General features: G+C 67.3%; 50 protein-coding genes and 3 tRNA genes (1 of these 53 running past the window's edge). 31 read left to right on the top strand and 22 right to left on the bottom strand.

The features are described 5' to 3' along the window. From ABIB26_RS09990 to ABIB26_RS09975, 4 genes are all read right to left on the bottom strand, one after another. On the bottom strand, positions 1-1,063 hold the 5' portion of the coding sequence (locus ABIB26_RS09990) for an MFS transporter (RefSeq protein WP_354242074.1). Its footprint begins 437 nt before the window's first position; 1,063 of the gene's 1,500 nt are visible here — the first part of the coding sequence; its start codon is at positions 1,061-1,063; its stop codon lies off the left edge, out of view. 24 nt (positions 1,064-1,087) lie between these two features. After that, entirely contained in the window at positions 1,088-2,761 is a 1,674-nt protein-coding gene (locus ABIB26_RS09985; RefSeq protein ID WP_354242072.1) for a phytoene desaturase family protein, read from the bottom strand. A 246-nt stretch (positions 2,762-3,007) separates the two neighbouring features. After that, positions 3,008-3,095, bottom strand: a tRNA-Ser gene (locus ABIB26_RS09980). Between the two features lie 85 nt (positions 3,096-3,180). Then, positions 3,181-5,490, bottom strand: coding sequence for a prolyl oligopeptidase family serine peptidase (locus ABIB26_RS09975; protein ID WP_354242070.1), 2,310 nt, complete (start codon positions 5,488-5,490; stop codon positions 3,181-3,183). Between the two features lie 81 nt (positions 5,491-5,571). Between ABIB26_RS09975 and ABIB26_RS09970 the strand changes: the two genes are divergently transcribed. Next, a complete protein-coding gene (locus tag ABIB26_RS09970) occupies positions 5,572-7,752 on the top strand; it encodes an FAD/NAD(P)-binding protein (protein ID WP_502913649.1) in 2,181 nt (726 codons plus the stop codon). Positions 7,753-7,868: 116 nt separating this feature from the next. Here ABIB26_RS09970 and ABIB26_RS09965 read toward each other — a convergent pair whose 3' ends face one another. The 3 genes from ABIB26_RS09965 to ABIB26_RS09955 form a co-directional block, all read right to left on the bottom strand. Further along, positions 7,869-8,096, bottom strand: a complete 228-nt coding sequence (locus ABIB26_RS09965; RefSeq protein WP_354242068.1) for a hypothetical protein — start codon at positions 8,094-8,096, stop codon at positions 7,869-7,871. After that, complete coding sequence (locus ABIB26_RS09960; protein WP_354242065.1) at positions 8,093-9,532, bottom strand: glycosyltransferase family 2 protein; 1,440 nt, start codon at positions 9,530-9,532, stop codon at positions 8,093-8,095. The genes ABIB26_RS09965 and ABIB26_RS09960 overlap by 4 nt, the downstream gene beginning before the upstream one ends. 553 nt (positions 9,533-10,085) lie before the next feature. Then, positions 10,086-10,889, bottom strand: coding sequence for a VOC family protein (locus ABIB26_RS09955; RefSeq protein WP_354242062.1), 804 nt, complete (start codon positions 10,887-10,889; stop codon positions 10,086-10,088). Between the two features lie 376 nt (positions 10,890-11,265). On the opposite strand from ABIB26_RS09955, the gene ABIB26_RS09950 reads away from it, so the two are divergent. Further along, a complete protein-coding gene (locus ABIB26_RS09950) occupies positions 11,266-11,715 on the top strand; it encodes a hypothetical protein (protein ID WP_354242059.1) in 450 nt (149 codons plus the stop codon). A gap of 4 nt (positions 11,716-11,719) precedes the next feature. Next, entirely contained in the window at positions 11,720-12,205 is a 486-nt protein-coding gene (locus tag ABIB26_RS09945; protein ID WP_354242057.1) for an endonuclease domain-containing protein, read from the top strand. Between the two features lie 170 nt (positions 12,206-12,375). Here the strand turns inward: ABIB26_RS09945 and ABIB26_RS09940 are convergent. Beyond that, positions 12,376-12,463 (bottom strand) — tRNA-Ser (locus ABIB26_RS09940). Between the two features lie 172 nt (positions 12,464-12,635). On the opposite strand from ABIB26_RS09940, the gene ABIB26_RS09935 reads away from it, so the two are divergent. From ABIB26_RS09935 to ABIB26_RS09905, 7 genes are all read left to right on the top strand, one after another. Further along, entirely contained in the window at positions 12,636-13,619 is a 984-nt protein-coding gene (locus ABIB26_RS09935; protein ID WP_354242054.1) for an NAD(P)H-quinone oxidoreductase, read from the top strand. Between the two features lie 150 nt (positions 13,620-13,769). Continuing rightward, positions 13,770-14,306, top strand: coding sequence for a PadR family transcriptional regulator (locus ABIB26_RS09930; RefSeq protein ID WP_354242052.1), 537 nt, complete (start codon positions 13,770-13,772; stop codon positions 14,304-14,306). Positions 14,307-14,477: 171 nt separating this feature from the next. After that, complete coding sequence (locus ABIB26_RS09925; RefSeq protein ID WP_354242049.1) at positions 14,478-16,778, top strand: carbon starvation CstA family protein; 2,301 nt, start codon at positions 14,478-14,480, stop codon at positions 16,776-16,778. A 13-nt stretch (positions 16,779-16,791) separates the two neighbouring features. Further along, positions 16,792-16,983: a YbdD/YjiX family protein gene (locus ABIB26_RS09920; protein WP_354242046.1), complete on the top strand. Its 192-nt coding sequence runs from the start codon at positions 16,792-16,794 to the stop codon at positions 16,981-16,983. A gap of 164 nt (positions 16,984-17,147) precedes the next feature. Continuing rightward, entirely contained in the window at positions 17,148-17,792 is a 645-nt protein-coding gene (locus ABIB26_RS09915; RefSeq protein WP_354242043.1) for a bacterial proteasome activator family protein, read from the top strand. A 7-nt stretch (positions 17,793-17,799) separates the two neighbouring features. Continuing rightward, positions 17,800-18,255, top strand: coding sequence for a hypothetical protein (locus ABIB26_RS09910; protein WP_354242040.1), 456 nt, complete (start codon positions 17,800-17,802; stop codon positions 18,253-18,255). Positions 18,256-18,359: 104 nt separating this feature from the next. Then, positions 18,360-19,205 carry an aldo/keto reductase gene (locus ABIB26_RS09905; protein WP_354242037.1) on the top strand — a complete coding sequence of 282 codons (846 nt, stop codon included), beginning with the start codon at positions 18,360-18,362 and terminating at the stop codon, positions 19,203-19,205. A 222-nt stretch (positions 19,206-19,427) separates the two neighbouring features. Here ABIB26_RS09905 and ABIB26_RS09900 read toward each other — a convergent pair whose 3' ends face one another. Together ABIB26_RS09900 and ABIB26_RS09895 are read right to left on the bottom strand one after the other, a co-directional pair. Continuing rightward, a complete protein-coding gene (locus tag ABIB26_RS09900; protein ID WP_354242034.1) occupies positions 19,428-19,607 on the bottom strand; it encodes a hypothetical protein in 180 nt (59 codons plus the stop codon). A gap of 39 nt (positions 19,608-19,646) precedes the next feature. Then, positions 19,647-20,648: a hypothetical protein gene (locus tag ABIB26_RS09895; protein WP_354242032.1), complete on the bottom strand. Its 1,002-nt coding sequence runs from the start codon at positions 20,646-20,648 to the stop codon at positions 19,647-19,649. Between the two features lie 30 nt (positions 20,649-20,678). Between ABIB26_RS09895 and ABIB26_RS09890 the strand changes: the two genes are divergently transcribed. After that, a complete protein-coding gene (locus ABIB26_RS09890; protein ID WP_354242029.1) occupies positions 20,679-21,047 on the top strand; it encodes a hypothetical protein in 369 nt (122 codons plus the stop codon). Here ABIB26_RS09890 and tnpA read toward each other — a convergent pair. Further along, on the bottom strand, positions 21,027-21,443 hold the full coding sequence (tnpA, locus tag ABIB26_RS09885; protein ID WP_354242026.1) for an IS200/IS605 family transposase: 417 nt from the start codon (positions 21,441-21,443) through the stop codon (positions 21,027-21,029). The two genes, ABIB26_RS09890 and tnpA, sit on opposite strands and share 21 nt — an antisense overlap. A 27-nt stretch (positions 21,444-21,470) precedes the next feature. Here tnpA and ABIB26_RS09880 point away from each other — a divergent pair, with 27 nt between their 5' ends. Then, positions 21,471-21,824: a helix-turn-helix domain-containing protein gene (locus tag ABIB26_RS09880; RefSeq protein ID WP_354242023.1), complete on the top strand. Its 354-nt coding sequence runs from the start codon at positions 21,471-21,473 to the stop codon at positions 21,822-21,824. Between the two features lie 63 nt (positions 21,825-21,887). Beyond that, positions 21,888-22,640 (top strand): RNA-guided endonuclease InsQ/TnpB family protein, encoded by a 753-nt coding sequence (locus tag ABIB26_RS09875; RefSeq protein ID WP_354242020.1) that lies wholly within the window; start codon positions 21,888-21,890, stop codon positions 22,638-22,640. A 121-nt stretch (positions 22,641-22,761) separates the two neighbouring features. Here ABIB26_RS09875 and ABIB26_RS09870 read toward each other — a convergent pair whose 3' ends face one another. Continuing rightward, on the bottom strand, positions 22,762-24,135 hold the full coding sequence (locus ABIB26_RS09870) for an MFS transporter (protein ID WP_354242018.1): 1,374 nt from the start codon (positions 24,133-24,135) through the stop codon (positions 22,762-22,764). Between the two features lie 240 nt (positions 24,136-24,375). Here ABIB26_RS09870 and ABIB26_RS09865 point away from each other — a divergent pair, with 240 nt between their 5' ends. Next, positions 24,376-24,840: a type II toxin-antitoxin system Phd/YefM family antitoxin gene (locus ABIB26_RS09865; protein WP_354242016.1), complete on the top strand. Its 465-nt coding sequence runs from the start codon at positions 24,376-24,378 to the stop codon at positions 24,838-24,840. Positions 24,841-25,035: 195 nt separating this feature from the next. On the opposite strand, the gene ABIB26_RS09860 is transcribed toward ABIB26_RS09865, so the two are convergent. Further along, complete coding sequence (locus ABIB26_RS09860) at positions 25,036-25,641, bottom strand: hypothetical protein (RefSeq protein ID WP_354242013.1); 606 nt, start codon at positions 25,639-25,641, stop codon at positions 25,036-25,038. Between the two features lie 179 nt (positions 25,642-25,820). Between ABIB26_RS09860 and ABIB26_RS09855 the strand changes: the two genes are divergently transcribed. Beyond that, entirely contained in the window at positions 25,821-26,375 is a 555-nt protein-coding gene (locus ABIB26_RS09855; protein WP_354242010.1) for a hypothetical protein, read from the top strand. Between the two features lie 152 nt (positions 26,376-26,527). Then, positions 26,528-26,986 carry a DUF2975 domain-containing protein gene (locus ABIB26_RS09850; protein WP_354242007.1) on the top strand — a complete coding sequence of 153 codons (459 nt, stop codon included), beginning with the start codon at positions 26,528-26,530 and terminating at the stop codon, positions 26,984-26,986. A gap of 210 nt (positions 26,987-27,196) precedes the next feature. Here ABIB26_RS09850 and ABIB26_RS09845 read toward each other — a convergent pair. The 4 genes from ABIB26_RS09845 to tmk all read right to left on the bottom strand — a co-directional run bounded on the left by ABIB26_RS09845 (position 27,197) and on the right by tmk (position 30,931). After that, a tRNA-Thr gene (locus ABIB26_RS09845) sits at positions 27,197-27,269 on the bottom strand. A gap of 136 nt (positions 27,270-27,405) precedes the next feature. Continuing rightward, a complete protein-coding gene (locus tag ABIB26_RS09840; protein WP_354242004.1) occupies positions 27,406-28,992 on the bottom strand; it encodes an alpha/beta hydrolase in 1,587 nt (528 codons plus the stop codon). A 119-nt stretch (positions 28,993-29,111) separates the two neighbouring features. Continuing rightward, entirely contained in the window at positions 29,112-30,254 is a 1,143-nt protein-coding gene (locus ABIB26_RS09835) for a DNA polymerase III subunit delta' (protein WP_354242002.1), read from the bottom strand. Further along, on the bottom strand, positions 30,251-30,931 hold the full coding sequence (gene tmk / locus ABIB26_RS09830; protein ID WP_502913648.1) for a dTMP kinase: 681 nt from the start codon (positions 30,929-30,931) through the stop codon (positions 30,251-30,253). Before tmk ends, ABIB26_RS09835 begins: the two co-directional genes overlap by 4 nt. Positions 30,932-31,020: 89 nt before the next feature. Between tmk and ABIB26_RS09825 the strand changes: the two genes are divergently transcribed. Then, positions 31,021-32,229 (top strand): trans-sulfuration enzyme family protein, encoded by a 1,209-nt coding sequence (locus tag ABIB26_RS09825; protein ID WP_354241999.1) that lies wholly within the window; start codon positions 31,021-31,023, stop codon positions 32,227-32,229. 9 nt (positions 32,230-32,238) lie between these two features. Next, positions 32,239-32,595 carry a DUF2516 family protein gene (locus ABIB26_RS09820; protein WP_354241997.1) on the top strand — a complete coding sequence of 119 codons (357 nt, stop codon included), beginning with the start codon at positions 32,239-32,241 and terminating at the stop codon, positions 32,593-32,595. Between the two features lie 31 nt (positions 32,596-32,626). Here the strand turns inward: ABIB26_RS09820 and ABIB26_RS09815 are convergent, their stop codons facing one another. Then, positions 32,627-33,496: a class I SAM-dependent methyltransferase gene (locus ABIB26_RS09815; RefSeq protein WP_354241994.1), complete on the bottom strand. Its 870-nt coding sequence runs from the start codon at positions 33,494-33,496 to the stop codon at positions 32,627-32,629. Between the two features lie 157 nt (positions 33,497-33,653). Between ABIB26_RS09815 and ABIB26_RS09810 the strand changes: the two genes are divergently transcribed. Continuing rightward, on the top strand, positions 33,654-34,400 hold the full coding sequence (locus tag ABIB26_RS09810) for a phosphoglyceromutase (protein ID WP_354241991.1): 747 nt from the start codon (positions 33,654-33,656) through the stop codon (positions 34,398-34,400). Between the two features lie 116 nt (positions 34,401-34,516). Here ABIB26_RS09810 and phoU read toward each other — a convergent pair whose 3' ends face one another. Beyond that, the gene (phoU, locus tag ABIB26_RS09805) at positions 34,517-35,179 is read right to left on the bottom strand and encodes a phosphate signaling complex protein PhoU (protein ID WP_354241988.1); all 663 of its coding nucleotides are present in this window, start codon (positions 35,177-35,179) and stop codon (positions 34,517-34,519) included. Between the two features lie 207 nt (positions 35,180-35,386). Here phoU and ABIB26_RS09800 point away from each other — a divergent pair, with 207 nt between their 5' ends. After that, entirely contained in the window at positions 35,387-36,634 is a 1,248-nt protein-coding gene (locus ABIB26_RS09800; RefSeq protein WP_354242405.1) for a sensor histidine kinase, read from the top strand. Further along, positions 36,631-37,311: a response regulator gene (locus tag ABIB26_RS09795; protein WP_354241986.1), complete on the top strand. Its 681-nt coding sequence runs from the start codon at positions 36,631-36,633 to the stop codon at positions 37,309-37,311. The genes ABIB26_RS09800 and ABIB26_RS09795 overlap by 4 nt, the downstream gene beginning before the upstream one ends. 120 nt (positions 37,312-37,431) lie before the next feature. On the opposite strand, the gene ABIB26_RS09790 is transcribed toward ABIB26_RS09795, so the two are convergent. Further along, positions 37,432-37,989: a hypothetical protein gene (locus ABIB26_RS09790; protein ID WP_354242402.1), complete on the bottom strand. Its 558-nt coding sequence runs from the start codon at positions 37,987-37,989 to the stop codon at positions 37,432-37,434. Between the two features lie 361 nt (positions 37,990-38,350). Here ABIB26_RS09790 and ABIB26_RS09785 point away from each other — a divergent pair, with 361 nt between their 5' ends. From ABIB26_RS09785 to rlmB, 6 genes are all read left to right on the top strand, one after another. After that, the gene (locus ABIB26_RS09785; protein WP_026266570.1) at positions 38,351-38,833 is read left to right on the top strand and encodes a CarD family transcriptional regulator; all 483 of its coding nucleotides are present in this window, start codon (positions 38,351-38,353) and stop codon (positions 38,831-38,833) included. 181 nt (positions 38,834-39,014) lie between these two features. Beyond that, positions 39,015-39,833 (top strand): IspD/TarI family cytidylyltransferase, encoded by an 819-nt coding sequence (locus ABIB26_RS09780; protein ID WP_354241983.1) that lies wholly within the window; start codon positions 39,015-39,017, stop codon positions 39,831-39,833. Between the two features lie 2 nt (positions 39,834-39,835). Further along, positions 39,836-40,402, top strand: a complete 567-nt coding sequence (gene ispF, locus ABIB26_RS09775) for a 2-C-methyl-D-erythritol 2,4-cyclodiphosphate synthase (protein WP_354241980.1) — start codon at positions 39,836-39,838, stop codon at positions 40,400-40,402. An 88-nt stretch (positions 40,403-40,490) separates the two neighbouring features. Further along, positions 40,491-40,844: a hypothetical protein gene (locus ABIB26_RS09770; RefSeq protein WP_354241977.1), complete on the top strand. Its 354-nt coding sequence runs from the start codon at positions 40,491-40,493 to the stop codon at positions 40,842-40,844. Positions 40,845-40,916: 72 nt separating this feature from the next. After that, positions 40,917-42,383: a cysteine--tRNA ligase gene (cysS, locus tag ABIB26_RS09765; RefSeq protein ID WP_354241975.1), complete on the top strand. Its 1,467-nt coding sequence runs from the start codon at positions 40,917-40,919 to the stop codon at positions 42,381-42,383. A 151-nt stretch (positions 42,384-42,534) separates the two neighbouring features. Then, entirely contained in the window at positions 42,535-43,521 is a 987-nt protein-coding gene (gene rlmB / locus ABIB26_RS09760; RefSeq protein ID WP_354241972.1) for a 23S rRNA (guanosine(2251)-2'-O)-methyltransferase RlmB, read from the top strand. 432 nt (positions 43,522-43,953) lie between these two features. Here the strand turns inward: rlmB and ABIB26_RS09755 are convergent, their stop codons facing one another. After that, positions 43,954-44,766, bottom strand: coding sequence for a carbon-nitrogen hydrolase family protein (locus tag ABIB26_RS09755; RefSeq protein WP_354241969.1), 813 nt, complete (start codon positions 44,764-44,766; stop codon positions 43,954-43,956). A 116-nt stretch (positions 44,767-44,882) separates the two neighbouring features. Here ABIB26_RS09755 and glgX point away from each other — a divergent pair, with 116 nt between their 5' ends. Continuing rightward, positions 44,883-47,006 carry a glycogen debranching protein GlgX gene (glgX, locus tag ABIB26_RS09750; protein WP_354241966.1) on the top strand — a complete coding sequence of 708 codons (2,124 nt, stop codon included), beginning with the start codon at positions 44,883-44,885 and terminating at the stop codon, positions 47,004-47,006. 20 nt (positions 47,007-47,026) lie between these two features. Here the strand turns inward: glgX and glgP are convergent, their stop codons facing one another. After that, a complete protein-coding gene (glgP, locus tag ABIB26_RS09745; protein WP_354241964.1) occupies positions 47,027-49,645 on the bottom strand; it encodes an alpha-glucan family phosphorylase in 2,619 nt (872 codons plus the stop codon). Positions 49,646-49,822: 177 nt separating this feature from the next. Here glgP and ABIB26_RS09740 point away from each other — a divergent pair, with 177 nt between their 5' ends. The 3 genes from ABIB26_RS09740 to ABIB26_RS09730 are packed head-to-tail and all read left to right on the top strand — an operon-like array spanning position 49,823 to position 57,355. Beyond that, complete coding sequence (locus ABIB26_RS09740; protein ID WP_354241961.1) at positions 49,823-51,868, top strand: alpha-1,4-glucan--maltose-1-phosphate maltosyltransferase; 2,046 nt, start codon at positions 49,823-49,825, stop codon at positions 51,866-51,868. 5 nt (positions 51,869-51,873) lie between these two features. After that, entirely contained in the window at positions 51,874-53,670 is a 1,797-nt protein-coding gene (treS, locus tag ABIB26_RS09735) for a maltose alpha-D-glucosyltransferase (protein ID WP_354241958.1), read from the top strand. Position 53,671: 1 nt separating this feature from the next. Then, complete coding sequence (locus ABIB26_RS09730) at positions 53,672-57,355, top strand: 1,4-alpha-glucan branching enzyme (RefSeq protein WP_354241956.1); 3,684 nt, start codon at positions 53,672-53,674, stop codon at positions 57,353-57,355. Positions 57,356-57,671: the final 316 nt, after the last annotated feature.

Below are 57,671 nucleotides of genomic sequence, written 5' to 3'. Positions count from 1 at the left end.
CCGCCGAGGCCAGGGACGCGAAGACCAGCACCGGTTTGAAGCCGAAGCGACGGATGAGCGGGGTCGTGACCGGTTTGATCCCGATATTGCCGACGAACACCGCCGCCACGAGGACTCCGGCGTGCAGCGGATCCCAGCCGAAGCCGTTCTGGAACATGAGTGGCAGCAGGAAGGGCACGGCACTGATGGTCAGGCGGTAGATGAAGCCGCCGGTCGCCGTGGCGCGGAAGGTCCGGGTGGAAAAGACTCCCAGGTCGAACAAGGAGGAGCGCGCCCGCCGCAGCCACCAGACTGCCGCGCCGAGGAATAGCAGCCCTGCGGTGAAGCTGATGGCGGCCAAGGCGCCGGAGTCGTGGCCGCCGGCCAGCTCCAGACCCACCACGAGGCACCCTACGCCCAGGGTCGTCAGGGCCAGTCCCAGCCAGTCCAGGCGCCGGGTGCGGTCACCCGGGGCGGTCGGGACCAGCCGCAGCGCCGCGAGGAACGCCGCGAGTCCCAGCGGGAGATTGATCAGGAAGATCCAGTGCCAGGACAGGAACGTTGTGAGCGCGCCTCCCACCAAGGGGGCGAGGACAGGTGCCAGCAGTCCGGGCCACACCAGGTAGGCCGTCGCGCGGAGCAGATCCTTTTTTGCCGTTCCGCGGAGCACCACGAGGGTGCCCACAGGAACCATCATGGCGCCACCCGCGCCCTGCAGCACCCGGCTCAGGGTCAGCATGGTCAGGTCCTGGCTCAGCGTGCACAACAGTGAGGCCGCCGTGAACGTCGCGATGGCCAGACAGAACACCCGCCGCGCCCCGAGGCGCTCGGCCAGCCAGCTGCTGAGCGGGATCCCCATCGCCACCGTCATCAGGTAGGCGGTCATGGTGATGTTGACGTCCGCTGACGGGACCGAAAAGTCCGCCGCGATGCTGGGGATCGCCGTGGTCAGGACGGTGCCGTCCAGGAACTCCATAAAAAACGTCGCTGCGACCAGCAGGGCCAGTCGGGGGCTCCACTTGCCTGCGGAGTTGTTTGCGGGACTCTCCGCAGGTGCGCCGGAAGGCGGCGAGGGCTCACTCATGCTGGGATCGCCGCGGCGCCGGGCTCAGCACTGAGGGACACGGCCGGATTCCAACGGGCCGGAATCGGGCGGCCCGGACTCCAGCACCGCCATGGCCGCATTGTGTCCGCCGATGGCGCTGACGGCACCGCCGCGCCGGGCGCCGGAACCGCAAAGCAGGATCCGCGGGTCATCCGTCGCGACGCCCCAGCGCCTGGCCGGCGTGTCCAGGGGTGCACCGTCCTCCGCAAAGGGCCAGTCGAGGCCACCGTGGAAGATATTGCCCCGCGGCATCCCGACGGCCCGTTCGATGTCCAGGGTGGTTTTCGTCTCGATGCACGGGCGGCCGTCCGGTCCGGTCAGCAGCAGCTCCTCGACCGGTTCGGCCAGCACCGAGTTCAGCGACTTCAGCACGGCGGCCTGGAGCTCCGCGCGCCGCTCCTCGTTGTTGTCCTCGGTGATCAGCCGGTCCGGGACGTGCAGGCCGAACACCGTGAGGGTGTGCGCACCGGCCGCCTGCAGATCGGCGGACAAAATGCTGGGGTCCGTGAGGGAATGGCAGTAGATCTCGCAGGGCAGCGGATCCGGGATGGTCCCGGACGCGGCGGCGAGGTAGGAGGCGTCGAGCTGGGACCAGGTCTCGTTGATGTGGAACGTCCCGCCGAAGGCCGCCTCCGGGCTCACGTTGCCATCCAGCAGCCGGGGGAGCCGCTTGAGCAGCAGGTTGACCTTGACCTGGGCGCCTTCGCGCAGGTGGTTCGGGTTCTGCGTCGCGCGCGGCACCCGGGCGGCCGGGGCGGATCCGGATGCCCGGAGCCGGTCCAGAACCAGCGGGGCCACGTTGGCAAGGACCCACTGCGCCGCGGCCGTGTGCTCGGCTCCGTCGTGGTGGTAGCTGACCAAGCCGCCGGGACGGACAGCGGTGACTTCGGCCGAGGTAAGGATCGTTGCTCCGGCGCCGCGGGCGGCGCGTTCCAGCTCTCCGGAGACTGCGCCCATGCCGCCGACGGGCACATCCCAGTCGCCGGTCCCTCCGCCGATCAGGTGGTACAGGAAGCAGATGTTCTGCTGCAGGTCCTCGTCGTCCGCCCGGGCGAAGGTTCCGATCAGGGCGTCGGTCAGCGCGACCCCGCGGACCAGATCGTGCTGGAGTTCCCGGGCGATCACGTCCCCGATCGGCCGCTCGATCATGGCCTCCCACGCTTCCTCCGCACCGGCCTCCACTGCCAGCGCGCGGGCCTGGGACCGGGTCGGCAGCGGTGAGGTCATGGTGGGCCAAAGGGCCTCGGTGAGCTGGCGGCAGCCCGCGTAGAACCCGGTGAAGGCGCGGAACTCGCCATGCGGAGCGCCGATGGCCTCAAAGGACGCGGCGGTGGCGCCGTCGTCCCCGTTGTCGATGAGCAGGGCCCGGCTGCCGTCCTCCGGGTCGGGCGTGTACGAGGAATACCGCCGCCGGGCCAGCTCGATGCGCAGGCCGAGATCGTCGATGATCTGCTGCGGCAGGAGGCTGACGAGGTAGGAGTAGCGCGAGAGGCGGGCATCGACGCCGTCGAACGCCTGGGCAGACACCGCGGCGCCGCCGGCGTGCTCGAGCTTTTCCAGCAGCAGGACCTTGCGGCCGGCTTGGGACAGGTATGCTGCCGCGGCCAGGCCGTTGTGCCCGCCGCCTACGATGATCGCGTCAAACGCGCTGGTGCTCGGCATAGGGTTGCTGGACATGGGCCTATCCTGCCATCCGGCCGGCAGGATGGCCTCGGATGTCCGGCACCCGGACGCGCCGGCGTGGCCTGTCCGGAGCCGGAGCCTTCGGGCAGATCAGGGCGGATGTGCGGCATCGATCCGCCGTGATCTGCCCGCGCGACTACCCCCGCGCCCGGAAGCAAGTGCAAGTGGGAGCCGCCGGCACTCAGCCGGCGAAACGCTCCGGGTACGCAAAAGGCCCCGGTCAAGGACCGGGGCCAAACGCGGAGACGGGGGGATTTGAACCCCCGGTGGAGTTGTGCCCCACACTTCATTAGCAGTGAAGCCCATTCGGCCGCTCTGGCACGTCTCCAATTGCTAGTAACTAGCCAACCAAGGATACGCAGAAGGGGCCATGCAGTGCAAAACGGCGCCGGCCCGGTCGATCGCCCCGGCGTTCAGGCTCCGCTGCCGGCGAGTGCGCGCCACAGGAAATGCTGGCTGCGGCTCTGCAGGGCCGCGGCCTGGCGGTTGTCCGAGGCGCCGGCATGGCCGCCTTCGAGGGCCTCATGGAACCAGACGTTGGGGATCCCCATCGCCTGCATGCGGGCAGCCATCTTCCGGGCCTGGACCGGCCCCACCCGGTCATCCGAGGTGGCGGTCCAGATGAACGTCTCCGGGTATTCCACGCCGTCCCGGAGCAGATGGTACGGCGAGAACGTCTTGATGAACTCCCACTGTTCGGGCACATCCGGGTCGCCGTATTCGGCGATCCAGGAGTAGCCGGCGGACAGCTTGGTGTAGCGGCGCATGTCCAGGAGCGGGACCCCGCAGGACACGGCCCCGAACAGCTCCGGGTACTGGGTGAGCATATTGCCCACCAGCAGGCCGCCGTTGGAGCCGCCCACGCAGCCCAGACGGTGGCGCGACGTGACGCCGCGGGAGATCAGGTCCCGTGCGACGGCGGCGAAATCCTCGTACGCCCGGTGCCGGTTCTCCTGCAGCGCGGCGCGGTGCCAGGACGGGCCGTATTCGCCGCCGCCGCGGATGTTCGCCACGACGTAGACGCCGCCACGCGTGTGCGGTCCGTCCCCGTCATGGCCGGCGGACTCCTCGGTGCGGCGTTCCAGCCAGGCGCGGCCGACCGCGCCGCTGTAGGCCGGCGTCCGGGAAATCTCGAAACCGCCGTAGCCGGAGAGCTGGGTGGGGTTCTGCCCGTCGAGCACCAGATCCTTGGACGCCACCTGGAAGTACGGCACCCGGGTGCCGTCCTTGGACACGGCGAAGTGCTGCTGGACCTCGTAGGCCTCGTCATTGAAGAACGACGGCGAGGAGCGGATCACCTCGTGCGTGCTGGCCACGCCGGCGTCAGCCCCGGAGCCACCGTCACGTTTGAGCGTCCCGCGGGTGAGGGTGCTCGGGGTCGTGAAGCCTGTGGCCACGAGCCAGAAGTCGTTCCCTGCGCCGGGGGCTTCCCCCTCCGACACCGCGGCGCCGCCGCCGGTACCGTCGTCGTCAGAGTCGTCGTTATCCGTGCCGTCGGCGCCGTCCTCGTCATCGACCGCGAAGGCGTTGACGTCGTGCAGCGGCGGGCAGGCGTCCAGCACGGTGGACGCCCAGGCCGCGTCCGTGCCGGGGCGCTGCGGATCCAGCACCCGGATCTCCGAGGAGACGTCGCGGAGCAGGTTCAGCAGCAGGAAGTCCCGCGTCCAGCTCCAGGACTGCAGCGAGGTGTGCCCGTCCGGGGTGAAGAGCACGGACAGCTCCCGGCTGCCGGCCAGGAAGTCCTCGAAACGGGCCGCGAGCAGCGCTCCTGCCGGGTACGTCCTACCGTTGACGCTCCAGTCCTTCTGCGGCCGGAACAGCAGCCATTCGCGGTGCGAGCTCAGGTTCACGTCGGCCGGAACGTCTATCTGCACCCACTCGCCGTCACGAAGCACCGAGGTGTTCTTCTCGAAGAAGCTGATCCAGTCCACGGCAAAGGTCCGTTCGAAGCCGGGCGTGGAGTCGTGGGCCACCAGGGCCATCATGTGGTGCTCGGGGATCTCGAACAGCCGCTCTGCGGTGGCCAGGGAACCGCCGCGGCGCAGCTTCACGCCGGTCCGGGCGTAGGAGGAGGTGGTGCTGGGCAGCCCTTCGGCCGTGGTGGCCACCAGGATCGTGTCCGCGTCGAGCCAGGAGGCGTTTCCCTTCGCCGTGGGCAGATCGAAGCCGCCGTCGGCCGGGTCCACGAAGCTGCGGCTCCCGACGTCGAACTCGCGGTGGCGGTTCGCGTCGCCGCCGTCGGGGGAGAGGGCCAGCAGGGCACGCCGGTGCGGCTCGCCCTGGGCCGGGCGGAGGAAGCTGGCGCCGTGGAAGACCCATTCCTGGCCCTCGGCTGCGGCCAGGGCGTCGACGTCCAAAAGGATGTCCCACTCCGGTGTTCCGCTGCGGTAGCTTTCCCAGCTGGTCCGGCGCCACAGCCCCTTGGGGTTGTCCCGGTCCTTCCAGAAGTTGTAGTACCAATCGCCGTGCTTGCCCACCATGGCAATCCGGTCCGTGGAGTCCAGTACTTCAAGGATGCTGCCCTCGAGCCGGGCATATTCGGCATTTTGCAGCAGATCCTCCGTCCTGGCGTTCTGTTCACGGACCCAGGCCAGTTGCTCCTCGCCGTAGATCTCCTCCAGCCAGATGTTCTCATCGACGGGTTCGGGGGCGGTTCCTGCACCGGCGGCGGGTCCGGACGGGTGGCCGGACGCGGGCGGGTGAACAGCTTCAGTGGTGGTCATCGTTCCATCCAAGCAACATCAGCGCGCGGCTAGCAAGTCAAGCGACCCTCGCCGATGCTCGGCGTCCGCCGGTCAGGCAGTATGCCGGTTGCCGATACGCTGGATGCCGTGGGCATATCGCAAAGCATCCGGACGGCACTGATAGGCGCCGGTCCCCGGGGCACGAGCGTGCTGGAGCGGCTGCTCGCCAACTGGGCGCCGGCCGGCCCGGACGCGACGCTCCACATCGATGTGGTTGATCCCTACCCCGCCGGCCCGGGCCATGTGTGGCAGCCCGGACAGTCCCGGCTTTACCTGATGAACACGCAGTCGTTCTACCCCACGATCGTTCCCGAGGACCCCGCGCTGGCGCCTCCGCTGGCCGGGGACACCTTTGACCGCTGGCGCGAACTGCAGCAGCGGCGTCCGCACCCTTCGCTGACCGCGGACGAACGTGCCGAGCTCGCCGCCCTGGGCTCCGCGGACTTCCCCAGCCGTGCCCTGTACGGCCGTTACCTCCGGTGCACGCTCGAGGAACTGCTCTCCGTGCTGCCCGCGGGGGTCACGGTGGAATTCCACGAGACGACGGCGGTCTCCGTCCGGCACGCGGCGGCCCCCGCGACCGCACCCCACGCCACGGCCGACGCCACGGCCGCGGCCGCGCCCGCCGCCGGGACCGGATCCCACGCCGGGACCGGGCATGACGGTGACCTGAACGGACGGGTGAGGTTCGACGTCGGGCTGGCGGGCGGGACGGTGCTTACCGTCGACTCGGTGGTGCTGGCTCTGGGCCATCTGGAATCGCGGCTGAGCCCGGAACAGCGGGAGCTGAAGGCCGCGGCGGAGGAGCTGGGGCTGCTGTACCTGCCGCCGGCCGCGCCGGCCGACGTCGACTGGTCCCGGGTGCCGGCCGCCAAGCCGGTGCTGGTGCGCGGCATGGGCCTGAATTTCTTCGACGTCATGGGCCAGCTGACCGAGGGGCGGGGAGGCACCTTCCTGACCGGGGACGACGGCGGGCTGAGCTACCGGCCGTCCGGCCTGGAACCGCTCATCATCGCCGCCTCGCGCCGCGGCACTCCGTACCGGGCCAAGGCCGCCCTGGCCGGGTATTACCCCTCCGCCGTGACGTTGCGGTACTGCACCGAAAGCGCGCTGGCGAGGTTCGGCGAGGCGGGGATTCAGCCCGCCTTCGACCACGACCTCTGGCCGCTCCTGCACCGCGACGCCGTGTGGGCGTACTACTCGACGCTCGCGCGCTCGCAGCCCGGCGCCATCCTGACCGATCCCACCGAGTTCCTGCGGGCGCTGGAGGAGGCGCTGCGCCCCCACGCGCACAGCGCGGCCAAATGGGAGGACGCGGTGGATTCCGCGATCGCGGTGCATGTCCGGCCCGCCCACCGGCTGGACCTGCTGGGCCTGGCGGCACCGCTGGCCGGCCGTTCCTTTGACTCCCGGGCGGAGCTGGACGCCGCCGTCGTCGAGTATCTTCTCGACGATGCCCGCCGCTCCGCGCTGGGGGAGGACGATCCGGTCAAGATGGCGATCGGAGCCCTGCACCACGGGCGGGCGGTGCTGAAGACGGCGGTGGCCGACGGCGGCATCACGGACGAGTCGTGGGTGGCAGGGCTGCGCGGCTGGTTCGAGTCGTTCGTCGAAGGCCTTGCCAGCGGCCCGCCCGCGCTGCGCGCCGAACAGCTGGCAGCGCTGGCGCGTGCCGGCGTCGTCCGGTTCGTCGGGCCGGATCCCAAGTTCGGCGTGGACCGCACGGCCGGGACCTTTACCGCGGCGTCACCGTGGGTGGGTGGCCATGGTTCTGGTTCTGGTTCTGGTTCTGGTTCTGGCTCTGGCTCTGGCTCTGGCGGCCGGGGCGCCGGCGGAACGGGCACCCGGGGGACAGGCGCCGGCGGGGCACAGGGCGAGGCCGTGGCGGCCGGTGCCCTGATTGAAGCGCTTGCGCCGGCGAACAGGGTTGCCGTCAACGTGTCGGCGCTGCTGGAACAGCTGTTCGCGGAGGGGCTGGTGCGGCCGCGCCTCATGATGACGGTGGAAGGGGTTCCGGTGCAGACCTCCGGCCTGGACGTTTCTCCGCACCCGTACCGGCCGCTGGGCTCAAACGGTTCCGTGACCGAGGGCCTCTATGTCCTCGGGCTGCAGCTCTCCGCGGCGCAGTGGGGGACCGCCATCGCGGCCGAGGCCCGGCAAAAGAACGGCCCCGCCTACCGCAGCGGCCAGCGCACCCTGCGCGACGCCGACGAGATAGCCCGCGGCATCCTGGGATCCTAGAATTCCCGGTCACGAAAAATGAGCATGCCCCACCCCCGGGCTGAGCACTGGACATAGTGGCAACATGTCCAGCGCTGCAGCCCAGGGGAGGGCATGCTCAGTGCTGAAAGGCTCTCTTACCGCGGCGCGTCCGGGTAGATGCTTCGGGTCTCGGTGCGTTCGTGGCGCACCGGGAGCCAGGAGCTGGGGTGCAGCTTCGGCAGGATCTTTGCCACCGCCAAGGCGCAATACATGACGGTATTGATGGCCACGAAGGTCGCCAGGATGGCGAACCATTCGGTGTGCAGGACCGACTCCGGAAGCAGAATACCGGTGGGGACGAGGGGGCTGACGGCGGGGATCATCCCTGTGCTTTCACGATCTCGGGGGCGGCCTCGTGGGTGAGGTGTTTCCAGTTGGCGGTGCGTCCCAGTGCGATGTCGATGATGCCTTTGACGTAGACGATGTTGAGGAACATGTCGAAGAGCAGCTCAGGGAACAACGCCACGGCCAGCAGGCGTGCCCGCCAGCCGCCCTTCCACACCGTGACGACGCGTTCCGTGATGAACACTGCGCCGAGGCCCAGCCAGAACGGGAACCAGATCCAGACATCGAGCGAGAACATCATGAGCAGGATGAGCAGGAGGTAGGCGCTCAGGGCAATGACGCCGTAGCCGATGCCGAGTTGCTGTGCCCAGTACCGGACGGTCTGCGGGGTCACGCCGTAGGCGCCGATGTTTTCCAGGGCGCCGCGTTGCCAGCGCAGGCGCTGGGACCAGAGGGTGCGCCAGCTGGGCATGAGTTCGGTGACCACCGTGCACTTGGCCGGCGAGATCATCAGGGCGCCGAGGGACTTCAGGGCGATTGTCAGCTCGTTGTCCTCAGTCAGGGCAACGGTGTCGTACACATCGCCGGGGTTGCCCGGAAGGGAGTCCCCGCGCTGCGCGGCGATCGTGCGCAGGGCGCGGGGCCGGAACATGGACGCGGTGCCGGTGAGCACGAAGACGCGGCCCCGGCGTCGGCGGATCTCGCGTCCGTAGCGGATGTATTCATTGCGCTGGAACTGCCCCAGCACGCCGTGGCCCTCCTCCCCGTAGAAGAGGCCGCCCACGGCCATGAGGGCCCGGTCGTCGGTGAAGCGTGCCACTGCGGCGGCCAGGAAGCCGTCGTCGAGGCTGGTGTCCGCGTCCATCACCATCACGACGTCGTTGTCGCCCTGGCCGGGCAGCAGCTGTTTAAGGGCCTGGTTCAGTGCGCCTGCCTTCTTCTTGGTGTTTCCGACGGACTCAATGACCTCGACGCCGGCCTGCCGGGCGAGCGCGGCCGTGCTGTCGGTGCAGTTGTCCGCGACCACGATGATGCGCCCCGGGCGGTGGGACTGGGTCAGGAGGGACGCGATCGTGGTGGGGAGCGACGCTTGTTCGTTGTGCGCCGGGATCAGCACCGTCACGGTCACGGGACCGGCATAGACCTCTCGCGTGTCCGCCATGACGATCCGCGGCGCAAGCGGGGCGGCCTGGGGATTCGCCGAACGGCGCGATTTATTGGTGATGCGGCGTTCCAGCAGCGCGATTCCGGCGGCCAGCAGGAGGGCGAGGGCAATTGCGGCGACAATATTGCGCAGAGCCGGCGCATCGGTGTTGTAGAGGACGTTCCAGACGCCCAGGACCAGTCCGTGGCTCGGCGACTCGTCAGCCCGCGGACCCCCGGCCGCGACCGCAAACCACAACAGCGCCGCTGCGCCGGCGGCGGCCAGTGCTATGACAATGCCAACCGCCCGATGAAACCTTCCCCTGCCCATTGGCCAGACATTACCAGTGTCTCCTGTGCACCGCCTGTCACGCTGGCCCCAGCGGTCACGAGCACGAAGACCCGGCCGCGGGAACGAACTGGGTCCCCGGCACCTCCGCCCCAACAAAGAATGAGCATGCCCCACCCCCGGGCTGAACACTGGACATATGGGTAATATGTCCCGTGCTGCAGCCCAGGGGAGGGCATGCTCACTGCTCAAAGGCTACGGAACTAGCCTTTGAAGCACTTCTGGTACTGGATCCAGGCGATCGAGCCAACGCCGCATCCAATTGACGGAGATGGCCGCTATCCGGGCGGGATAGCGGCCATCTGTGGCGAGTCGCGGCCCTTCGCCCTGGAGGCAGCCCGGGTCGCTGGGGCGGCCCTGGAGGCAGCGCGGGTGACACCGAAGTGACGAAGATGGCTGCTAAACGGGCGGGATAGCGGCCATCTGTGGCGAGTCGCGGCCTTGGACGTGCCGGCGCTGCAGGGACGTCGAAGATGGCTGCTAAAGCCCTGAGGTTATTCCGGGGCGCTCAGGACCCCTTCGGCTAGGCGGTCGGCTAGGCGTCCGCGGCGGACTGAGCCCCCTGTCCGGTGTCAGCCACGATCTTGAACATGGCGCCGGTGGGGTCGGCAAGGGTGGCAAGCCGTCCGAACGGGGTGTCGTCCGGCCCGTCGATCACCCGGGCGCCCATGGAAACGGCCTTCTCGATGGAGGCGTCAGCGTCCTCAACGGCGAAATAGACCTGCCAGTTGGACGGGACCTCGGCGGGGAGGTAGGCGGAGGCGTCCATGATCCCTGCTTTGGCGGCGTCTCCGGCACCCAGTGTCGTGTAGCGGAATTCCGGGGTGTCGCTCATGACGTCGGTGTCCCAGCCGAACACGTCCTGGTAGAACGTGACGGCGGTGGCGTAGTCCTTGGTGTGGAGCTCGTGCCAGGCCGGGGCGCCGGGCTCGGCCGCCAGCTCATAGCCCTTCATTTCTGCCGGCTGCCACACGCCGACCGACGCGCCGGTGGCGTCGGCGATCATGGCCATGCTGCCCTGCTCGAGGACGTCCATGGGCTGCATGTAGACCTGGCCGCCGTGCTCCGTCGCGGCCTTGACGGTGGCCGCGGCGTCCTCCGAGCGCAGGTACGTGCTCCATATGTCCGGCATGCCCGCCATCGAGTCGTCCTTCTGCATCATGCCGGCAACGGTTTTCCCGTCCTTCGCCGCCGTGATGTACCCGCCGTATTTTTCCTCGTCGCCGGTTTGGAAGGTCCAGCCGAAGAGCGTCCCGTAGAACGCCTTGGCTTTTTCGGTGTCCGAGGTCATCAGGTCGTTCCAGCATGGTGCGCCGTTGGTGTGTTCAGGTGTTGGCATTGCAGGCTCCTGCTCTGTCTGGCGGCACACGCGAGTTGCGGCCGCCGGATTCGTGTGGGTGGTGGAGACATCAGAGAGACTATGCCGGGGGACCGACGGTTTCAATGGTTCGGGCGGATTCGGTCTGTTTGTCCGACGGGGGGGCGCAGGGGCCGCGGGCCGCCGGGTCGTCCCGGCCGCGGCAGTGCTTCGTGGGCAGTGTTGCGTGGGCAGATCAGGGCGGATCGCCGTCGCGGATTCGCCCTGATCTGCCCGTGCTGGGCCCTGGCCCTGCACTGCGCCCGCCACGCGCCCCCTGCACTGCGCCCGCCCACGCGCTCGCCAGGGCTGTGGATAACCCGCCGTACGTCGGCCCGTCCTGTGGCCTAATGGGCGGATGACGACAGGGAAACCCCTGCCTGCTGAACTCGCGGCAAGCTCCTTCACCATCGGCGAAGCCCGGCTGCAGGGCCTCTCCCCATGGCGGGCCAAGGCCAAGGACCTCCACGTCCCCAGCCGCGGCATCCGGGTTCCCGCCGCCCGGGAGCAGTCGCTGCTGGCAAGGGCACGCCCATACACCCTGCTGGGCACACCGGACACCGTCAGCTTCTACTCCGCTGCAGCGATCCACTCCTTCAAACTCCCCGACAACCTGGCGGACACGCGGCTTCCGCTGTCGGCCCGGCTGCTGCACATGACCCGCAGCGGTTCCGCCGCACCCCGCCGGAAGGGGGTCATCGGTCACCGTTCCCCGCTCGCGCCGGACGACGTCGTGATCCTGGACCGGGTTCCGGTCACCTCCATACCGCGGACCCTGCTGGATTTGGCCGGGCCTGGGCCTGGATGACCTCGTGGTCATCGCCGACGATCTGGTCTGCGAACATACGCGGTATTACCACCCCCGGACCGCACGCCTGCCGCTCCCGGATCTCCTGGCCTACTCCGGCCGGCTCCATGGAGTGGCTGGCCTGCGGCTGCTTCGACAGGCTCTCGGTCTGGTTCGCATCGGCGTCGACTCTCCGCCCGAGACCCGGCTCCGCCTACTATTCGAACGGTCCGCGATGCCGGTCTTCGAACCGAACTACATCCTGGTGGACTCGCTGGAAACCCCTTTGTGGATCGATCTCGCCTGCCTGGATTACCGGCTGGCGGTGGAGTACGACGGCGGCCACCACCTGACGCCGGCCCAGCAGCAGTCCGATGCGCTGCGGAACGAACGCACCGTCAGCGCGGGGTGGCGACAGTTCGTGGTCAACAAGCTCGACGTCAGGAGCGGCGATGCCTGGGTGCTGATGCGCGTCCGCCGGGCCCTGATGGCGCAGGGCTGGCCTCGATGACCGGCCGCGGGAGAAGACATTCGGCTGCCCGGCTCCTGCGCGGGCAGATCAGGGCGAATAACGGCCGCGGATCCGCCCTGATCTGCCCGCGCGACGACTGAGCCCCCGGCCAGAGGGCGCAAAAATGCCCCCGGCTCTGCAGCAAGCGCAGGAGCCAGGGGCATTATTCGCGGAAGGTAAGAGATTCGAACTCTTGGTACGGGGTCACCGCACACTGGTTTTCAAGACCAGCTCCATCGGCCGCTCGGACAACCTTCCCTAACGAGTAGTGTTCCATAGGCAGTCGGCTGCCACAAAAAACGTGCGCGCGCTCGCGGACAGGGACGCTTCCCCCACATACTCTGGAGGAAGTGTCGCCGGATGCGGCCTGCCGCAGGCGCATTCCTGCACGACGTAAGTCACGACGTAAGTAAGGAATCGGGAGTTCTCCATGAAGGCTGTCTATATCTCCGAACCCGGGGGACCCGAGGCCCTGGAAGTCCGCGAGGTCCAGGCCCCGGAGCCCGGCCCCGGCGAGGTGCTGATCGACGTCGTCGCCGCAGGGCTCAACCGCGCGGACGTCCAGCAGCGCAAGGGACACTATCCGCCCCCGCCCGGCGCCTCGGAGATCCCCGGGCTGGAAGTTTCCGGCCGGATCGCAGGCTTCGGACCGGGCGTGACAAAGCCGTTCTCGGTGGGGGACAAGGTGGTGGCCCTGCTGGCCGGCGGGGGCTACGCCCAGCAGGTCGCCGTCCCCGCGGGTCAGGTCCTGAGGGTTCCCGACGGCGTCGACCTGGTCACGGCGGCCTCCCTGCCGGAGGTCGCGGCCACAGTCTATTCCAACCTGATCATGACCGCCCAGCTGCAGCCGGGCGAGACCGTGCTCATCCACGGGGCCACGGGCGGCATCGGCACCATGGCCATCCAGCTCGCGAAGGCCTTCGGGGCCGTTGTGGCCACGACGGCGGGCACCGCCGAGAAGGTCGGCACCGCGAAGGCTTTCCTCGGTGCGGACATCGCGATCAACTATGCCGAGGAGGACTTCCCGGAGAGCCTGCGCGCCCAGAACGGCGGGAAGGGCGCGGACGTCATCCTCGACGTCGTCGGGGCCAAATATCTCAGCCAGAACGTCGACGCCCTGGCCGACTACGGACGGCTCGTGGTGATCGGGCTGCAGGGCGGGGCCAAGGGCGAGCTGGACCTCGGCCAGCTCCTCAGGAAGCGCGCCGCAATCATTGCGACGGCGCTTCGCCCGAGGCCGGTCGAGGAAAAGTCCGTGATCATGAACGCGGTGCGCGACGCCGTCTGGCCGCTGCTGGCCGACGGGCGGATCCGGCCGCTCGTGGCGAAGACATTCCCGCTGGACCAGGTCCAGGCCGCACACCGCTACTTCGACTCAGGCGACCATGTCGGCAAGATCCTCCTGGTGATGTAGGCGGTACCGGCCGGCCTCTGCCAACTTATGCTTCGAGTGGCATACGTTTTTGCTTCCGGGCCCTAAATGACGGTACTGTGATCCCATACGCGGTATACACGCGTCTTGGGGCGCGTGTATGCTGTCGTCCCCGCTACCTCCGGGAGCATCATGTCGATCCGCCACAGCCTCCTCGCACTGCTGCAGGACCGCCCGCGCTACGGGTACCAGCTCAGGATTGAGTTCGAGGACAGGACGGGTGCGTCCTGGCCCCTGAACATCGGTCAGGTGTACACCACTCTGGATCGGCTGGAACGTGACGGCCTGGTCCGCAACGAGGGCGCCGACGGCGAAGGCCACGTGATCTACAACATCACCCCCGACGGCCTGGCCGAAGTCCGCGGCTGGTTCACCGCTCCGGTTTCCCGGGCCTCGCCGCCACGGAATGAGCTGGCCATCAAACTGGCACTGGGGCTGACGCTCACCGGGGTGGACGTCGGCGCCATCATCCAGGCCCAGCGCGGTGTCTCGATCAGGGCGCTGCAGGACTACACCAAGGCCCGGCGGGACACCGTGGCCCAGCACCGCCCGGCCGACACCGCACGGCTCCTTGTCTTGGATTCGCTCATCTTCCAGACCGAAGCCGAAGTCCGCTGGCTCGATCTCTGCGAGGCCCGGCTGATGCAGTTGGCCAACCCGCCGCGATAGCCCCGGTGCCGTTCCCCGCGGTATTCTATACCTACCGTTCATCGCCGTCTCCGGGCCGCCTGGCGCACAGCCACCGCACAGCCACACCCATGCAGTTGCCGGCTTGGTAGGGTCCCTTGGGGCGGATCCGTACAGTGGATTTGTCCGGCTGGGGTTTCTCAAGGAGGAGACATGGGCACAATGCCAGATGGCACGCCAAAAACCGTACAGGTCGATGACGGCATCACGCCGGATCCGGCGCTGCCGCCCACGGCCGTGGACGACTCCGTCGGCGAAGCCGAAGAGCGCAAATGGACGCCTGCCAAGATCGCGATCTGGGTGGCAATCTCCCTGCTGGGCGCCGTGGCCTGGTTCATGCTCGCCATTGTCCGCGGCGAAACCGTCAACGCGATCTGGTTCGTCTTCGCAGCCGTCTGCACCTACCTCATCGGTTACCGCTTCTACTCCAAGTTCATTGAGCGCTACCTGCTCAAGCCGAACGACCGCCGCGCCACCCCGGCCGAGTACAAGGCCGACGGCAAGGACTACGTCCGGACGGACCGCAACGTCCTCTTCGGCCACCATTTCGCCGCCATCGCCGGCGCCGGCCCGCTGGTGGGCCCCATCATCGCAGCCCAGATGGGGTACCTCCCGGGCACCATCTGGATCATCATCGGCGTCGTACTGGCCGGTGCCGTCCAGGACTACCTGGTCATGTTCTTCTCCATGCGCCGCGGCGGACGCTCCCTGGGCCAGATGGCCCGCGAGGAACTCGGCGTCATCGGCGGCACCGCCGCGCTGGTCGCCACCCTGCTGATCATGGTGATCATTGTCGCCATCCTGGCCCTCGTCGTCGTGAACGCGCTGGCCGAGAGCCCCTGGGGTGTCTTCTCCGTCGGCATGACCATCCCGATCGCGCTCTTCATGGGTGTGTACCTGCGCTTCATCCGGCCCGGGAAGATCATGGAAGTGTCCCTGATCGGCTTCGTGCTGCTGATGGCGGCCATCATCGGCGGCGGCGCCGTTGCCGGGACCGAGTGGGGTGCCGCGCTCTTTACCCTGGACAAGGTGACCCTCGCCTGGGCCCTCATCGTCTACGGCTTCATCGCGGCCATCCTGCCGGTCTGGCTGCTGCTGGCCCCGCGTGACTACCTCTCCACCTTCATGAAGATCGGTGTCATTGTGATGCTGGCGCTGGCCGTCATCGTGGTCCGCCCGGAAATCACCGTCCCGGCCTTCAGCGAATTCGCCAGCCGGGACAACGGTCCGGTCTTCCCGGGTGCCCTGTTCCCGTTCCTGTTCGTCACCATTGCGTGCGGCGCCCTCTCCGGCTTCCACGCCCTGATCTCCTCCGGCACAACGCCGAAGCTCATCGAGAAGGAACGCCAGAGCCGCTACATCGGTTACGGCGGCATGCTGATGGAGTCCTTCGTGGCGATCATGGCCCTCGTGGCCGCGATCTCGATCGACCGCGGACTGTACTTCGCCATGAACGCTCCGGCCGCGCTCACCGGTGGGACCGCGGAATCGGCCGCCGGCTGGGTCAACAGCCTCGGCCTGTCCGGCGTGAACATCAGCCCCAGCCTGCTCACGGAGACGGCAGCCAACGTCGGCGAGGAAAGCATCATCTCCCGCACCGGCGGCGCGCCCACCCTGGCTGTGGGGCTTGCACACATCATGCAGCAGTTCATTGGCGGCACCGCCCTGATGAGCTTCTGGTACCACTTCGCCATCATGTTCGAGGCGCTGTTCATCCTGACCGCGGTCGACGCCGGTACCCGCGTTGCCCGCTTCATGCTGCAGGACTCGATCGGCAACTTCATCCCGAAGTTCAAGGAACACTCCTGGCGCCCGGGGGCCTGGTTCGCCACCGCCGTCATGGTCGCTGCCTGGGGTGCAGTGCTGCTGATGGGAGTCACGGACCCGTTGGGCGGCATCAACACGCTGTTCCCGTTGTTCGGCATCGCCAATCAGCTGCTTGCCGCCATCGCCCTGTCCGTCTGCCTCGCCATCGTGGCGAAGCGCGGCTCCTTCAAGTACCTGTGGATCGTGGCGCTCCCGATGGCCTTCGCAGCCGTCGTGACCATCACGGCCAGCTACCAGAAGATCTTCTCCTCCACCCCGGCCGTGGGCTACTTCGCCAACAACGCGGCGTTCTCCAAGGCCCTCGCGGAAGGCAAGACCTCCTTCGGCACGGCCAAGACGGTCCCCGCCATGGAAGCCGTGGTGCGCAACACCGCGATCCAGGGCTGGCTCTCTGTCATCTTCGTGGTGCTCAGCATCATCGTCATCGCGATGGCCCTTGTGGCCACGTACACGGCATTCCGCAACGCCAGGGCCGGCGTGGCCAACAGGGACAACGAGGACCCCGCGCTGCCGTCCCGCGTCTTCGCCCCGGCGGGCCTGATCCCCACTCCGGACGAGCGCGCGCTCATGGCCGAATGGAACAAGCTGCCGGCTGACAAGCGGTTCGAAAAGGCCGCGCACCACTGATGCGGAGAATGAGATGAACGCGGTGGTTGAGGGATTCCGGGGATTCGCCCGGTACCTGGGCGGTGTGATGGGCGCGGATGCATACGCGAAATACCTGGAACACCACGCTGTCTCCGAGCACGGCGACCCGCCGCTGACGGAGCGGGAGTTCTGGCGGGACCATACGGACCGCCAGGACAGCAACCCGCAGGGCCGGTGCTGCTGACCCCGGATCCCTGACCGGGGTGCGCTGATTCGGCTGCCGCGTTCCGGAGGACGCCGTCGTGCACAATAGTGCCCGACGGCGTCCTCCGCCGTTGGTGCGACCCTGCGGTTTCGCGGATACAGCGGCCGGCAGGTTTCCGGACCGGCGCGTGAGAGTATGAAGCCATGAGCGATCCGAACGCCGCGCAACCTGCCGAAGACGTTCCCGTCGAGGGCACCACCCTGGACGTGGCCGCGCCCTTGGCCGACAAACCGCGGACGCCGCAGCCCGGGCCGGCCTCGTCCGAGCACCTTAGGGGCACCCAGCTGCAGGACCTGGTGGACCAACCCGCGAAGGTCATGCGGATCGGCACCATGGTCAAGCAGCTGCTGGACGAAGTGAAGTCCGCGCCCCTGGATGACGCGGCACGGACCCGGCTTGCCGCAATCCATGAACGCTCGATCAAGGAGCTCGAGGACGGCCTCGCTCCGGAGCTTGTCGAGGAGCTTGAACGGCTCAACCTGCCCTTCTCGGATGACGCCACTCCATCGGACGCTGAACTGCGGATTGCCCAAGCCCAGCTGGTCGGCTGGCTCGAAGGACTCTTCCACGGCATTCAGACGGCCATCGCGGCGCAGCACGCCGCCAGGGAGCATACCTTCGCGCAGATGCAGCTCCGCCAGTTGCCGCCCGGAACGGTGATCGCACCCGGTGTCATCATCGGGGAGAACGGTGAACCCCAGCGGGCCGCCGCGTCCAGGCCCGGGGCGGCACCATCCGAGCCTCCCGGGCCCGCTGATCCGGACCACGGCCCCGGCCAGTACCTCTAGGGCACCCTTGGGATTCTTCAGGACCGCCCTGCAGGGAAAGAAGGACGACGCCGAACTCGGTAAGGGCCTCTGGCGGCGGGCCCACGACCGCTTCATACGCGGACTGGACCGTTATCACCAGGTCTTGGAAGGCGTGGAGGATGAAGCGCTCTATGCCGAACTCGTGGACGTCGCCAACGAGCTGTCCGAACTCGCTGTTCGGGTCCGGAGGGTCTGCGTCGAGGCCCAGAGGCGCTCGCCCAGTGACGGCCTCGACATCCCCGGGGCGCTGGCCGGCGTCCACCGCTCGCTATCCACCGCAGGCAACTCCCTCGCCACTACGGCAGAGGCGGCGGCGATGCTCCGGCTCGCCGTCGGGCCCGTCCAGGCCGGCGCGGTGTCGGTCAGGCGGCGGGCCGAATCGGTGCTGGAACACGTCTGCGATGCCGAAAGGCGTCTGGCCGAAGCCACCGCAGGGGACTGAGACCTCCGGCGCCGCGGCGCCGCCGCCGGTATTCCCGGTTACGCGGCTAGCTTAGCTCTGCCTCTGCTCTGGCCGGACCGCACGGAAATTGGCAGAGTAGTCGGATGACTTCTTCTCCGGTACTGACATTCAATGACGGCAACACCATTCCCCAGCTCGGCTACGGCGTGTGGCAGGTTGAAGACGATGTAGCCGAAAAGGTGGTTGCCCAGGCCTTCGAGGCCGGCTTCCGCCACATTGACACCGCGAAGATCTACGGCAACGAAGCAGGAGTCGGCCGCGCGATCGGGCGCTCCGGCCTCAAGCCCGAGGAAATCTTCATCACCACCAAGCTGTGGAACGCGGACCAGGGCTACGAGTCCACGCTTCAGGCCTTCGAGGCCTCCATGGAACGGCTCGGCCTCGAGTCCCTGGATCTGTACCTGATCCACTGGCAGCAGCCGAAGCAGGACAAGTACGTGAACACCTGGAAGGCGCTCATCGAGCTGCAGAAGCAGGGTCGCGTGAAGACCATCGGCGTCTCCAACTTCACCAAGGAAGGCCTGCAGCGCCTGATCGACGAGACCGGCGTTGTTCCGGCCATCAACCAGGTCGAACTGCACCCGTTCTTCAACCAGGCCGAGCTGCGTGAGTTCAATGCCTCCAAGGGGATCCTCACCCAGGCCTGGTCACCGCTGGGCCAGGGCGGCGAGCTGCTGGACAGCCCCGTGATCGCCCAGATCGCGGCCAAGCACAACGCCAAGCCTGCTCAGGTCGTCATCGCCTGGCACCTCGCCATCGGCAACGTCGTCATCCCCAAGTCCGTGACCGAGTCCCGGATCCGCGAGAACTACGCGGCGCTGGATGTCACGCTGGATGAGACCGACGTGCAGGCCATCAACGGCCTGGACAACTCGGCAGAGGGTGCCGGACGGATCGGCGCCGACCCTGCAGTCTCCGACTTCGCCTAGGCGCTCCGACTCCGCCTTAGCGAATGCCTCGGCTCCGCCGCCTGGACCAACCCGGCGGCTGACGCCGGAACCGCGGCAGGGCCTTCACCCGTTCCGGGCGGGGGCCCTTCCTGCTGGACAGCTCGCCCGCCGGATGGACCGCCCGCCGGATGGACCGCCCGCCGGATGGACGGCTGGCCCGATCGACGGACCGCCCGCCGGATGGACGGCTCAGGCGGCCTTTCAGGCTGCCTTCTTATGTTGCAGAAGGGGCACGGTGTCGATGATGGCCCAGCCGTCCTCGTCTGCAACACGCCGGCTCGCGAAGCGCTCCGCATCGGCGGCGTCGTCGAAAGCCTCGGTGCGGATGCGGCCGCAGTCGGTGTCCAGATAGGTCACTTCAAAGTACTGGTTCGTTTCCATGAATTAAGTGTGCAACCGGCCTCCGACAGTATGAGGCCGTTAGCCCGGCGTGTTGCCAAGCCGCAACACCCGCTCGCGGGCGAGGTCCTCTTTTCGCCGGGCCGTGTCCGAGGCCCGGACCGCCTGCTGCGCCTGGGCGGCCACCAGCTCGTGCTGTTTGCGGGCTGATTTGAGGTCCAGCTCTGTCTGTTCCAGCTGTTTCCTCAGCGTCAGTGCCGCCTCGGCCAGGCCGGCCGCCAGGGCTCTGGCCTCGTCCAGTTCCTGCGCGTACCGCAGGGCTTCCTTGGTGGCCTCGCGGGCGGACTGTTCGGCCTGGTCCAACGCGGCCCGGGCGCGTTCGAGCGCCGACGGCGTGGGCGCCCGGGGTTCCTCCCGCACCGCCTGCAGCCGGGGCTGGGCCGCCTGCTTAGGGGCCGCGTGCTTCGTCGCCCGGGCCCCGGCCGGAGCGGAAGAGCTGGTCGGGACCCGCGAGGGAACCGCAACAGAAGCTTCCGGGATGGCAAGGGACGGCAGCGCCACGGCACCGGCGAGGTCCACGACGTCGACCCCGTCGGCGGACAGCCCCCGGAGCAGGCGCCCGCTCCGCGCCGCCGCCGCGGCGCCTTCGTCCGCCGTGGCGGCGCGCAGCGTCTCCTCCACTTCCGTTGCGATCGCACCGCTGATCTTCCGGCCCTGCTGTGCTGCCACAGCCTGGGCATCCCGGACGGCAGCGGCCAGGAGTTGCCGCCGGTGTTGAGCCAGCTTACGGAGTTCCGCCGCATCCAGGGCCGACTGCGCGGCGCGCATGGACTGCCCCAACGCGGCGAGTTCCCGGAGCGTCTCGGGCTGGCGCGCCGCGAGCATGTTCACGGTCCACGCCGCCACGGACGGCTTGGGCAGGGACCGCACGGCCGCTGCCAGGGACTGCTGTTGCTTCGCCGCGGGACCCTTCCCGGGCGCGGTGGCCACTTCCTTTGCCGCGGCCGTCCGGGCGGCGACAAAATCGTCGAACGGCAAGGCATAGAGACGTGCCGCAATGCCCGCCAGCTCCAGCTCTCTCATGCAAGAATCATAGAAGCCCTCACCCCGGCCATGGCGACACGGGGCGCGCGCCTGGGCCTCGTCCCGTTCTCCCTCCTCACCGCCCAAGCGGGCGAACAACTCGAAAAATCCCGGCCCGCCTCGGCGCTCGTCAACGAGCATGCCCAGGAGGGAGACGTGCTGAAGGTCGCCTCGGTGATCGTCTTCGTCATCGTTGTGGCAATGATCGTTGCCAGCTACGAGCCGATCGGCCGGCGCCTCGCCTTCCTCGGCGGCCTGCGGACGAACCGCGGCGTTGGAATCGTCCTGCTGGTCGCTGGCGCGGCGGCCGGAGCCTTCTTCATCTACCCTTTAGGCGCAAGAGTGCTCCACCTTCAGGGTGGAGGTGAATTGCGGGGCCTACCCGGGGCGCCTTTGTGATTGAACGTAATCAGCCAGAACACTAAGAGGGCCCCCTCCGGCGGTCCCGCAATAGTACGAGCGTGACCAGAGGTGCCCATCCCAGAGATATTTGCTCAGATGGTCGGAGTGCTTCTGCCTCAGGAGCCTTGACGAGACGCCCTTGAGGGAGTTGACCAGCTTTGAGAGCTGGACCGTCGCGGGGAAGTTGATCAGCAGGTGCACGTGGTCGTCTTCGCCGTTGAACTCCTCCAGGGAGCAACTGAAGTCCTCACACACCTGCCGCATGATGCCTTCGCAGTCCGTGAGGATTTCATCAGTGAACGCGCCGCGCCGGTATTTTGTTACGAACACCAAATGAGCGTGGCAGTCCCACACTGCATGTCTGCCTTGGCGTATATCCTTGTTTTGTTCCATGACACCAAGTATAGTTGGAGCACGTCGTTGAAGAAACGGTACGCCTACCGGGCCTACCCCACCGCGGGTCAGGAACGGGCGCTGGCCCGCCTGTTCGGGTCCTGCCGTGTCATCTTCAACGACGTGCTCTCTGCCCGCCGTTCAGCCCATGAGCGGGGCCTGCCGCTCCCGACCTCGGGGGAGCTGTCCAAGACGCTCCTGACCGACGCGAAGCGGACCCCGGAGCGGGCGTGGCTGGCCGAAGTATCGAGCGTCCCGCTCCAGCAGTCACTCATGGACGCGGACCGCGCCTACCGGAACTTCTTCACCTCCCTGACGGGGAAGCGCAAGGACTCCAGGGTCGGGCGGCCGCGGTTCAAATCCAGGCGTGACCGCCGGTAGGCTGCCAGGTTCACCAAAAATGCCGGTTTCAAGGTCGAGCAGACTACCCACGGGGTCGGTTTCGTGTCGCTGCCGAAGGTAGGGCGGATCCGTTTCGCACTCTCCCGGGAGCTGCCATCGGACCCGTCCAGCGTCAGCATCATCCGGCTGGCCGACGGGACCTATCAGGTGTCGTTCGTGGTCGATGTCGCCGAGACGCCCCTGGGCCGGGAATCACGGGTTGCCGGGGTGGATGTCGGTCTCACGCACCTCGCCCACGTTGTCCGCAGCGACGGAACGAGAGAACGGATCGAGAACCCGCGGCACCTCCGCGCGGCCGAACGCAGACTTGCCGCCGCGCAGCGGTCCCTGTCCCGCAAGCAAAAAGCTTCAGCCAACCGCGGCAAAGCCCGCCTCCGGGTCGCCAGACTGCACTCCAAAGTCCGGAACACCAGGCTCGACCACCATCACAAACTTGCCCTTCGACTCGTCCGCGAAAACCAAACGGTCGCCGTCGAAGGACTCAACGTGAAAGGACTCGCCCGCACCCGCGTGGGCAAATCCATTCACGACGCAGGGTGGGCCACGCTCGTGGCCATCCTGCAGGAAAAAGCCGCCCAATATGGGCGGGAAATCCGTGTCATCCCGCAATGGGAACCCACCAGTCAGGTGTGCTCCGTCTGCGGGACCGGGGATGGGAAGAAGCCGCTCTCTGTCCGTGTCTGGACTTGCGGGGGCTGCGGCGCCGTCCTGGACCGTGACTACAACGCAGCAGTGAACATCGTGCTCGCCCCCGGGCTGGCGGAGAGCCTAAACGACTGTGGAGGGGGGACGTAAGACTGAAGCTCGCTTCAGCCGACCCTTTGGAAGCAGTAACCCACCGAACAGACCTCACGAATGGCGAGGCTGCGTAGGAATCCCCCTCCTTGAGGAGGGGGAGGATGTCAGCAGAGCATCATCACCGGCCACTCCGGGGCCACCTCGGTCTGGTCGTCGCGCTAAGCGGCCCGGGTCGCCAGGCCCGGCGCGACTTCCGCAGCGTCACGAGCAGCACACCCAGCGCGGCCAGCTGCAGCGCACCCACCGCCCCGATGAGCAGCGGCCGGGCGTCGTAGAGCGCCCCGTACAGGGCCCCTCCCGCCAACGCCCCGCCTCCTTCGAAGGCTGCGAAGACGCCGTAGGCCGTGCCCTGCCGGAGTTCCGGCACCAGATCGGCAATCAGCGCTTTGACCGTGGAATCCTGGATGCCCGTGGCGGTTCCCCAGATCAGGACCCCGGCCAGGACAAGGCCAGCTCCCGGCGCCAGGGCCAGGACCGGCACGGCGGCGATCAGCACGGGCAGGGCGAGCAGTACCCCCGCGCCGGCACTGTCGTACACGACGCCGCTGGCGAGGGCGCCGAGTGCCGCCGCGCCCATCGCACCCGCGTACAGCAGCGGAACCACCGCTACCGGAACGGCCAGCGCCGTCGTCAGGTGGAAGGAGATGACGCCGAACGCCACCAGACCCGCGCTCCAAAAGAACGCGGCGACGGCGAACAAAATGAATGTTCCGGTGAACAACGACGGCGGCTGGCCGGCAGTGTCCGCCGCCGGGGACGCCTCGGGCGGGGAGGACTCTGCCGCCGGGGCCGCCGACGTCGGAACCTCCGCTGGCAGGTCCGCCGGCTGCTGGCCCGCAACCGGAACCCGGACCAGGCGTCGCAGCCAGACCAGCAGGAACAGTGCCGCGGCAGCCGGAATGGCCAGCACCGCCAGGGCCACGGAGATGAGTCCCGTGGCAGCAAGCACAGAGGAGACCAGGAGCGGCCCGAGCAGCGCCCCGGCGAGGTCGAGGGACTTGTGGACCGCGAAGGCGCGGCCGCGGCCGACCGGCTTGGCTGCGGCGGCCAGCAACACGGTCTTGGCCGGGCTCCGGACCGCCTTGCCTACCCGGTCTCCAATGATCAGCACACTGGCCAGCACCAGGCCGGCCGCTCCGATCAGTGGCGCCAGCGCGAGCAGCGGGACACAGACAGCCGTGAGCGCGTAACCGGCCAGCGTGAAGGTCCAGTACCTGCGGGTGCGGTCCGCCCACGGCCCGAAGATCAGCCGGAGCCCTTGGGCTGCGGCCTCGGCGCCGCCGGTCACGAGGCCCACAATCAGGGCCGAGGCGCCCAGCTGGGCCAATAACGGGCCTGCCAGCGGACGGGCTCCGTCGGAGACAACGTCGGCCGCCAGGCTGACCAAGCCGAAGCCCACCACGGGACCCCAGGAGAGACGGCGCTGCGTCCCGGACGCCGCAGAACCGCTCTGCCGCGCTCGGACTGGCAACCTGCGGTCTGGCCGTTCCATCCATCAAGGCTGGCGGACCGTCTGCGGAATGGCAAGGGCCGGACCGTGCTCCGCGGCAGCAGGTGGACTTTTGAGACGCCGATGTGGGGCCTCGGCATTTGCCAGCAGCTCGGATGACTGACGGCGCAGCTCAATGCCGGCGCACTCGTCGCTAGATAGGCCGTCCGGCTACCCATTCCTGAGTAAGCAGTACCTCCATCCCTGTTGAGTGTTCAGAACATGTTCTGAACAACTGGAGGCATGTCACCGGCATCGATCTCCCGCACCGTGCAGTCTTCCGAGCTCTCCCGGAACCCGGCTGCCGTCTTCAAAGCGTCCGAAGAGGGTCCCGTCACGATCACTCGTCGGGACGGGGAGCCGCTCACGCTTCTGACGACCAGCGAGATCGATCGTGAGCATCAGGGAATGGAACTGGCCGCGCATCTGGTGACGGCGTCGCTGGGGGACCCCCAGATCCCATTCGCTGAGAGGCTTCACGGACCCTTCCCCTGGATGGCCTTCCTGAGCGATGCAGACCAGGAAGCCTTCGCCCGTGAGATTGTCACCATCTCCCGCGCCTGCGCCTCGGTGGCACGTTTTGATAAGGCCTTGATTACCCTCCGCGCCTGGCGGTCCACGGCAGAGGCCATCAGTGCCGGATACACCCCGGATGACCGGTTGGACTGGATTGAGCCCGCGGCGGTCGCCGACCCGCGCACTGCATGAACGCGAAAAGATCAGGTGTTCCACGTCCGCTCAAAGGCAGAGTTTGAGGTCCAGTTCGGCACAAGCCAGGCCGAAAAGGAACTCGGACTCCCTGGCGGTGCCCGTTTGTGGTTCTATGTGGACGGTCAGTCCGTCTGCCTGGTCGATGTGCACACCAATCACCCGAAAGCTACGAAGTAGACAGGGCGCCACGGCTCAGGCGTCGAAGGCATCCGCCATGTCGCCGAGCACGAGGTAGTCGCCGGCGGCTTCCTGGAAGCCGAAGTCCGCCCAGTACAGCCGCAATGCTTCCTTCGCCGCCGAGTGCTCCGCGCTGCCTTCCTCGGGCCCGCCGTCGGTGAGGACGGGGGAGGCCTGCAGGATGACGAGGGCGGTGGCCCGCCCGACGGTGCCGAGGATTGCTTTGAGGACCGCGTGCCCGAGCTTGTCACCGCGGAATTTCGGGTCGATCCACAGGGAGGACAACACCAGCAGGTCCCCGCCCAGTCCCATGCCGGCGTTGGGCATCAAGTCGGGACGCTCGATGGTCAGCATCTCGGCGACGTTGGCGAGCTCCTGGTCCACCGCGTCCAGGGTGTCGAAGAGATCGATTAGCCCCGCGTCCGGCACGATGCTGAAGCGGGCGTCCCCGACGTGGACGTCCTCCCCGTCGTTGTCTTCCTCGCCTTCAGCCCAGCCCCGCCCGTCGATCGAGACGGTCCAGTCCATCGGGAAGTCTGACGGGTCGTGATCCAGACTCGGAATGCCCCGGTACTGGCAGCGGTAGTCGAGCGTCATGTAATCGGGGTTGAGGGTAGCCATGGTGTCCTTCGGTGCCGGGGGCTGCTGCAGCCTTCACGCGCAGTCTATGCCGACACCTAAACAGAGGGTGGCACCGAACCACCGCCGTTGTCCTTCCGCCGGGTACGGCGCAGCGACCACAGGACGATAAATGTCACGGCCGCCACGACGATGGCGACCACCCGGCTAGGATGACCGGCATGAGGAAGTGGATAGCCGCGCACCGCAAAATGGTTGCACTGGTGGTCCTCGCCGCAGCCTGGGGTGCGGGGATAGCACTCTTCGTCAGCTGGGGGCACCCGCTGGAACAGACGATCTTCAACTCGACGCTGTGGGCTGTCTTCGTGGCAGTTTCCTGGTATGTCGACACGCGCCGGCAACGCAAGACCGCGTCCAGGCTCGACTCGCAGGGCGGGATTCTGGTCTACGTCCGCTACCCGGATTCGCGCCCCGGGTCACTCAGCGGCATCTGGAACATGGGTGTCGCCACGTTTGATGAGACCGCAGCATTGAAGTTTCAGCCGGCCGTCTACGACACACTTGAGCCTTCCGGACGGCCCGCCACCTTTGGAGTCCTGGGGGCAGAGTCCTCCGAGCCAAGGAAGATCAGCCGGAAGGAGTCGCGATACGTCACCCAAGCCGGTTTCCAGGCAATTCGGCTCACCACCGACAAAGGGGACATTGACGTGGCCGGCCGGCCAGAATCACTCCGAAAGATCCTCGACGTCGTTACCGGCTCCGCGGAGCCTAAATGAGGCGGGCCAGTGGCCCAGCGTCGCCGTCGCGCCGGGTGGGAGAAGGCCTTACTTTCACGTTAGTTGTACCCCGCGGCCCGGCGCCCGCGCTTCCTGCCTTCACGCCAGCCCGGACGGAAGCGTCCGGCACCAAGCAGTGGTAGGAGGCTGAGATGGGTCGTAGAACCTCGTTCGCGCTGACTGCGGTACTTCTCGTTTTGTTGCTCTTGTCCGTGTTCACGCAGGTGTGGGTTCTGCCCTCTGCGGTGGAGCGCATGGCTGCAGTGTTCCCCGAGGTCAAACCGCTCGTGGTTCGATCAATCATCTGGGGTGTCATCGCAATCGCCTGCTGGCAAGCCGTTGCCGTCATTGGATTGCGGCTTGTCATACGCGCCCGCGACCACAGATTCGACGCATCTTCCTACCGATGGTTACGCGCGATGGTCGGCTGTCTACCCGCATTCATCGTGCTCGTTGTGTCAGCTTTCATCGCGCTGAACGTGATGGGGTACACGACCCCAGGCGTGATGCTCGGACTCATCGCCGGAGGGCTCATGGCTCTGATCGCCGTGGGCTCTCTTGTTCTATTCCTTGGGACCAGGCCGTTAGTGCGGCAGCATTCGCCACACTGACCGGGTCCCGCTCGTATCGTCGATTGTCCCCTGGGGTCTATCCGGCGGGTCTGGGATGTGGAAGATTGTGACTCGCGCCAGCTCTACGGCCGCGTCGGCTTCGCTCATGAGTACCGGCCACCATTGTCAGGATTACCGGAGGCATCCCACCGTTACCAGTAAAAAACCCCGCATCCCCGCTGAGTCAGCGGCAATGCGGGGTTCTTCCCGAGCTTCCTGCCAGAATCGAACTGGCGACCTTCTCATTACGAGTGAGACGCTCTACCAACTGAGCTAAGGAAGCAACCGCATGAAATCCCGGGAAACCGGGCGGCTCATGCAAGAGATAACTGTAATGGAGTTCCGGCGCCCGGGTCAAAATGAGCGGTGGCCGGCCCCGGCTGACGTCCTCCGGGAGGCCGCCGGAGACGAAACCAGGCTCAGCAGACGGTGTTGTCCGCGGGTGCCTTGCCGTCGACCAGATAGCTGTCCACGGCGTTGCCGATGCAGTCGTTGGAGCGGCCGTAGGCGGTGTGGCCCTCGCCCTTCCACGTCAGCAGTGAGGCGTTGCCCAGCTGCTTGCGCAGCGCGCTGGCCCATTCCACCGGAGTGGCCGGATCACCGGTGGTCCCCACCACGACGATCTCGGCAGAGCCCTTGTACTCCACCGGAGCAGGGGTCCGGACGTTCTTGTAGGGCCAGTCCTTGCAGTTGGTACCGCCGTAGGCGAAGTAGTAACCAAGCGTCGGGGAATCCTGGCGCAGCTGCTGCTCGTCGGCGCGCATCCCCGCGGTGTCCGTCACCATGGGGTAGTCCAGGCAGTTGATGGCGTTGAAGGCGAACGTGCTGTTCGATGAGTAGCTGCCGTCGGGCTGCCGGTCGGCGTTGAAGTCGGCCAGCCGAAGGAACTGCGTCGGATCGCCCTTCTTGATCTGGTCAAGGGCCTGGGTCAGGATCGGCCAGTTGGTGTCGTCATAGAGCGGCACGATGATGCCGGTGACAACCGTCGACGCGGAGACGAGCCGGCCGTCCCGGGCCCGCATCGGGTTCGCCTCCACGGCCTGGATCAGGTCGCGGATCTGCTGCATGCCGTCGTCCACGCTGCCGGTCAGCGGGCAACCGCTCGCCTGCTGGCACCGTTCCACGTAGGCGCGGAGGGCCTTCTCGAAGGCCTTGGCCTGTCCGCTGGTGAGCTCCTCGTAGCTGATCGAGGGATCGAGGGCGCCGTCCAGGACCATCCGGCCCACGTTGTCCGGGAACAGCGAGGCGTAGGTGGAACCGAGGAGCGTTCCGTACGAATAGCCGAGGTAGTTCAGTTTCGTGTCGTTGACCACGGCGCGGAGCACATCAAGGTCCCTCGCGGCGCTCACGGTGTCGATGTGGCCCAGGAGCGGACCTGTCTTCTCGGCGCATTTGGCCTCGATCACTTTGTTGTCGGCGAGGGCCGCGTCCAGGCCGGCGTCGGTGTCCAGCGCGTAGATCTTGGCGCGGTAGGCATCGCGTTCCTGGTCGGTGAGGCAGGTGACCGGCGCGGAGCGCTTCACGCCCCGCGGGTCGAAACCGATGATGTCGTAGTTCGCGCGGACCTTGTCCGAGATGTTCGTGGCCCCGGCATCCTTGACGAAGTCATACCCCGAACCGCCGGGACCTCCGGGGTTGACCAGCAGGCTGCCCTTCTTGGTGCCCTTGGTGGTCAGCTTGACGGCCGCAAGTTCGATGCTGTCCCCGTCCGGCTTGCTGTAATCCAGCGGGACCTTGATCTTGGCGCACTGGAAGGTGCTCTCGCAGGGCGTCCAGTTGACCGGCTGCGAGTAGAAGCTGCGGAGCTCGGCCGGCGCCGAGGCAGCAATGGCAGGATCGGGCTGACCCGGGCTGGCGCCCTGAGACGTACCACCGCCACCGCCACCGCCAGCGCCGCCGAAGAGACTGCACGAGGCAAGCACCGCGGCCAGGGCCAGGGCGCCGACAGCCCGCACGCCGATCGCTACGGATCGGGATCTGGGGGGAACTTCTCGTGCAGACTTCATGCGGTTCTCCTCGGTGGATAGGTACGGAGCGGCGGGGCCGGCCACATCGGGGCCGGCCACATCAGGCCCGGCCACTTCGGGCCGGGCGGACAGACGGAGGCGGACAGACGCAGGCATGGTCAGATGAGGCTGCTGGCCATGGACTCGATGGCCAGCAGTGGGGCAACGTTGGTGGTGGTGATCCTCGTCCGGGCCTTATTGATGGCGTCCATGCGGGCAAGGGTGGTTTCGGCACCGGAATGTCCGGCGAATTCTTCGAGTTCGCTTCTGAGTTCAACGTTGACGAGTTCAACAGCGTTCCCCATCTGGATGATGAGCACATCCCGGTAAAAGGACAACAGGTCGGTCAGCGTGCGGTCAAGGGAATCGGTCACGGAACGCTTGGCGCGGCGTTTCTGGTCGTCCTCGAGTTGTTTGACCTGGGCCCGCATGGCCGGGGGCAGGGTGCCGCTCTCCGGTGCCCCGAGGGTGGCAAGCAGCGCAATCTTCTCTGCCGCGTCACGCTCGTCATTGGAGCTGTTGGCTTCCTCGGTGGCGATCTTGACGAGCTTTTCGGCCATCAGGACTGCCGCCGTGACGCCCCGCAGTCCCAGCGGGAACCGCACGGTTTCGAGCCGGCGCTCCCTGGCTTCCGGGTCCCGGGCCAGGCGGCGGGCGATGCCGACATGGCTCTGCGCCGCGCGGGCCGCGCGTTCCGCGACAGCCTGGTCCACGCCGTCGCGCTTGACCAGCAGGGCCGCGACGTCGGCTGGGGGCGGGAGCCGGAGCGCAACTGCCCGGCAGCGTGAGCGGATCGTGACCAGGACATCGGCCGGCGACGGCGCGCACAGCATCCACACGGTGCGGGGAGTGGGTTCCTCGATGGCCTTGAGCAGCACGTTGGTGGTGCGCTCGGCCATCCGGTCAGCGTCCTCCACAACGATGATCCGCCACCGGGCAGACGAGGGCCGGTTGCCCGCGGTGGAGACCAGTTCGCGGGCCTCGTCGATGGTAATGGTGACCTTCTCGGTGCGCACGAACGCGACATCCGAGTGTGTTTCGCCGAGGATGGTCAGGCAGGCGGCGCATTCGCCGCAGCCGCGCCGGCTGACGTCCTCCTGGTCGCAGTTCAGGGCCGCGGCGAAGGCCTTCGCCGCGTTGGAGCGGCCGGAACCCGGCGGCCCGGTGAAAAGCCAGGCATGGGTGAGGCCTTCGCCCTGGGCCGTCTGTCGCAACTGCGTGACGACGGCGGGCTGGCCCTGGAGGTCGTCCCAGACGGTCATGCGGTCACGCTGCCGGAGAGGGTCAGCAAGGACTCGACCCGTTCGAGGATCCGGGCGGCAAGTTCCTCGACCGTCAGGTGCGCGGCGAGCACCAGATACTTCTCCGGCCTGGTGGCGGCGAGCTCTAGAAAGGTGGTCCGGATCCTGGCGTGGAATTCATCCGCCTCGGATTCCAGGCGGTCCTCGGCGGCGTCGCCCGCAGTTCGACGGCGGCGGCCCACCTCGGGGTCGACGTCGAGCAGCACGGTGAGATCCGGCCGGAGCCCGGAGGTGGCCCATTCGTTGATCTCCCGGACCGCGTCCGTTCCGAGCTCGCGTCCCGCGCCCTGGTAGGCCACGGAGGAGTCGATATAGCGGTCGGTGAGGACGATCTCGCCCCGCTCCAGCGCGGGGCGGATGACCTGTCCCGCGTGGGCGGCCCGGGAGGCCGCGAAGATCAGCGCCTCGGTGTGGGCGTCGATGTGGCCGTGGCCGTGATCCAGCACCAGGGAGCGCAGTTTTTCGCCGATCGGGGTGCCACCCGGCTCACGGGTCCGCAGCACTTTCAGGCCGCGCGACTCGAGGGCCCCGGCCAGTTCGGCCGCCTGCGTGGACTTGCCGGCGCCGTCGCCGCCTTCGAAGGCGATGAACAGTCCGGGGAAGAGTCGCGGGGACAGTCCGGGGTTCTGGGTAGTCACTGCTCTAGCCTACCGATAATCACCGACAGCATAATGCCCCGGCGTAACGCCTTGGCTGCCCTGCGGGGCTCCGAAGTACCCTTGTGACCATGAGTCTTTCCGAAGAACAGGCAGCGACGCTCTCCGCCGAAACAGTGGTTGTCGCGGCAGGCCGTCCGCCCCGCACCCGTGACCAGCCGGTCAACCCGCCGCTGGTGCTGTCCTCGACCTATTTCGGCACCGGGCCCCTGGGCGACGGCGACCGCGGCTACGGCAGGTATTCCAACCCCACGTGGGACCCGTTCGAGGAGGCCCTGGGCCAGCTCGAAGGCGCTGAACTGCCGGGATTGCTGTACGCCTCCGGGCTCGCCGCGGTCAGCTCCGCGCTGTCCCTGGTCCCGGCGCAGGGAGTGCTGGTGATGCCGTCCCACAGCTACGCCGGGTCGCTCGTGATGGCCACGGAGCTGGCCGAAAAGGGCTTCCTGGAACTGCGCACCGTGGACATCGCCGACACCGATGCCGTGCTGGAACAGCTCGCTCCGGCGGGTGCGGCAGCAGCCAGCATGCTCTGGCTGGAAAGTCCCACCAACCCGATGCTCGGCGTCGCTGACATCCGTGCGCTCACCGCGGCGGCGCACGCGGCGGGCGCCGTCGTCGTTACGGACAACACCTTCTCGACACCTTTGGTGCAGCAGCCCCTCTCCCTGGGTTCCGACGTCGTGCTGCATTCCGTGACGAAGTACCTTTCCGGCCACTCCGACGTGGTGCTCGGCGCCCTGGTGACGTCCGACGCCGGGCTGCGCGCCACGCTGCTGCACCACCGCACCATCCACGGCGGCATCGCCGGTCCCTTTGAGGCGTGGCTGGCGCTGCGCGGACTGCGCACGCTGGCCCTGCGCATCGAACGCTCGCAGGCGTCGGCGGCCGTACTCGCGGAGCGGCTGAGCAAGCACCCGAGGGTTGCCAGCATCCGCTTCCCAGGCCTCGCCTCGGACCCGGGCCACGAGCGGGCCAAGGCGCAGATGAAGGGCTTTGGGTCGGTCCTGTGCATCGAAGTCGCCCCCGTTGGCGGGCACAACGGCGGCCTCGACGGCGGACTCAGCGGGGCGGACGCCGCCGACCGCATGGTCCGTGCGTTGCACTTGTGGCTGCCGGCCACTTCGCTCGGTGGGGTGGAATCCCTGATCGAACGCCGCCGCCGGCACACCGCCGAACCGGCCAGTGTGCCGGAGAATCTGGTCCGGCTGAGCGTCGGAATCGAAAACGTCGAGGACCTTTGGGCCGATTTGGAGCAGGCACTGGCGACTCTGGACGGCTAGGCTGGGGCTATGGACGGAAGAGCGCTTATTTTCTATATCGAGAACGGGGTCTATCTTCTCCTGGCCCTCGTGGCCCTGGTCATTGAGGTGTGGGCGTTCTTCGACTGCCTCCGCCACAAGGCGCCGGTATTTGAAGCCGTCTCGAAACGCACCAAGACGTTCTGGCTGGCCCTCACCGGCGGCGCCCTTGCGATTGGCCTGCTTTCCGTGCTGGGAGGCGGCGGCGGAGGTCTCCTCGGCCCGCTGGGGCTGTTCGGCCTCGCGGCCGTGACGGCAGCTTCCGTTTACCTCGCCGACGTCCGCCCGGCCGTCAAGGACGCCGGCCGCGGCGGCAGCCGCAACATGGGACCCTACGGCCCCTGGTGATCCCCACCGGCCCCTCAGCTCGCAAGCTCGCTCAGGGAACCCTGCCGGCGTGGGCCCACCCCGGCGCGACGGCGTCCCAACCCACCGTCAGTTCACCGAGACGCCAGCGCGACGGCCCGTCCTGGACCGGCCAGCCGGCGTCGAGCAGGGTCCGGCACATGGCCGACCAGCGCTGCCGGTTTCCGAACGAGGCCAGCGGCGCCGCGTCCAGCCAGGCCTTGTCCATCGCCTGCAGGTAGGAGTGGATCTTCTCGCCCGGCACGTTCCGGTGGATGAGGGCCTTCGGCAGCCGTTCCGCCACCTCGGACGGCAGCTCGAAACCGCCGAACCGCAGGGACAGGGACAGGCTCAGCGGCCGTTCGGCGTCGAGCGCCACCCAGGTGACGCGCCGGCCGATCTCGTCGCAGGTGCCGTCGATGAACAGCCCGCCCGGCGCCAGCCGGCCCTGCACCAGCCGCCAGATGTTCTCGACGTCGGCCTCCTCATACTGCCGCAGCACATTGAAGGCACGGACCAGCACCGGCCGGCCCGGAACGGGAAGCTCGAAGCCGCCCAGCTGGAAGCTGAGACCCGGCCGTTCCAGTTCCTTCGCCAGCCGCACCCGCTCGGGCTCGATCTCGACGCCCACCACGCGGACGTCCGGACGGATCACGGACAGGCGCTCAAAGAGTTCGACGGCGGTGGCCGGGGAGGAGCCGTAGCCCAGATCGACGACGAGCGGATCGGCCGCCGCGCGGAGCCGCCACGCCTGCGGTCCGGTCAGCCAGCGGTCCAGCCGGCGCATCCGGTTGGGATTGGTGGTTCCCCGGGTCACGTTGCCCACCGGCCGCCCGCTGCGGGGGCCACCCTTTGCCCGGCCCTGGTTTCGGGGGGCGTCCACCCGTTCAGCCTTTTGCACCACAGCCCCAACCCTATCCTCCAACGCGCAGGTCACCTCCGGCCCGTGTTGAGCCGCGTGTTGAGCCGCTTGATGGGCCGGACGTGCCCCGGGGGTGGGTGGAGGCGGCGGAAATGTAACGCTCGGCAGCAGCCTCGGCCGCTCGGCTAGGATGAAAACCATGACTTACAAGCTGATTCTGCTGCGCCATGGCCACAGCGACTGGAATGCCAAGAACCTGTTCACCGGCTGGGTGGACGTTGACCTCAATGACCAGGGCCGCACCGAGGCGGTCCGCGGCGGCGAGCTTCTCGTGGAGAACAACATCCTCCCGGACATCCTGTACACCTCGGTCCTTAAGCGGGCCATCAACACGGCAAACATCACCCTGGACAAGGCCGACCGCGGCTGGATCCCCGTCAAGCGCGACTGGCGGCTCAACGAACGCCACTACGGCGCGCTGCAGGGCAAGGACAAGGCGCAGACCCTCGCCGAATTCGGCGAAGAGCAGTTCATGCTGTGGCGCCGGTCCTACGACACCCCGCCGCCGCCCCTGGCCGACGATTCCGAGTTCTCCCAGGTGGGCGACCCGCGCTACGCGGACCTCGGTGACGCCCTTCCCCGCACCGAGTGCCTCAAGGATGTCCTGATCCGGCTCATGCCGTACTGGGAATCGGACATCAAGGAAGACCTCAGGGCCGGCAAGACCGTTTTGGTCACGGCCCACGGCAACTCGCTGCGCGCCCTGGTCAAGCACCTGGACGGGATCAGCGACGAGGACATCGCCGGCCTGAACATCCCCACCGGCATCCCGCTCGTCTACGAACTGGACGAGGACTTCAAGCCGCTGAACCCGGGCGGCACCTACCTCGATCCCGAGGCCGCTGCCGAAGCCATCCTGGCCGTCGCCAGCCAGGGCAAGAAGTAGCGCTCACTTCGCTGAAACAACCGGCGGCCGGCCACCCCCTGAGGTGACCGGCCGCCGTCGTCTGTTCTGCGCTGTTTTGCCGCTGTTGTGCCACTGCCGTCCCGACAGGGGCAGTGCTAGCTGTGTTCGATGCTGTTCGGCTGCCAGGCCCCGGTGACCAGGTACGTCACCTTCTGGGCGACCGAGACGCCGTGGTCGGCGAAGCGCTCGAAGTAGCGGCTGGCCAGCGCGACGTCGACGGTAGTGGCCGGGGATTCCTGCCAGTCGCTCCGGGCGATTGCCTTGAAGACGCTCAAGTGCAGATCGTTGACCGCAGTGTTGGCCTTCATGATGTCGCGGGCCACGCCAAGGTCACGGGTTTCCAGCAGGACGGTCAGTTTGTTGGCGATCAGCAGGTCCTGCTCGGCGAAGCTCTTGAACGTCTCGCGCAGCTGGGCGGGAACCACGGTCGCCGGGTAGCGGAGCCGGGCAAGTTGCGCGAGGTGGCGGGCGAGGTCACCCATGCGCTCCAGCGAGGCGCTCATCCGGAGCGAGCCCACGATCATGCGCAGGTCGCTGGCCACCGGCCCCTGCAGCGCCAGGATGTCGATGGCGCGCTCGTCGAGGCTGTTCTGCAGGAAGTCGATCCGGGCATCGGCGGCGATGACGTCCTCGGCCAGGTCGATGTCGGCGCCGTCGAAGGCTCTTGTGGCCTTGTCGATGGCCTCGCTGACCAGCTTGGAGATTTCGACGAGCTGTTCCCCCACTTGGGTGAGCTCTTCCTGAAAAACCTTACGCACGTGTGCGTCCTTTCCTCGGAAACATTGCCTGCCGCCGCAGCAGCTGGCCTATTTCGGTTCACCTCTCGGCGCTTCAACGCTCAACTCTTGCAGTGTCCGGTGAACTGTTAGGCCCCACTAGGTGAACGTTAGCTGAACCGGGGCCCGAATAGCAGGAGATTTCAGTTTTCGCCGCGGGGCAGAGCATAAGCTGGAGCCGTGGATCCAATGCTCATCGGCGTGATCGCCGGCCTGATCGGCCTCTCGCTTGGCATCTTCGGCGTGCTTGCGTTCCGGGTCAGCGAGCAGCAACGCCAGCTCGTGGATATGGAGTTCGAGGACCCCTCGCTGCCGGACGGCGCCGCGGAGGTGCTGGCCGCCGTCGGACGCGCTTTCGTGGTGGTGGACGCGATCGACGGCGTCGTGCGGGCCAGTCCGGCGGCCTACGCCTACGGGCTGGTGCGCGGACACACCGTCGTGCACGAGCAGCTGCTGGAAATGACCGCCAGAGTGCGGCGCGACGGTGTCATCCTCGAAAAGCAGCTCGAGCTGCCCCGCGGCCCGCTGGGCCAGGGGACCATCGTGGTCCAGGTCCGGGCGGCCATGATCGCAGAGGAATACATCCTCCTGCTGGCCGATGACCGCACCGAATTCACCCGCACCGAAGAAGTCCGGAACGACTTCGTCGCCAACGTCTCGCATGAGCTGAAGACACCCGTCGGGGCCATCTCGCTCCTGGCCGAAGCACTCGAGTCCTCCGCGGACGATCCCGAAGCAGTCCGGCGCTTCGCCAAACGCATGCACAAGGAGTCCGCGCGGCTGGCCGCCCTAGTGCAGGACATCATCGAACTCTCCCGGCTGCAGGGCGCCAACGTGGCCCAGCAGGGGCGGCCGGTGGACATCAACACCGTCGTGTCCGAGGCCGTCGACCGGTCACAGTTGCCGGCGGAGACCAAGAACATCCAGCTGGTGGTCGGCGGCCACGCGGACGCGATGGTCTACGGCGACCAGGATCTGCTCGTGACCGCGCTGCGCAACCTGATCGACAACGCCATCCGCTACTCCCCGGAGAACACCAGGGTTGGCGTGGGCGTCCGCGCCAAGGACGGCCTGGTTGCGGTGTCCGTGACGGACCAGGGCGAAGGGCTCAGTCCCGAGGACCAGGAACGTGTCTTCGAACGCTTCTACCGGGTGGACTCCGCCCGGTCCCGCCACACCGGCGGCACTGGGCTGGGCCTGAGCATCGTGAAGCACGTCATCTCCAACCACGGCGGCGAGGTGACCCTCTGGTCACAGCCCGGGCAGGGATCCACGTTCACCATCCGGCTTCCGGAAATGGAAGGCCAGGACGACGCCGACGCCCCCGAGGCGCGCAGGCCGGCCGCCAAGGCCACCACCCCGCCCCCAGTTTCGCCCAAAGGACAACCCCACAGACGCGACGCCGCAGGCGTCCATGAGCAAGGAGCCAGCGCTTGAGCCGGATTTTGATTGTCGAGGACGAAGAGTCGTTCAGCGACCCGCTGTCCTATTTGTTGGGCAAGGAAGGATTCGAGGTGGAGGTGGTGGATAACGGGCTTGATGCCATTACCGAATTCGACCGCAACGGCGCCGACCTGGTCCTCCTGGACCTGCAGCTGCCCGGCCAGTCCGGCACCGAGGTCTGCCGCCAACTGCGGCAGCGATCGTCCGTTCCCGTCATCATGCTGACGGCCAAGGACTCGGAGATCGACAAGGTGGTGGGGCTGGAGCTGGGAGCCGACGATTATGTCACCAAGCCCTATTCCTCCCGCGAGCTCGTCGCCCGTGTCCGGGCTGTGCTGCGCCGGCAGGGCGAACCGGAGGAGCTGGTCGCCAGCACCGTGCAGGCCGGTCCGGTCCGGATGGACGTTGAGCGGCACGTGGTCAGCGTCGGAGGCGAGCAGGTCTCGCTCCCGCTGAAGGAATTCGAGCTTCTGGAGATGCTGCTGCGGAACTCCGGCCGGGTGCTGACCCGGGGGCAGCTGATCGACCGGGTCTGGGGATCGGACTATGTCGGGGACACCAAGACCCTGGACGTGCACGTCAAGCGGCTGCGCAGCAAGATCGAGCCGGACCCCTCGGCGCCGCGGTTCCTGATCACCGTCCGCGGCCTGGGCTACAAGTTCGAGCCCTAAGCCTCGGCGGTCCGGGCACGCACTGAGCCTCGGCTCCATGGAGGCCCGCTGGGCCCCTACGGACGCAGGCAAGAAGAAGGAGGGGCACCCGGACCGGGTGCCCCTCCTTCTGCCTGGAAGCTAGTGGTTGGCGCTGCTGCTCGGCGACGGAGTCGAGGTTGCGGTCGACGTCGGCGTGGCCGTACCGGTGTCCGTCGGCGCGCTGCTCGGCAGGTACTGCTTGTAGTCGGTGATGGTGGCGTCCAGGACCGGAATCTTGAACTTGGCGTTCTGGTTGGTGCCGTCTTCGCTGATGCTGACCTCGACGAGGGAGCCCGGCTTGCCGCCGGTGCTGCTCAGGATCGCCTCGTCTGTGGAGTCGTTGAGCAGGGTGTACGACTTCTGCTTGACCGGGACCTGCGTCTGCGACCCGCCGGCACCATTGATGGTGAGCAACACGTCGCTGGAAGAGGTGTTGTAGACGGCGCCGATCACACGGCCCGGCTTGTTTTCGCCCGCGGAGATGATCATCATGTTGCGGAGCTGCAGCGGGCCCAGGTCCGCGCGGGTTCCGTCCGACGCCGAGTACTGCTCAGAGGTCTGCTGGGGATTGATGTAGCCGCAGCCGGTTACCGACAGCAGGCCGATGCCAAGTGCAGCCGTTGCCATTGCCAGCTTGCCGCGCTGGCCCCGGTTCATCGCAGTGAAACGCACGTCACGCACTCCTTGAGAGTCTTGGAACATTATTCAGCCATAGCCTAACCGCAATCGGTGGCAAACAAGGATTCCGCCCGTACGCATGGGCGCAGGCTCAGCGGTCCGCCCAGCGTCGGCCCGGGGTCGACCCCGGAGTCGGCTCAGCGGCCGGGGGGCTCCCGCGCACGCTACCCGCGGACCCTTGGCAAAGGCGGGGCCATGCACTAATATCCGCTTTCGTCAAGAGGTCCGAGGGGCCGTTTAAGGCCATTTTCCCCGGATTTGCGCGGTTCCAGGGCGCGATCCATGGCAGTCATATGCCTTAACCGTGATAAACTGGTCTGCGGGAAAGGGGAATGTCCACATGGTTTTTGAGGTCGGCGAGACAGTAGTTTACCCTCACCACGGTGCAGCCAAAATTGAAGAAATCAAGATGCGCACTGTCAAGGGCGAAGAGAAGATGTATCTCAAGCTCAAGGTGGCTCAGGGTGATCTGACCATTGAAGTTCCAGCAGAAAATGTTGACCTAGTTGGGGTCCGGGATGTAGTGGGCAAGGAAGGCCTGGAGCACGTATTTGATGTGCTGCGGGCTGAGTTCACTGAAGAACCCACCAACTGGTCACGTCGATACAAGGCAAACCTGGAGAAGCTTGCTTCCGGTGACGTCATCAAAGTGGCAGAGGTCGTCCGCGACCTGTGGCGCCGCGATCACGATCGGGGTCTCTCCGCAGGGGAGAAGCGCATGCTGGCCAAGGCCCGCCAGATTCTGATTTCAGAACTGGCATTGGCTGAAAAGACGGATGAAGAGAAGGCCGCAAGCGTTCTCGACGAAGTCCTGGCTTCCTAAGGCACAAGAAACAGACAAGAATCGAACCCCGGTGGCGTAAGCCGCCGGGGCTTCTTTTTGCCCGATTTCAGCACCCGCGTCCCCAACTGGCTCGCAATACTTGTCGTTTTCAACGCCCAAAACGGCAACAACTGCGAGCTACTTGGGCGGTGGGGTGGGAACGGGACGTAGTCTTGTGCGCATGAACTCTGCATCGGCTACTCCCGCCACCGCGGTCATCGTCGTCGCGGCCGGATCTGGCCAGCGTCTCGGCTACGGAATGCCCAAGGCCAAGGTGCCGCTGGGCGGAGACAGCATCCTCACCCACGCGCTTCGGGGCGTCGCCGCGGCAGGCATTGCGCAGCAGATCTGCGTGGCCATCCCGCCGGGGGATCCGGAACTACGGGCCCTCTGCGAGTCCTTCGTAGCGGAGCTCCAGGCAGCACACCGGCTGAACGCCCCGTCCGAGCAGGCCGTGCAGCTCCCGGTCGTGACCGTCGTCGAAGGCGGTGCCAGCCGCGCCGATTCGGTCCGGACCGCGTTGCTTACGCTCCTGCCGGGCACCGAACACGTGCTGGTCCACGATGCTGCCCGCGCCCTGACCCCGGAAGCCGTTTTCCACCGGGTTGCTAAGTCCCTTGCCGCCGGCGCAAGAGCAGTCATCCCCGTCATCCCGGTCGTCGACACCGTCAAGACGGTGGAGCTGACCACCGGCGACGGCGCCGCGATCGCCCCGGAACTGGTCACCGGCACAGCTGCCCGGGAGACGCTCCGCGCGGTGCAGACCCCGCAGGGCTTCGAGCTGGCCACGCTGCGCCGGGCCCACGAGGCCGCAGGCGGATTCGACGCCGGCCAGGCGGCCGCCGTCACGGACGACGCCATGCTTGTCGAGCTCCTGGGTGTGCCCGTCCACGCCGTGCGCGGCGCCAGCCAGTCGCTGAAAATCACCACGCCCCTGGATCTGATCATTGCGGAGGGGCTCCTCGAAGGGCCGCTTGGCACACGATGGGTGGAAGGCTGAGCATGACGGTGACCCCGAACGACGTGACCCCGAACGATGTATCCCCGGACACGCCCCACCCGGTCATCCCGCGGACCGGAATCGGCGTCGATGTGCACGCTTACGCCCCCGCAGACGCCCCCCAGCCGCTCTGGCTCGGCGGCCTGTTCTGGGAAGGCGAGCGCGGACTGTCCGGGCATTCCGACGGCGACCCCGTGGCCCACGCCGCGGCAGACGCCCTCTTTTCCGCCTGCGGAGTCGGGGACCTCGGCACACATTTCGGCACCGACCGGCCCGAATACGCGGGCGCGTCCGGCGTGACCCTGCTGGCCGAGGCGGCCCGGATCGTCCGTGCGGAAGGGTTCGAGATCGGCAACGTCGCCGTGCAGTTCGTCGCCAACCGGCCGAAATTCGGTCCCCGCCGGGAGGAATCACAGCGGGTCCTCAGCGAGGCCGCCGCGGCTCCGGTCAGCGTCACGGCCACCACCAGCGACGGGCTGGGCTTCACCGGCCGCGGCGAAGGAATTTCGGCCATCGCCACGGCCCTTGTCTACCGGACCGGCCAGGCTAATTTCTACGCGAGCGCTTAGCCCGGCCGCGGTGCGCACCGGCCGTGCCGGATGGGGTCAAGTCACCTACGCTTAAGACACCCCGTTCCCGCGACAACAGGAGACCACCGTGAAGAAGCCGCTAACCGCCGTCGTACTCCTCGCAGGAACGCTGCTGACCGGCTGCGGCGGGGCCGGGAGTGCGCCGGCGTCGACGCCCGCGAGGATGAGTGTCCAGGAAAGCTGCACCTTTCTCAACGGCGACAACTTCGCACCCACCGGAAGCCAGAAGGAGCAGTCGGGCCAGATCGCCCAGCATTACCAGGAAGTGGCGGACAAGGTGGCCCCGGAGGTTGCGGGCCCGATCCAGAAGATGGCGGACGTCATGAAAGAAGTCGCGTCCACTCCCGACGGAACTCAGAGCGCTGAGCAGACGGCCCAGTTCAGGGAGCAGATCAACAAGATCGGCGAGTACTGCAAGTAGGCGGCCCGTCCAAACGGCTGCCCGCGGGAGCGCCCAGCCGGAGCGGCAGGGGCCATCGGCTAATCTGGAGCGGTGACCCTGCGCTTTTACGACACTGCATCCGCCGAAGTCCGTGACTTCGTCCCCCTGGTTCCGGGCAAAGTGAGCCTCTACTACTGCGGCGCCACGGTGCAGGGCATGCCGCACGTGGGGCACATCCGTTCGGCCATCGTCTTCGACCAGCTCACCCGCTGGCTGCAGTACCGCGGCTTCCGCGTCACGGCGGTCCGCAACGTCACCGACATCGACGACAAGATCCTGGCCAAGTCCGCGGCCTCCTTCGGACCGGACTTCGAGGACGAGCCCGGCGCCGTCCGCGACGAGGAATGGTGGGCGCTGGCCTACCGGTATGAGCAGGAATTCCTCAAGGCCTACGACACCCTCGGCGTTTCCCGGCCCAGCTATGAACCCCGCGCCACCGGCCACATCCCGGAGATGCACGCGCTGATCGGGGGGCTGATCGACCGCGGCCACGCCTACCCTGCGCCCGACGGCTCAGGTGACGTCTACTTCGATGTCCGCTCCTGGAGCAAATACGGCTCGCTGACCCGGCAGAAGGTCGAGGACATGCAGGGCGCCCCGGACGTGGAAGCTCAGTTCAGCAACAGGAAAAAGGATCCCCGCGACTTCGCGCTCTGGAAGGGCCACAAGGACGGGGAGCCGACGACGGCGAGCTGGGCCTCGCCGTGGGGCCCCGGCCGCCCGGGCTGGCACCTCGAATGCTCCGCCATGGTCACCAAGTACCTCGGCACCGAGTTCGACATCCACGGCGGCGGACTGGACCTGCGCTTCCCGCACCACGAGAACGAAATGGCACAGTCGCAGGCCGCGGGGCACGGCTTCGCCAACTTCTGGATGCATAACGGCATGGTCACCTCCGCCGGGGAGAAGATGTCCAAGTCGATCGGAAACACGGTCAGCCCGGCCGAAATGCTGGAGCTGGCCACGCCGCGGGTGGTCCGCTACTACCTCGGCCAGGCCCAGTACCGCTCGATCCTGGACTACCAGCCCGGCTCGCTCCAGGAAGCCGCCGCCGCGGTGGAGCGGATCGACGGCTTCATCAGCCGCGCCCTTCGGAGCACCATGACGCATGACGGCGCTGTCAGCTTCGGCAGCCGTGGCCCCGTTCCGGACGCCTTCGCTGCCGCCATGGACGATGACCTCAACGTCCCTCAGGCCCTTGCTGTACTTCACGACACTGTCCGCGCCGGCAACACTGCCCTCACCGCCGGTGAACTCGACGCCGCCCGGGAGGCACTCGCCAGCGTCACCGACATGCTGCGTGTCCTTGGTCTCAACGACACCGCCACGCCGGCGGCCGACGAGCATGGCACCAACGCCCTCGGCGTTCTCGTCGAAGCGCAGCTCGCGGCCAGGGCGCAGGCCCGGGCCAGCAAGGACTGGGCCGCCTCGGACGCCATCCGCGACACCCTCGCCGCTGCCGGCGTCGTCGTCGAGGACGGCGCGGACGGCGCGAGCTGGAGCCTCAAGCGCAACTGATACGTCGACTTCACCTGGCCGGAACCGCTTCCCCGGGACCGGCCCCGCCCCAGCCCTGCGCCGGCCCGAAATCGTCGATTTAACTCGAGTCAGTAGACTGGAGGTCAGACGTATCAACAAATCGCGTATTACCAAAGCAGGGGTGGAACTCATGGCCAACAACGGTCGCCGGTCGGTCAAAATGAAGAAGGGCCCCACCGTCGGAACCGGCGGTCACGGCCGCAAGGCTCTCGAGGGGAAGGGCCCCACCCCCAAGGCGGAGGACCGCCCGTACCACAAGGCCCACAAGAACAAGCAGCTCGCGGAACGCTCCGAGGCCAAACGCGGAACGGGCGCCCGTAGCGCCGGCGCCCGCTCGGGGCCCAAGGGCCGCGCCACCGAGGAAGTCGTCACCGGACGCAACTCCGTCGTCGAGGCCCTGCGCGCCGGCATCCCCGCCAAGGCCCTGCACGTCGCCATCCGCATCGAAATGGACGACCGCGTCAAGGAATCCCTCAAGCTTGCCGCCGAGCGCGGCATTCCGCTGCTGGAAACCGGCAAGCCCGAGCTGGACAGGATGACGGACGAGGCCATCCACCAGGGTCTCGTGTTGCAGATCCCGCCGTACGAATACCAGGACGCGTACGAGCTGGCCGAGGAAACCTTGGAGAGCTGGAAGAAGGGCCACGTCGCCAACGCCCCGCTCTTCGTCGCGCTGGACGGCATCACCGATCCGCGCAACCTCGGCGCCATCATCCGCTCGGTCTCGGCCTTCAGCGGCCACGGCGTGATCGTGCCGGAGCGCCGCTCCGTTGGCGTCACCGCCTCGGCGTGGAAGACCAGCGCGGGAGCCGCCGTCCGCGTCCCCGTGGCACGTGCCGCCAATCTGAACAACACGCTCAAGGCGTTCAAGAACATGGGAATCTATGTTCTGGGGCTCGACGGCGACGGCGACGTCTCGCTGCCGGACCTGTCCCTGGCCACCGAGCCGGTCTGCCTCGTCGTGGGCTCCGAAGGCAAGGGCCTCAGCCGCCTGGTCCGCGAAAACTGCGACCAGATCGTCTCCATCCCGATCGACTCCGCCATGGAGTCGCTCAACGCCTCCATGGCCGTCGGCATCTCCCTCTACGAGATCTCCCGCCAGCGCGCAACTAAGTAGTCCTCGCGCGTGTTCCGGCTCTGACCCTCTCTCACCTTTCGCTGGCAAATGACAAACGCTCCCTCACCTCTCGCGAAAGATTGGGAAACGCTCCCTCAGGTCTCGTGAAAGATTGGGAAACGCTCACTCACGTCTCGTGAAAGGTTGGGAAACGCTCCCTGACGTCTCGTGAGGGAGCGTTTCGTGTTAGGCCGCGAAAGGTGAGGGAGCGTTTGGCTCTCGCGTGCGGAACGTGAGGGAGCGTCCTTCCTTCGGAGCACCTCGGCGCATGGTGCCTGATATCGAGCGGGCGCCGGGGGCTTGCAAAGGAGCGCATCGCCGACCAGAGCCGGATGAGGCCGCCCACCGGCCGAAGGAGGCGTCGGGAGGTGTCTAAGCGACGGCAAGGCGCCGGTGTCCGGCGAGGTGACCAGAGCGAACCCGGACGGAGGCTTAGAACTTGTGGCGGTTGGCGAGGACCGGGAGCTTAGTGCGGGCTTCCTTGACGACGGCGGTGTCCAGGTCCGCGAAGAGGAGACCCGGGGCGCCGTCGAGCTCGTCCAGTACGTCCCCGAACGGGGACACGACGACGGAGTGCCCGACGCCGGTGGGGGCGGCACCCTTGGCCTCCAGGCCCAGGCTGGCGGGATCGCCCTGGCCGCAGGCGAGGACCACCGTGGTGGAGTCCAGGGCGCGGGCGCGGGCCAGCAGCTTCCACTGCTCCGCCTTGCCGGGGCCGGATCCCCAGGAGGCGCAGACGATGTTCACGTCGGCGCCGCGGTCGGCGTTCTCGGTAAAGAGGCCCGGGAAGCGCACGTCGTAGCAGGTGGCCAGGCCAAACGTCACGCCGTCCAGCTCGAACGTGACAGCATCGCCGCCGGCGTCCACAGTGTCTGATTCCGCGAAGCCGAAGGCGTCGAAAAGATGGATTTTGTCGTAGCTCGTTTCGACGCCGCGGCCGGTCACCAGCAGCGTGTTGCGGACCTTGGCGCGCGCGCCGCCGTCGGCTACGGCTCCCGGCGTGAACATCCCGGCGACGATCGCGATGTCCTGCTCTACGGCGATGGCGCGCACGCGGGCGGCCCACGGCCCGTCCAGGGGCTCGGCGATGTCCAGCAGCGAGTTTCCGAAGGCACGCATGGTCGCCTCGGGGAACACCACAAGTTCCGCGCCGCCGGCCTTGGCCCGCGCCGCGTAGTCCGCCACGAGCGCCAGATTGCCGGCCAGCTCGCGGCCGGTGATGATTTGAGCCAGTGCAACCCGCACAATTACCTCCAGTTTCGGCGCTTCATTCCAGTATGCAATGCTCTTTTCCGTACACTGCATTAACGTCAGGAAATACAGGAAGGGGCGGTTTGTTCTGCCCCGCTAAGCTATAAGCAATGGTCATGCCTCATGTAGATACAGCCTCCACCGTAGACGCCTCCCGGGCGTTTCCGCAGGGCATCAGTGTTCCAAGCACGGGTTCGCCGGCAATGGACGACCCTCGAGGTGCCTTCGCGAATGTGGCTGTCTACGCGCCCGGGGTGGCGACCCTCGAGATCGCTTACCAGGCCCCCGGCGGATCATGGCAACTCAAGACGCTGCCCAATGTGACGAACGGCGTCCACCACGGCATCGTGGAAGGCCTCCCGGTCGGCTCCCGCTACGGACTCCGCGCCTCGCCGGACCATGAGCCGCTGCCGCTGCCGCTGCTGTCCATGCCCACCACGGATTTCGACGCCGACGGCGAGCAGCCGCTGCTGTTGGACCCCTACGGCCGGGCCGTGGACGAGCACGATGATTTCGTGACGAACGTCCGGGTGCCCAGCGACTTCGATTGGGACATCGACAGCAGCCCCCGGATCCCGTGGCGCAACACCATCATTTACGAGGCCCATGTCCGTGGCCAGACCATGCTCCATCCGGACGTGCCGGAGGACCTCCAAGGAACCTACGCCGGCCTGGCGCACCCCGCCATGATCGAGCACCTCGTCGCCCTCGGCATCACATCCGTGCAGCTGCTGCCGGTCCATTTCCATGTCGACGAGCCGCATCTGCAGAGCCTCGGACTGACAAACTACTGGGGCTACAACACGGCGGCGTTTTTCGCCCCGCACCCCGCGTACGCCACCGAAGCCGCACAGGCCGCGGGCGCCCAGGCGGTCCAGGACGAGTTCAAGGGCATGGTCAAGCTCCTTCATGCCGCCGGGCTGGAGGTCATCCTCGACGTCGTCTACAACCACACGGCCGAGGGCGGCCCTGACGGCCGCACGTTGAGCTTCCGCGGCCTGGGCGAAATGCAGTACTACCGCAACGACGGCCACGGCAGGTACGTGGACACCACCGGGTGCGGGAACAGCCTGAACTTCGGCGAACCGCGCGTGGTCCAGCTGGTCCTGGACTCGCTGCGCTACTGGGTAGACGAATTCCACATCGACGGCTTCCGCTTCGACCTCGCAGTGACGCTGGCCCGGAACGCCGCCAACGAGTTCGATCCCGGCCACCCGTTCCTGGCCGCGATCGCCGCCGACCCCGTCCTGTCCACCACCAAGCTGATCGCCGAGCCCTGGGACATGGGCTACGGCGGCTGGCAGACGGGCCGGTTCCCGGCAGGCTGGGTCGACTGGAACGATCACTTCCGTGACGCTGTCCGCACCTTCTGGCTCGCTGACCGTGCCGCGATCGACGCCGGCGGCCAGGGAGGCTCGGTGGGCCGCTTGGCGGATGCCCTGTCCGGCTCCGCGAGCCTTTTTGAGGCCTCGGGCCGGTCCCGGCTTGCCTCGGTCAACTTCGTCTCGGCCCACGACGGCTTCACCCTGGCCGATCTGGTGTCCTACGACCGTAAGCACAACGAGGCCAACGGCGAGCAGAACCGGGACGGCCATGGGGACAACCGCAGCTACAACCACGGTTTCGAAGGCCCCACGGAGGACGAGGACATTCTGGCCCGGCGGGCGCAGACCAGCCGCAACCTCATGGCCTCCCTCATGATCTCCCAGGGCGTGCCCATGATCACGGGCGGGGATGAGGTCGGCCGGACCCAGCAGGGCAACAACAACGCCTACTGCCAGGACAACCCCATCGCCTGGATCGACTGGACCAGCACTCCCGAATCGCATGGGATGCTGCGCAGCACCAAACGCATGATCCGGCTGCGGAAGGAATTCCTGGCCGGCCAGCCGCACGACGATCCGACCCGCGAGAAACAGTCCTACTTCCACTGGTTTGATGCGCACGGGGAGCCGATGGCCGGGGACAGCTGGCATGACCCTGCCCGCCGTGTGGTCCAGCTCCTGCTCGGCTCCGACGACGGGCAGGTGGACGGACTGGTGGTGGTCAACGGCAGCACCCAGGACGTCAAGGTCACGCTGCCCCTGCTCAGCAACGATGACGGCACGGGCAACCGTCTCTTCGAACTGCGCCTGACCACCTCAGAGCTGCACGACCGCCGTCAGGGCGTCCGCGTGTCCTCCGGGGAGCGTGACGTGGTCCAGGCAAATTCCATCAGCATCTACCGCATCTAACCCCCGACGGCGGTCCGGTCCTAGGCGTTGACGATCAGGCCCAGTTCCGCCTTGGACGCCAGCGCCTCGTGCTTGGGCAGCACGCGGACGGTGTAGCCGAAGGACCCGGAACGGTCGATCAGGATGGTGTCGGTGAAGAGATACCGGCCCTTGCCGAGGTCCTCGACGGACGCCAGCTCAGCCACCGTGACATCGGCCAGCTCATCGCTGTCTCCCGCCTTGCCGTAGGCCACTTCCACGGACACATCGTCCGGGGTGAGCCCGTGCAGGGCCACGTAGGCGTTTACCTGGAGCAGGTCGCCGATCTGCGGATCTTCGGAGACCCCCACCGAGTCGACGTGTTCCACCTGGATCTGGGGCCAGGCGGCGCGGATCCGGGCGGTCCAGGCAGCGAGGGTCTTCGCCTCTTTGAAGTTGTCCGCGACGGCACGGCGGCCCGCGTGCGCGGCCGGGCGGTACAGGATGTTCACGTAGTCCTTGAGCATCCGGTCCGCGGACACCTGCGGACCCAGGTGCGACATGGTGTGCTTGATCATCGACACCCAGTGCGTCGGGACCTTCTGTGGCCCGGGCTGCGACGGCCCGGCGGCGCCGGCGCTGTCGGAGACCGTCAGTCCGTAGAAGCGGGGGGCCACCTGCGTTTCCAGCAGCTCGTACAGCGCTGCCGCCTCGATGTCGTCGCGCTCTTCGGAGGAGGCGTCGTTGTTGGCGGTCGGAATCGCCCAGCCGTTCTCGCCGTCGTACATCTCGTCCCACCAGCCGTCCAGGACCGAGAGGTTCAGCGAACCGTTGAGGGCGGCCTTCATACCCGAGGTCCCGCAGGCCTCCAGCGGGCGCAAGGGGTTGTTGAGCCACACATCGCAGCCGGGGAACAGCGTCCGGGCCATGGCGATGTCGTAGTTGGGCAGGAACGCGATCCGGTGGCGTACCTCGGGGTCGTCGGTGAAGCGGACCAGGTCCTGGATCATCTTCTTTCCCGCATCGTCGGCCGGGTGCGACTTGCCGGCGATCACCAGCTGGATGGGGTGCGTCTTGTGCAGCAGCAGGGCCTTGAGCCGGTCCGGTTCGCGCAGCATCAGGGTGAGGCGCTTGTAGGTCGGCACCCGCCGGGCAAAGCCGATGGTCATGATATCCGGGTCCAGCACGGAGTCCGTCCACGCGAGCTCAGCGTCGGCCGCGCCACGTTTCTTCCAGGCGGCCCGGAGGCGGCGGCGGACGTCCTCGACCAGGGAGACGCGCATCTCGCGCCGGAGGGCCCAGACGTCCTCGTCGCTGACGTTGTAGGCAAGGTCCCAGCGGCCCTGGGCTTCCGCCTCGGAGCCGAACTGGTCGCGGGCCAGCTTGGAGACGCGCGGGTCCACCCAGGTGGGGACGTGCACGCCGTTGGTGACGGAGGTGATGGGCACCTCGGAATGGTCGAAGCCGGGCCACAGCGCGGAGAACATCCCGCGGGAGACCTCGCCGTGCAGCTTGGCGACGCCGTTGGCCCGCTGTGCCAGCCGGAGGCCCATGACCGCCATGTTGAACACGAACGGGTTGCCGTCGGTGAAATCTTCCCGGCCCAGGTCCAGGATCTTGGCCACCGGCACGTCCGGCGCCAACCCGGCCTCGAAAAAGTGCTGGATCTGCGAGGTCTCGAAGCGGTCGATGCCGGCCGGGACCGGGGTGTGCGTGGTGAACACCGTGGAGGCGCGCCCGGCAGCCAGGGCTTCTTCCCAGCTCAGCGGCTCCGCAGCGGACATCATCTCCTGGATCCGTTCGACGCCCAGGAAGCCGGCGTGGCCTTCGTTGGTGTGGAAGACTTCCGGCGCCGGGATGCCCGTGAGCTTCTGGTAGGCCCGCAGTGCCTTGACCCCGCCCATGCCGAGCAGGAGCTCCTGCTGGAGACGGTGGTCGCCGCCGCCGCCGTAGAGACGGTCGGTGATGCCGCGGGCGGCGTCGTCGTTGCCCGGGACGTTGGAGTCCAGCAGCAGGAGGGGAACGCGCCCGACGTCGGCCCGCCACACGTGCGCCAGGAGGCGGCGTCCCTGGGGGAGCGGCAGCGAGATCTGGATCGGCCTGCCGTTGCCGTCCGCGGAGGCCTCGCGCAGCAGGGTCAGCGGCAGGCCGTCCGGGTCCAGGACCGGGTAGGTTTCCTGCTGCCACGCATCGCGGGACAGCGACTGCTTGAAGTAGCCGGCCTGGTAGAGGAGGCCGACGCCGATCAGCGGCACGCCCAGGTCCGAGGCTGCCTTGAGGTGGTCGCCGGCAAGGATGCCGAGGCCGCCCGAGTACTGGGGCAGCACCTCGGTGATGCCGAACTCGGGTGAAAAATAGGCGATGCAGGACGGCGCGTCGTCGCCCAGGCTCTGGTACCAGCGGGGCTGCTCCAGGTACCGGTCCAGGGCGTCGGCTGCCTCGTGGACACGCCGCACCACGTCCTGGTCCGCGGCGAGGCGCTGCAGTTCCTCCCTGCTGACCAGGCCCAGGAACGAGACGGGGTCGTGGTCGCTCTCAGCCCAGATCCGGGGGTTCAGCCCCTCGAAAAGCTCCAGGGTGGGCCGGTGCCAGGACCACCGAAGGTTGCTGGCGAGCCGGGCCAGCGGCCGGATTGACTCCGGGAGGACGGTTCGGACGGTAAATCTGCGGATAGCCTTCACCTGCGAAACACTAACGGACAAGTCAGAGCCCAGGTACCGGTTTAAGTTTCTTACGCCTAAATGACGGTCCACGGCCGGAAAAATCCGGAAACCACCGGAGGAACTTCGTTGCCTTAGCAATCTGGCCGTTTTGTAGATAACGTCGAGCCTGTGACGAATAACTCGCGAACCAGTGCCGTGTCCAAGCAAAAGCCCAAGGCCCTGATCACGGAGGGCCTTCGATTTGGCCGTTTTCCGATCACCGCCGTACAGCCTGCTGTCGAAGGCGGGAAATTCCCTGCCAAAGCCGTTGCGGGAGAAAGCCTGGTGGTCGGCGCCACCGCCTTCCGCGAAGGCCACGACCAGCTCGGCGTCAGCGCCGTGCTCCTGGACCCCCGCGGGAAAGAACGGCAGCGCGTCCGGCTGGCCCCGCCCCGGGGCGGGGCCGGCCAGGGCACCGACCGCTGGGAAGGTCTCCTGACACCCCCCTCAACGGGTAACTGGTCTTTCGTTATCGAGGCCTGGCATGACCGCTACGGCACCTGGCACCACAACGCCGGGGTGAAGGTGGAAGCCGGGATCGACGTCGAGCTGATGCTTGCCGAGGGCGCCGCCCTGCTTTCCGAAGCGTCCGAGGACCCGTCCCGCCCGTCCGCCGACCGGCGCACGCTGCGGATGTCCGTCGTCGTCCTCTCGGACGCTTCCCGGACCCCCGAGGAGCGCCTCGCCGCCGGATTCAGCGCCGAGGTGGCCGCCGTCGTCGAACGCCAGCCGATCCGCGAACTGGTGACCGCCTCGGAGCCGTACCCCCTGCTCGTGGAGCGCGAACTCGCCGGCCGGGGTGCCTGGTACGAATTCTTCCCCCGTTCCGAGGGCGCCGTCCGCAACCACGAAACCGGGGAGTGGACCTCCGGCAACTTCCGCACCGCCGCCCAGCGGCTCGACGCCGTCGCGGCCATGGGCTTCGACGTCATCTACCTGCCGCCGATCCACCCGATCGGCGTCCAGTACCGCAAGGGACCGAACAATACCCTGCTGGCAGGACCGCACGATCCGGGCTCGCCCTGGGCAATCGGCTCCAAGGAGGGTGGGCACGACGCCATCCATCCGGACCTTGGCACCTTCGAGGACTTCGACGCCTTCGTGGCGCGGGCCGGTGAGCTGGGACTGGAAGTGGCCCTGGACCTGGCCCTGCAGGCCGCCCCGGACCACCCCTGGGTCCAGAACCACCCGGCGTGGTTCACCTCCCGCGTGGACGGCAGCATTGCCTACGCCGAAAACCCGCCCAAGAAGTACCAGGACATCTTCCCGCTCAACTTCGACAACGACCCCGCGGGCCTGTCCAACGAGATCCTCCGCATCGTGTTCCTCTGGGTGAGCCACGGCGTCAAGATCTTCCGCGTCGACAATCCGCACACCAAGCCCGTGTGGTTCTGGGAATGGCTGATCGGCAAGGTCAACAAGAAACACCCCGACGTCGTCTTCCTCGCCGAGGCGTTCACCCGCCCGGCCATGATGCACGCGCTGGGCCGGGCCGGCTTCCAGCAGTCCTACTCCTACTTCACCTGGCGCAACACCAAGGAGGAACTGGAGGAGTACTTCCAGGAGATCAGCCACGAATCGCCGGCCTACTTCCGGCCGAACTTCTTCGTCAACACTCCGGACATCCTCACCGAGTACCTGCAGTACGGCGGCCCGGCCGCCTTCAAGATCCGTGCCGTCCTCGCCGCGACGGCAAGCCCCATCTGGGGCGTCTACGCCGGGTACGAGCTTTACGAGCACGTGGCCCGTCCGGGCGCTGAAGAGTACATCGACAACGAGAAGTTCGAGTACAAGGCCCGGGACTGGGACGCCGCGGCCGGATCGGGCCGTACGCTGGCCCCGTACCTGACCAGGCTTAACGAAATCCGGCACGCCCACCCCGCGCTGGGGGATCTGCAGAACCTGACCATCCACCAGAGCACCGACGACGCCACGGTGGTGTACTCCAAGCACAAGACCCTCCCGGACGGCTCGAAGGACACGCTGATCATCGTGGTCTGCGTGGACCCGCACGGCACCCGGGAGAGCACCGTGTCGCTGGACCTGGCCGCGCTGGAGCTGGACCCGGAGACCCTGACGCACAACGGCGGGTTCATGGTGGATGATCTCTTGACCGGCGAAAGCTGGGAGTGGGGGGAGTACAACTACGTCCGGCTGGACTCCCATGCCGAACCGGCCCACGTTCTTAGCATCCGGAGGTAGCCCGAGTGAGTTTCAGCATGCAAAACCCCAGCCAGCACTTCAGCCCGAAGGGGACCTTTGAACTGAACGCTCCCGGCCTCCAGCATGATCCCGTGTGGTACCGCAAGGCGGTGTTTTACGAGGTGCTGGTCCGCGGTTTTGCGGACGGAAACGGCGACGGCTCCGGTGACTTCCACGGCCTGATCGAGAAACTGGACTATTTGCAGTGGCTGGGCGTGGACTGCCTGTGGCTGCCGCCGTTCTTCCAGTCCCCGCTGCGCGACGGCGGCTACGACATCTCGGACTACAACTCCGTGCTCGACGAGTTCGGCACCATCAGCGACTTCAAGCGCCTCGTGGCCGAGTCCCATGCCCGCGGCGTCCGCGTGATCATCGACCTGCCGCTGAACCACACCTCGGACCAGCACCCGTGGTTCCAGGAGTCGCGCAAGGACCCGGACGGCCCTTTCGGCGACTTCTATGTGTGGAGTGACACGGACGAGAAGTACGAAGACGCCCGCATCATCTTCGTGGACACCGAGGAATCCAACTGGACCTTCGATCCGATCCGGCGCCAGTTCTTCTGGCACCGCTTCTTCAGCCACCAGCCGGACCTCAACTTCGAGAACCCCAAAGTCATCGACGCGCTCTTCGACGTCGTCCGGTTCTGGCTGGACCAGGGGATCGACGGTTTCCGGGCCGACGCCATCCCGTACCTGTTCGAGGAAGAGGGCACGAACTGCGAGAACCTGCCGCAGACCCACGAGTTCCTCCGCAAGCTGCGCAAGATGGTCGACGAAAGCTACCCGGGCCGCGTCATCATCGCCGAGGCCAACCAGCCGCCCGCCGAGGTGGTCGAGTACTTCGGCACCGAAGAGGAACCGGAATGCCACATGGCCTTCCACTTCCCGATCATGCCGCGCCTGTACTACGCGCTGCGGGACCAGAAGGCCGCGCCCATCATCGAGACGATGAAGGACACCCCGAACATTCCGGAAGGCGCCCAGTGGGGCACCTTCCTGCGCAACCACGACGAGCTGACCCTGGAAATGGTCACCGCCGACGAGCGTGCCGCCATGCTCGGCTGGTACGCGCCGGATCCGCGCATGCGCGCCAACATCGGCATCCGGCGCCGGCTGGCCCCGCTGCTGGACAATTCCCGCGCCGAGATTGAGCTGATCCATGCCATGCTGCTTTCCCTGCCCGGCAGCCCGTTCCTGTACTACGGGGACGAGATCGGCATGGGGGACAACATCTGGCTCGAGGACCGCGACGCCGTCCGCACACCGATGCAGTGGAACCCGGACCGCAACGCCGGCTTCTCCAACGCCGACCCGGGCAAGTTGTACCTTCCGGTGATCCAGTCGCTGGTCTACAACTACAGCATGGCCAACGTCGAGGCCGAGGCCGCGCATTCGGGCTCGCTGCTGCGCTGGACCCGCCAGATCCTCAGCGTCCGCAAGAACCACCCCGCCTTCGGGCTGGGCGCGTTCGAGCACGTCGAAGCCGATCACGACGTCGTCCTTGCCTACCTGCGCGAGCTTCCGGAAGGCAATTCGGCCGGTGCGGACGGCGAAACGATCCTGTGCGCGTTCAACCTCTCCCAGCACCCGGTGGCGACCACCCTGCGGGTGCCGAACTTCGCCGGGCGCGGGCTCCGGGACGTGTTCGGCGGCCAGGCCTTCCCCTCGATCGGCGACGACGGAAAGCTGACGCTGACCCTGGGCAGCCATGATTTCTTCTGGCTGCGGATCCGCTCGGCTGCCTCCAACCCGGCCTCGCCTTTCACCCAGGCGATGCCCATCCTGTCCATCGAAGGCTGACATGACCCGACCCACCCTTTCCCCCGCCCTGAGTGGCCTGCTTGGCAGCTGGCTTCCGGCGCAGCGCTGGTTCCCGGTCAAGAGCGCGGAGTTCAGCTTCGAGCCGGTAGGCGGACTGAGCCTGGCGCCCGGGCGCGGTGATGCAGATCTCGAGGTGTGGCTGCTCGCCGTGACTTACCCGACGGCGGATGGAAGCCGCACGGACGTCGTGCAGGTGCCGCTCAGCATCCGGCGCTCCCCGCTGGCCGGGGCGGAGGCGGCGCTCGTGGGGGAGACGGACGCCGATAGTACCGGTCCCGGTACGGGGCAGCGCTGGATCTACGACGGCGTCCACGACCCCGCGTTTGTCGCTGCGTGGCTGGAGCTCATGCGCAACGGCAGTACCTCCCCGAGCGGAAACGCCGCCGGCCACCTCCTACAGTCCGGCCACCGGCTGCCCTTCGCCACCGGCACGGTGAAAGTGCTGTCCGGCGAGCAGTCGAACAGTTCGGTGATTGTGCACGACGGCGAATCGGCCGCGATCCTGAAGTTCTTCCGCGTCCTCTCCGAGGGCCAGAACCCGGAAGTGGAAATCGGCGCCGCCCTGACCGCCGGGCGCACGGTTGAAGCGCCGGCCACGCTCGGCTGGGTCACCGGCGAATGGGACGTTCCCACGGATGCCGCGGAGGGTGGCACCCGCCCGGCCCACGGCGAACTGGCCGTGGCCCACGAATTCCTGGCCGGCGGACTGGATGCCTGGCGGCTGGCCGTCAACGCGGCGGTCCAGGGCAGGGACTTCACCGCCGCGGCACATGCCCTGGGCGCCGCCACCGCCACGGTGCACCGCCGTCTGGCCGAGGCCCTCGGAGTCGCCTCCGAAGCCGTCCCGGGCAGCGACATCGCGCCCGGTGTTGCCCAGCGCGTGCGCCAGTCCTGGGCGCAGGCAGCGAGCATCGTGGGGCGCTACGACGATGCCCTCGAGGAGCTCCTGCTGCGCCTCCGGGGCTCCAGCGCGGGCCCACTGCAGCGGATCCACGGCGACCTCCACCTCGGACAGATCCTCCGGGTCCCGGGCGGGGCCGGTATGGCGCCGCGGTGGGCCATCCTAGACTTCGAAGGCGAGCCGCTGCGGCCGATCTCGGAACGCAATTTCCCCGACGTCCCGCTGCGCGACGTCGTCGGGATGCTGCGCTCCTTCGACTACGCCGCCGGCGCGGCTGCCCGGGAGGCTCCCGACGCCGCCGTCCCGGCGGGCTGGGTGGACGACTGCGCCGAAGCCTTCCTGGCCGGCTATGCGGACGTCATCCCCGGCAGCATCGACCGCGATTCGCCCCTGTTTGTGGCCCTGTGGCTCGACAAGGCGCTCTACGAAGTCATCTACGAATTACGCAACAGGCCGGATTGGCTCTCCATCCCGGTCAGCGCATCACGACGTCTCCTCGGCAGTACAGGCTCCGGCGTTCCGGCCGAAGCCGAAGCGGAAGGTATCACAATGACAGGATCAGCTCGGATCGATCGGCCAGGGGCTCCCATCCCCGTGGACCCGGACACCCTCGCGAGGGTCGCGGCAGGCGAGCACCATGCGCCGCACGCAGTCCTCGGCGCGCACTTCGACGACCACGGCCACGTCACCATCCGTGCGGTGAGGCACCTGGCCGAGGCCGTCTCCGTCGTCACGGCGGCAGGCACGGTTCCGATGGAGCATGAGTCCGACGGCGTCTGGGTGGCCGTGCTGGAACCGCTGGAGCCCGGCCACGTGCCGGACTACCGCCTGGAAGTGACGTACGAGGGCGAAGCCGCGCAGACCGTCGACGACCCCTACCGCTACCTGCCCACCGTCGGGGAGGTGGACCTGCACCTGATCGGTGAAGGCCGCCACGAGCGGCTCTGGGACGTCCTCGGCGCGCACGTGCAGCATTACAAATCCTCCCTCGGCGACGTCGACGGCGTCTCTTTCGCCGTGTGGGCCCCCAACGCCCAGGCAGTGCGCGTCAAGGGTGACTTCAACGGCTGGGACGGCCGGGAGCGCTCCATGCGCTCCCTGGGCTCTTCCGGAGTGTGGGAGCTCTTCATCCCCGGCGTTCTGGCAGGGGCGTGCTACAAGTTCGAAATCAGGACGAAGCACGGCTACTGGGTGGAGAAGGCCGACCCGCTGGCGTTCGGCACCGAGGTTCCGCCGCTGACCGCGTCCCGCGTCGTCGAGCCGTCCTACGCCTTCAAGGACGCCGAGTGGATGGAGGCCCGGGCCGCCCGTGATCCGCACAACACACCCATGAGCGTGTACGAAGTCCACCTCGGCTCCTGGCGGGTGGGCCTCGGCTACCGCGAGCTCGCCAAGGAGCTCGTCGAGTACGTCAAGTGGCTCGGTTTCACGCATGTGGAGTTCATGCCCGTGGCCGAGCACCCCTTCGGCGGATCCTGGGGCTACCAGGTGACCTCCTACTTCGCCCCGACGTCCCGTTTCGGGCACCCGGACGAGTTCCGGCACCTCGTGGACGAACTGCACCAGGCCGGCATCGGCGTGCTGCTGGACTGGGTTCCGGCGCACTTCCCCAAGGACGAATGGGCACTGGCCCGTTTCGACGGCGAAGCCCTCTACGAGCACGCGGACCCGAATCTGGGCGAGCACCCGGACTGGGGAACGCTGATCTTCGACTTCGGCCGCACCGAAGTCCGCAACTTCCTCGTCGCGAACGCGCTCTACTGGCTCGACGAATTCCACATCGACGGCCTGCGCGTGGACGCCGTCGCCTCCATGCTCTACCTGGACTACTCCCGTGAGGACGGGCAGTGGCAGCCGAACCGCTTCGGCGGCCGGGAGAACCTCGAAGCGATCTCCTTCCTGCAGGAGGTCAACGCTACGGTTTACAAGACGCACCCCGGCGCCGTCATGATTGCCGAGGAGTCCACGGCGTTCCCGGGCGTGACCGCTCCCACGAGCCAGGGCGGCCTGGGCTTCGGCATCAAGTGGAACATGGGCTGGATGCACGACTCCCTGAAGTACATGGCCGAGGACCCCTACAACCGCCGGTGGCACCACGGCACCATCACGTTCTCGATGGTCTACGCCTACACGGAGAACTTCCTGCTGCCGATCAGCCACGACGAAGTGGTGCACGGCAAGGGATCCATGTTGCGCAAGATGCCCGGCGACCGCTGGCAGCAGCTGGCCAACCTGCGCGCGTTCCTGGGCTACCAGTGGGCGCATCCCGGCAAGCAGCTGATCTTCATGGGCACCGAGTTCGGCCAGGAAACGGAATGGTCTGAACAGCACGGCCTGGACTGGTGGCTCGCGGAGACCCCCGCGCACCACGGCATACAGCTCCTGACCAAGGACCTGAACGAGCTCTACGGCTCCACCCCGGCCTTGTACGAGCTGGACAACGATCCCGCCGGTTTCCAGTGGATCCATGGCGGTGACTCGGACCGCAATGTGCTGACCTTCATCCGCCGTGACAAGTCAGGCAACCCGCTGGTCTGTGCGTTCAACTTCTCGGGCGGACCGCACACGGACTTCCTCCTCGGTGTGCCGGCGGCAGGGAAGTGGCAGGAAGTGCTGAACACCGACGCCGAGAGCTACGGCGGCTCGGGCGTGCAGAACGAGGGAACGCTGACAGCGTCCGACGCCGGTGTTGACGGCCAGCCGGCCACGCTCACCGTCACGCTGCCTCCGCTGGGAGCCGCGTACTTCCAACCGCTGGTCTAGTTGCAGCCAACGCCCGAAAAGCCCGGAATCCCTGTGATTCCGGGCTTTTTGGCACCGCCCCAGGGGGGACGTTTGGGGCTGCTTTGGGGCTGCTTTGTCACCCGGTCAAAGTGGTGGTAGAGTTTATTTCCGCGCTGCTCCCCGGAGTTGATCGGCCAAGAAGACCCAGATGCCTATGGCAACACTGAGTCGGAAACGCCGATTTGACTAGGGTGAAGCGGCCGGGTAAGTTTGAAAAGTTGCTCCGGAGCGATCCTCGACTGGGTAAGTCGTGGTGGTGCCGGGTGTGTCTGTTGTTTGAGAACTCAATAGTGTG

Source organism: Arthrobacter sp. UYEF20 (genome assembly GCF_040546335.1).
Taxonomy (GTDB): domain Bacteria; phylum Actinomycetota; class Actinomycetes; order Actinomycetales; family Micrococcaceae; genus Arthrobacter.
This window is presented reverse-complemented; position numbering and strand designations above follow the sequence as displayed.

Coding starts and splice junctions, on each gene's coding strand:
- ABIB26_RS09985 (WP_354242072.1), bottom strand. CDS start 2,761: ATGTCCAGCAACCCTATGCCGAGCACCAGCGCGTTTGACGCGATCATC.
- ABIB26_RS09975 (WP_354242070.1), bottom strand. CDS start 5,490: ATGACCACCACTGAAGCTGTTCACCCGCCCGCGTCCGGCCACCCGTCC.
- ABIB26_RS09970 (WP_502913649.1), top strand. CDS start 5,572: ATGCCGGTTGCCGATACGCTGGATGCCGTGGGCATATCGCAAAGCATC.
- ABIB26_RS09965 (WP_354242068.1), bottom strand. CDS start 8,096: ATGATCCCCGCCGTCAGCCCCCTCGTCCCCACCGGTATTCTGCTTCCG.
- ABIB26_RS09960 (WP_354242065.1), bottom strand. CDS start 9,532: ATGGGCAGGGGAAGGTTTCATCGGGCGGTTGGCATTGTCATAGCACTG.
- ABIB26_RS09955 (WP_354242062.1), bottom strand. CDS start 10,889: ATGCCAACACCTGAACACACCAACGGCGCACCATGCTGGAACGACCTG.
- ABIB26_RS09950 (WP_354242059.1), top strand. CDS start 11,266: ATGACGACAGGGAAACCCCTGCCTGCTGAACTCGCGGCAAGCTCCTTC.
- ABIB26_RS09935 (WP_354242054.1), top strand. CDS start 12,636: ATGAAGGCTGTCTATATCTCCGAACCCGGGGGACCCGAGGCCCTGGAA.
- ABIB26_RS09930 (WP_354242052.1), top strand. CDS start 13,770: ATGTCGATCCGCCACAGCCTCCTCGCACTGCTGCAGGACCGCCCGCGC.
- ABIB26_RS09925 (WP_354242049.1), top strand. CDS start 14,478: ATGGGCACAATGCCAGATGGCACGCCAAAAACCGTACAGGTCGATGAC.
- ABIB26_RS09920 (WP_354242046.1), top strand. CDS start 16,792: ATGAACGCGGTGGTTGAGGGATTCCGGGGATTCGCCCGGTACCTGGGC.
- ABIB26_RS09915 (WP_354242043.1), top strand. CDS start 17,148: ATGAGCGATCCGAACGCCGCGCAACCTGCCGAAGACGTTCCCGTCGAG.
- ABIB26_RS09905 (WP_354242037.1), top strand. CDS start 18,360: ATGACTTCTTCTCCGGTACTGACATTCAATGACGGCAACACCATTCCC.
- ABIB26_RS09900 (WP_354242034.1), bottom strand. CDS start 19,607: ATGGAAACGAACCAGTACTTTGAAGTGACCTATCTGGACACCGACTGC.
- ABIB26_RS09895 (WP_354242032.1), bottom strand. CDS start 20,648: ATGAGAGAGCTGGAGCTGGCGGGCATTGCGGCACGTCTCTATGCCTTG.
- ABIB26_RS09890 (WP_354242029.1), top strand. CDS start 20,679: ATGGCGACACGGGGCGCGCGCCTGGGCCTCGTCCCGTTCTCCCTCCTC.
- tnpA (WP_354242026.1), bottom strand. CDS start 21,443: ATGGAACAAAACAAGGATATACGCCAAGGCAGACATGCAGTGTGGGAC.
- ABIB26_RS09870 (WP_354242018.1), bottom strand. CDS start 24,135: ATGGAACGGCCAGACCGCAGGTTGCCAGTCCGAGCGCGGCAGAGCGGT.
- ABIB26_RS09865 (WP_354242016.1), top strand. CDS start 24,376: ATGTCACCGGCATCGATCTCCCGCACCGTGCAGTCTTCCGAGCTCTCC.
- ABIB26_RS09860 (WP_354242013.1), bottom strand. CDS start 25,641: ATGGCTACCCTCAACCCCGATTACATGACGCTCGACTACCGCTGCCAG.
- ABIB26_RS09855 (WP_354242010.1), top strand. CDS start 25,821: ATGAGGAAGTGGATAGCCGCGCACCGCAAAATGGTTGCACTGGTGGTC.
- ABIB26_RS09850 (WP_354242007.1), top strand. CDS start 26,528: ATGGGTCGTAGAACCTCGTTCGCGCTGACTGCGGTACTTCTCGTTTTG.
- ABIB26_RS09840 (WP_354242004.1), bottom strand. CDS start 28,992: ATGAAGTCTGCACGAGAAGTTCCCCCCAGATCCCGATCCGTAGCGATC.
- ABIB26_RS09835 (WP_354242002.1), bottom strand. CDS start 30,254: ATGACCGTCTGGGACGACCTCCAGGGCCAGCCCGCCGTCGTCACGCAG.
- ABIB26_RS09825 (WP_354241999.1), top strand. CDS start 31,021: ATGAGTCTTTCCGAAGAACAGGCAGCGACGCTCTCCGCCGAAACAGTG.
- ABIB26_RS09820 (WP_354241997.1), top strand. CDS start 32,239: ATGGACGGAAGAGCGCTTATTTTCTATATCGAGAACGGGGTCTATCTT.
- ABIB26_RS09810 (WP_354241991.1), top strand. CDS start 33,654: ATGACTTACAAGCTGATTCTGCTGCGCCATGGCCACAGCGACTGGAAT.
- ABIB26_RS09800 (WP_354242405.1), top strand. CDS start 35,387: ATGCTCATCGGCGTGATCGCCGGCCTGATCGGCCTCTCGCTTGGCATC.
- ABIB26_RS09790 (WP_354242402.1), bottom strand. CDS start 37,989: ATGAACCGGGGCCAGCGCGGCAAGCTGGCAATGGCAACGGCTGCACTT.
- ABIB26_RS09785 (WP_026266570.1), top strand. CDS start 38,351: ATGGTTTTTGAGGTCGGCGAGACAGTAGTTTACCCTCACCACGGTGCA.
- ABIB26_RS09780 (WP_354241983.1), top strand. CDS start 39,015: ATGAACTCTGCATCGGCTACTCCCGCCACCGCGGTCATCGTCGTCGCG.
- ispF (WP_354241980.1), top strand. CDS start 39,836: ATGACGGTGACCCCGAACGACGTGACCCCGAACGATGTATCCCCGGAC.
- rlmB (WP_354241972.1), top strand. CDS start 42,535: ATGGCCAACAACGGTCGCCGGTCGGTCAAAATGAAGAAGGGCCCCACC.
- glgX (WP_354241966.1), top strand. CDS start 44,883: ATGGTCATGCCTCATGTAGATACAGCCTCCACCGTAGACGCCTCCCGG.
- ABIB26_RS09730 (WP_354241956.1), top strand. CDS start 53,672: ATGACCCGACCCACCCTTTCCCCCGCCCTGAGTGGCCTGCTTGGCAGC.